General features: G+C 64.1%; 64 protein-coding genes, 2 pseudogenes and 1 riboswitch (1 of these 67 running past the window's edge). Of the genes and pseudogenes, 36 read left to right on the top strand and 30 right to left on the bottom strand.

Annotation, left to right across the window (positions count from 1 at the left end; genetic code table 11):
- From AX672_RS13980 to AX672_RS13965, 4 genes are all read left to right on the top strand, one after another.
- Positions 1–1,061, top strand: partial view of an AAA family ATPase gene (locus tag AX672_RS13980; RefSeq protein WP_066487632.1) — the 3' portion only. It extends 88 nt beyond the left edge of the window; the window shows 1,061 of its 1,149 coding nt (coding positions 89–1,149); the start codon falls outside the window, past its left edge; it ends in the stop codon at positions 1,059–1,061.
- Between the two features lie 50 nt (positions 1,062–1,111).
- Complete coding sequence (locus AX672_RS13975) at positions 1,112–2,167, top strand: ParB/RepB/Spo0J family partition protein (protein ID WP_066652229.1); 1,056 nt, start codon at positions 1,112–1,114, stop codon at positions 2,165–2,167.
- Positions 2,168–2,246: 79 nt separating this feature from the next.
- Complete coding sequence (locus tag AX672_RS13970; RefSeq protein ID WP_017980698.1) at positions 2,247–3,437, top strand: replication initiator protein A; 1,191 nt, start codon at positions 2,247–2,249, stop codon at positions 3,435–3,437.
- Positions 3,438–3,839: 402 nt separating this feature from the next.
- Positions 3,840–4,049, top strand: coding sequence for a hypothetical protein (locus AX672_RS13965; protein WP_066652227.1), 210 nt, complete (start codon positions 3,840–3,842; stop codon positions 4,047–4,049).
- Between the two features lie 566 nt (positions 4,050–4,615).
- Here the strand turns inward: AX672_RS13965 and AX672_RS13960 are convergent.
- A complete protein-coding gene (locus AX672_RS13960) occupies positions 4,616–4,897 on the bottom strand; it encodes a helix-turn-helix domain-containing protein (protein ID WP_066652225.1) in 282 nt (93 codons plus the stop codon).
- A 64-nt stretch (positions 4,898–4,961) separates the two neighbouring features.
- Here AX672_RS13960 and AX672_RS13955 point away from each other — a divergent pair, with 64 nt between their 5' ends.
- The 14 genes from AX672_RS13955 (at position 4,962) to AX672_RS13885 (ending at position 16,777) form a co-directional block, all read left to right on the top strand.
- Complete coding sequence (locus AX672_RS13955) at positions 4,962–5,540, top strand: hypothetical protein (RefSeq protein WP_066652223.1); 579 nt, start codon at positions 4,962–4,964, stop codon at positions 5,538–5,540.
- Positions 5,537–5,959: a protealysin inhibitor emfourin gene (locus AX672_RS13950; RefSeq protein WP_017980694.1), complete on the top strand. Its 423-nt coding sequence runs from the start codon at positions 5,537–5,539 to the stop codon at positions 5,957–5,959. The genes AX672_RS13955 and AX672_RS13950 overlap by 4 nt, the downstream gene beginning before the upstream one ends.
- A gap of 228 nt (positions 5,960–6,187) precedes the next feature.
- Entirely contained in the window at positions 6,188–6,958 is a 771-nt protein-coding gene (locus tag AX672_RS13945; protein ID WP_066486882.1) for a hypothetical protein, read from the top strand.
- A 53-nt stretch (positions 6,959–7,011) separates the two neighbouring features.
- Positions 7,012–7,407 (top strand): hypothetical protein, encoded by a 396-nt coding sequence (locus AX672_RS13940; protein WP_017980692.1) that lies wholly within the window; start codon positions 7,012–7,014, stop codon positions 7,405–7,407.
- Positions 7,404–7,739 (top strand): hypothetical protein, encoded by a 336-nt coding sequence (locus AX672_RS13935; RefSeq protein ID WP_017980691.1) that lies wholly within the window; start codon positions 7,404–7,406, stop codon positions 7,737–7,739. Before AX672_RS13940 ends, AX672_RS13935 begins: the two co-directional genes overlap by 4 nt.
- Complete coding sequence (locus AX672_RS13930; protein WP_066652219.1) at positions 7,736–7,978, top strand: hypothetical protein; 243 nt, start codon at positions 7,736–7,738, stop codon at positions 7,976–7,978. Before AX672_RS13935 ends, AX672_RS13930 begins: the two co-directional genes overlap by 4 nt.
- The gene (locus AX672_RS13925) at positions 7,975–8,358 is read left to right on the top strand and encodes a hypothetical protein (protein ID WP_066486878.1); all 384 of its coding nucleotides are present in this window, start codon (positions 7,975–7,977) and stop codon (positions 8,356–8,358) included. Before AX672_RS13930 ends, AX672_RS13925 begins: the two co-directional genes overlap by 4 nt.
- Before the next feature lie 335 nt (positions 8,359–8,693).
- Positions 8,694–9,011 (top strand): hypothetical protein, encoded by a 318-nt coding sequence (locus AX672_RS13920; protein ID WP_017980688.1) that lies wholly within the window; start codon positions 8,694–8,696, stop codon positions 9,009–9,011.
- Positions 9,008–9,820 (top strand): hypothetical protein, encoded by an 813-nt coding sequence (locus AX672_RS13915; RefSeq protein ID WP_017980687.1) that lies wholly within the window; start codon positions 9,008–9,010, stop codon positions 9,818–9,820. Before AX672_RS13920 ends, AX672_RS13915 begins: the two co-directional genes overlap by 4 nt.
- A complete protein-coding gene (mobF, locus tag AX672_RS13910) occupies positions 9,817–12,810 on the top strand; it encodes a MobF family relaxase (protein WP_066652217.1) in 2,994 nt (997 codons plus the stop codon). Before AX672_RS13915 ends, mobF begins: the two co-directional genes overlap by 4 nt.
- A gap of 143 nt (positions 12,811–12,953) precedes the next feature.
- On the top strand, positions 12,954–14,249 hold the full coding sequence (locus AX672_RS13905; RefSeq protein ID WP_231731361.1) for a Fic family protein: 1,296 nt from the start codon (positions 12,954–12,956) through the stop codon (positions 14,247–14,249).
- Positions 14,246–14,668, top strand: a complete 423-nt coding sequence (locus AX672_RS13900) for a hypothetical protein (RefSeq protein ID WP_020486653.1) — start codon at positions 14,246–14,248, stop codon at positions 14,666–14,668. Before AX672_RS13905 ends, AX672_RS13900 begins: the two co-directional genes overlap by 4 nt.
- 1,181 nt (positions 14,669–15,849) lie before the next feature.
- Complete coding sequence (locus AX672_RS13890; RefSeq protein WP_066490195.1) at positions 15,850–16,140, top strand: hypothetical protein; 291 nt, start codon at positions 15,850–15,852, stop codon at positions 16,138–16,140.
- A 1-nt stretch (position 16,141) separates the two neighbouring features.
- Positions 16,142–16,777 carry a hypothetical protein gene (locus AX672_RS13885; RefSeq protein ID WP_066490197.1) on the top strand — a complete coding sequence of 212 codons (636 nt, stop codon included), beginning with the start codon at positions 16,142–16,144 and terminating at the stop codon, positions 16,775–16,777.
- A gap of 185 nt (positions 16,778–16,962) precedes the next feature.
- Here AX672_RS13885 and arsH read toward each other — a convergent pair whose 3' ends face one another.
- The 12 genes and pseudogenes from arsH to AX672_RS18315 all read right to left on the bottom strand — a co-directional run bounded on the left by arsH (position 16,963) and on the right by AX672_RS18315 (position 25,828).
- Positions 16,963–17,703: an arsenical resistance protein ArsH gene (gene arsH, locus AX672_RS13880; protein WP_018251259.1), complete on the bottom strand. Its 741-nt coding sequence runs from the start codon at positions 17,701–17,703 to the stop codon at positions 16,963–16,965.
- Positions 17,703–18,134 (bottom strand): arsenic resistance N-acetyltransferase ArsN2, encoded by a 432-nt coding sequence (gene arsN2 / locus AX672_RS13875; RefSeq protein WP_018251258.1) that lies wholly within the window; start codon positions 18,132–18,134, stop codon positions 17,703–17,705. The genes arsH and arsN2 overlap by 1 nt, the downstream gene beginning before the upstream one ends.
- Complete coding sequence (locus tag AX672_RS13870; RefSeq protein ID WP_043061442.1) at positions 18,134–19,420, bottom strand: arsenic transporter; 1,287 nt, start codon at positions 19,418–19,420, stop codon at positions 18,134–18,136. Before AX672_RS13870 ends, arsN2 begins: the two co-directional genes overlap by 1 nt.
- Positions 19,420–19,848 carry an arsenate reductase (glutaredoxin) gene (gene arsC / locus AX672_RS13865; RefSeq protein ID WP_018251256.1) on the bottom strand — a complete coding sequence of 143 codons (429 nt, stop codon included), beginning with the start codon at positions 19,846–19,848 and terminating at the stop codon, positions 19,420–19,422. Before arsC ends, AX672_RS13870 begins: the two co-directional genes overlap by 1 nt.
- A gap of 11 nt (positions 19,849–19,859) precedes the next feature.
- On the bottom strand, positions 19,860–20,192 hold the full coding sequence (locus AX672_RS13860; RefSeq protein WP_018251255.1) for an ArsR/SmtB family transcription factor: 333 nt from the start codon (positions 20,190–20,192) through the stop codon (positions 19,860–19,862).
- Between the two features lie 78 nt (positions 20,193–20,270).
- Positions 20,271–20,621: a DUF3147 family protein gene (locus tag AX672_RS13855; protein ID WP_018251254.1), complete on the bottom strand. Its 351-nt coding sequence runs from the start codon at positions 20,619–20,621 to the stop codon at positions 20,271–20,273.
- A gap of 30 nt (positions 20,622–20,651) precedes the next feature.
- The gene (locus AX672_RS13850; RefSeq protein WP_018251253.1) at positions 20,652–21,569 is read right to left on the bottom strand and encodes a cation diffusion facilitator family transporter; all 918 of its coding nucleotides are present in this window, start codon (positions 21,567–21,569) and stop codon (positions 20,652–20,654) included.
- The gene (copM, locus tag AX672_RS19120) at positions 21,569–21,826 is read right to left on the bottom strand and encodes a CopM family metallochaperone (RefSeq protein ID WP_231376782.1); all 258 of its coding nucleotides are present in this window, start codon (positions 21,824–21,826) and stop codon (positions 21,569–21,571) included. The genes AX672_RS13850 and copM (AX672_RS19120) overlap by 1 nt, the downstream gene beginning before the upstream one ends.
- Positions 21,762–22,001, bottom strand: coding sequence for a hypothetical protein (locus tag AX672_RS19115; RefSeq protein WP_018251251.1), 240 nt, complete (start codon positions 21,999–22,001; stop codon positions 21,762–21,764). Before AX672_RS19115 ends, copM (AX672_RS19120) begins: the two co-directional genes overlap by 65 nt.
- Positions 21,998–22,681 (bottom strand): ZIP family metal transporter, encoded by a 684-nt coding sequence (locus AX672_RS13835; RefSeq protein WP_018251250.1) that lies wholly within the window; start codon positions 22,679–22,681, stop codon positions 21,998–22,000. Before AX672_RS13835 ends, AX672_RS19115 begins: the two co-directional genes overlap by 4 nt.
- A 25-nt stretch (positions 22,682–22,706) precedes the next feature.
- A pseudogene (locus AX672_RS13830) lies at positions 22,707–25,052 on the bottom strand (efflux RND transporter permease subunit); the annotation flags it as partial.
- Positions 25,053–25,070: 18 nt separating this feature from the next.
- Positions 25,071–25,828 (bottom strand): IS5 family transposase gene (locus AX672_RS18315; protein WP_096614366.1). Its coding sequence is split into 2 segments (ribosomal slippage): positions 25,071–25,507 and positions 25,507–25,828, totalling 759 coding nucleotides; the frame shifts between segments, so codons are not numbered across the junction.
- A gap of 240 nt (positions 25,829–26,068) precedes the next feature.
- Here AX672_RS18315 and AX672_RS13815 point away from each other — a divergent pair.
- Positions 26,069–26,392 (top strand): hypothetical protein, encoded by a 324-nt coding sequence (locus AX672_RS13815; protein WP_170172305.1) that lies wholly within the window; start codon positions 26,069–26,071, stop codon positions 26,390–26,392.
- Complete coding sequence (locus AX672_RS13810; protein WP_018251247.1) at positions 26,389–26,991, top strand: hypothetical protein; 603 nt, start codon at positions 26,389–26,391, stop codon at positions 26,989–26,991. The genes AX672_RS13815 and AX672_RS13810 overlap by 4 nt, the downstream gene beginning before the upstream one ends.
- 19 nt (positions 26,992–27,010) lie before the next feature.
- Here the strand turns inward: AX672_RS13810 and AX672_RS13805 are convergent, their stop codons facing one another.
- Positions 27,011–27,688 carry a hypothetical protein gene (locus tag AX672_RS13805; protein ID WP_125972932.1) on the bottom strand — a complete coding sequence of 226 codons (678 nt, stop codon included), beginning with the start codon at positions 27,686–27,688 and terminating at the stop codon, positions 27,011–27,013.
- Here AX672_RS13805 and AX672_RS13800 point away from each other — a divergent pair.
- From AX672_RS13800 to AX672_RS13760, 9 genes are all read left to right on the top strand, one after another.
- Positions 27,663–28,034 (top strand): TIR domain-containing protein, encoded by a 372-nt coding sequence (locus tag AX672_RS13800; RefSeq protein WP_018251246.1) that lies wholly within the window; start codon positions 27,663–27,665, stop codon positions 28,032–28,034. The genes AX672_RS13805 and AX672_RS13800 overlap by 26 nt on opposite strands.
- Positions 28,035–28,047: 13 nt before the next feature.
- Positions 28,048–29,037 (top strand): caspase family protein, encoded by a 990-nt coding sequence (locus AX672_RS13795; protein ID WP_018251245.1) that lies wholly within the window; start codon positions 28,048–28,050, stop codon positions 29,035–29,037.
- A gap of 1 nt (position 29,038) precedes the next feature.
- Complete coding sequence (locus AX672_RS13790) at positions 29,039–29,317, top strand: hypothetical protein (protein ID WP_018251244.1); 279 nt, start codon at positions 29,039–29,041, stop codon at positions 29,315–29,317.
- A gap of 122 nt (positions 29,318–29,439) precedes the next feature.
- Positions 29,440–30,273 (top strand): DUF3800 domain-containing protein, encoded by an 834-nt coding sequence (locus AX672_RS13785; RefSeq protein WP_018251243.1) that lies wholly within the window; start codon positions 29,440–29,442, stop codon positions 30,271–30,273.
- Between the two features lie 207 nt (positions 30,274–30,480).
- Positions 30,481–31,104 (top strand): hypothetical protein, encoded by a 624-nt coding sequence (locus tag AX672_RS13780; protein WP_056432825.1) that lies wholly within the window; start codon positions 30,481–30,483, stop codon positions 31,102–31,104.
- 439 nt (positions 31,105–31,543) lie between these two features.
- Entirely contained in the window at positions 31,544–32,479 is a 936-nt protein-coding gene (locus AX672_RS13775; RefSeq protein ID WP_042469543.1) for an ArdC family protein, read from the top strand.
- The gene (locus tag AX672_RS13770) at positions 32,476–33,129 is read left to right on the top strand and encodes a hypothetical protein (RefSeq protein ID WP_018251240.1); all 654 of its coding nucleotides are present in this window, start codon (positions 32,476–32,478) and stop codon (positions 33,127–33,129) included. Before AX672_RS13775 ends, AX672_RS13770 begins: the two co-directional genes overlap by 4 nt.
- Before the next feature lie 20 nt (positions 33,130–33,149).
- Complete coding sequence (locus AX672_RS13765; protein WP_018251239.1) at positions 33,150–33,467, top strand: DUF7673 family protein; 318 nt, start codon at positions 33,150–33,152, stop codon at positions 33,465–33,467.
- Positions 33,464–33,661: a hypothetical protein gene (locus tag AX672_RS13760; RefSeq protein WP_018251238.1), complete on the top strand. Its 198-nt coding sequence runs from the start codon at positions 33,464–33,466 to the stop codon at positions 33,659–33,661. The genes AX672_RS13765 and AX672_RS13760 overlap by 4 nt, the downstream gene beginning before the upstream one ends.
- Before the next feature lie 57 nt (positions 33,662–33,718).
- Here AX672_RS13760 and AX672_RS13755 read toward each other — a convergent pair whose 3' ends face one another.
- Both AX672_RS13755 and AX672_RS13750 read right to left on the bottom strand, forming a co-directional pair.
- The gene (locus tag AX672_RS13755) at positions 33,719–34,282 is read right to left on the bottom strand and encodes a manganese efflux pump MntP (protein WP_018251237.1); all 564 of its coding nucleotides are present in this window, start codon (positions 34,280–34,282) and stop codon (positions 33,719–33,721) included.
- 4 nt (positions 34,283–34,286) lie between these two features.
- Positions 34,287–34,457: riboswitch (yybP-ykoY riboswitch) on the bottom strand.
- 68 nt (positions 34,458–34,525) lie between these two features.
- Entirely contained in the window at positions 34,526–34,795 is a 270-nt protein-coding gene (locus tag AX672_RS13750; protein WP_007406864.1) for a metal-sensing transcriptional repressor, read from the bottom strand.
- A 137-nt stretch (positions 34,796–34,932) separates the two neighbouring features.
- On the opposite strand from AX672_RS13750, the gene AX672_RS13745 reads away from it, so the two are divergent.
- The gene (locus tag AX672_RS13745; protein WP_007406849.1) at positions 34,933–36,057 is read left to right on the top strand and encodes a nickel/cobalt efflux transporter; all 1,125 of its coding nucleotides are present in this window, start codon (positions 34,933–34,935) and stop codon (positions 36,055–36,057) included.
- A complete protein-coding gene (locus AX672_RS18310; RefSeq protein WP_037569978.1) occupies positions 36,057–36,248 on the top strand; it encodes a DUF1289 domain-containing protein in 192 nt (63 codons plus the stop codon). Before AX672_RS13745 ends, AX672_RS18310 begins: the two co-directional genes overlap by 1 nt.
- Before the next feature lie 152 nt (positions 36,249–36,400).
- On the opposite strand, the gene AX672_RS13740 is transcribed toward AX672_RS18310, so the two are convergent.
- The 5 genes from AX672_RS13740 to AX672_RS13720 all read right to left on the bottom strand — a co-directional run bounded on the left by AX672_RS13740 (position 36,401) and on the right by AX672_RS13720 (position 42,149).
- Entirely contained in the window at positions 36,401–36,613 is a 213-nt protein-coding gene (locus AX672_RS13740) for a hypothetical protein (RefSeq protein ID WP_043058994.1), read from the bottom strand.
- A gap of 260 nt (positions 36,614–36,873) precedes the next feature.
- Positions 36,874–39,843, bottom strand: coding sequence for a Tn3 family transposase (locus tag AX672_RS13735; protein WP_014072601.1), 2,970 nt, complete (start codon positions 39,841–39,843; stop codon positions 36,874–36,876).
- 91 nt (positions 39,844–39,934) lie between these two features.
- The gene (gene merA, locus AX672_RS13730) at positions 39,935–41,311 is read right to left on the bottom strand and encodes a mercury(II) reductase (RefSeq protein WP_082730559.1); all 1,377 of its coding nucleotides are present in this window, start codon (positions 41,309–41,311) and stop codon (positions 39,935–39,937) included.
- A 79-nt stretch (positions 41,312–41,390) separates the two neighbouring features.
- A complete protein-coding gene (locus AX672_RS18305; protein ID WP_004213249.1) occupies positions 41,391–41,720 on the bottom strand; it encodes a heavy-metal-associated domain-containing protein in 330 nt (109 codons plus the stop codon).
- 12 nt (positions 41,721–41,732) lie between these two features.
- A complete protein-coding gene (locus AX672_RS13720) occupies positions 41,733–42,149 on the bottom strand; it encodes a mercuric transporter MerT family protein (RefSeq protein WP_443026239.1) in 417 nt (138 codons plus the stop codon).
- Positions 42,150–42,204: 55 nt separating this feature from the next.
- On the opposite strand from AX672_RS13720, the gene AX672_RS13715 reads away from it, so the two are divergent.
- The 5 genes from AX672_RS13715 to AX672_RS13695 all read left to right on the top strand — a co-directional run bounded on the left by AX672_RS13715 (position 42,205) and on the right by AX672_RS13695 (position 49,065).
- Positions 42,205–42,627: a MerR family transcriptional regulator gene (locus tag AX672_RS13715; RefSeq protein ID WP_039330852.1), complete on the top strand. Its 423-nt coding sequence runs from the start codon at positions 42,205–42,207 to the stop codon at positions 42,625–42,627.
- Positions 42,628–42,797: 170 nt separating this feature from the next.
- Entirely contained in the window at positions 42,798–43,358 is a 561-nt protein-coding gene (locus tag AX672_RS13710) for a recombinase family protein (protein WP_004213255.1), read from the top strand.
- A gap of 63 nt (positions 43,359–43,421) precedes the next feature.
- A complete protein-coding gene (locus AX672_RS13705) occupies positions 43,422–44,681 on the top strand; it encodes a TolC family protein (protein WP_007406848.1) in 1,260 nt (419 codons plus the stop codon).
- Positions 44,678–45,832, top strand: coding sequence for an efflux RND transporter periplasmic adaptor subunit (locus tag AX672_RS13700; protein ID WP_007406857.1), 1,155 nt, complete (start codon positions 44,678–44,680; stop codon positions 45,830–45,832). The genes AX672_RS13705 and AX672_RS13700 overlap by 4 nt, the downstream gene beginning before the upstream one ends.
- Entirely contained in the window at positions 45,829–49,065 is a 3,237-nt protein-coding gene (locus AX672_RS13695) for an efflux RND transporter permease subunit (RefSeq protein WP_018251231.1), read from the top strand. Before AX672_RS13700 ends, AX672_RS13695 begins: the two co-directional genes overlap by 4 nt.
- 418 nt (positions 49,066–49,483) lie before the next feature.
- Here the strand turns inward: AX672_RS13695 and copM (AX672_RS13690) are convergent, their stop codons facing one another.
- The 9 genes and pseudogenes from copM (AX672_RS13690) to AX672_RS13650 form a co-directional block, all read right to left on the bottom strand.
- The gene (gene copM / locus AX672_RS13690) at positions 49,484–49,879 is read right to left on the bottom strand and encodes a CopM family metallochaperone (RefSeq protein ID WP_050794225.1); all 396 of its coding nucleotides are present in this window, start codon (positions 49,877–49,879) and stop codon (positions 49,484–49,486) included.
- Positions 49,866–50,180, bottom strand: coding sequence for a hypothetical protein (locus tag AX672_RS13685; RefSeq protein ID WP_206379108.1), 315 nt, complete (start codon positions 50,178–50,180; stop codon positions 49,866–49,868). The genes copM (AX672_RS13690) and AX672_RS13685 overlap by 14 nt, the downstream gene beginning before the upstream one ends.
- A gap of 5 nt (positions 50,181–50,185) precedes the next feature.
- The gene (locus AX672_RS13680; protein ID WP_018251229.1) at positions 50,186–50,536 is read right to left on the bottom strand and encodes a DUF3147 family protein; all 351 of its coding nucleotides are present in this window, start codon (positions 50,534–50,536) and stop codon (positions 50,186–50,188) included.
- A 245-nt stretch (positions 50,537–50,781) separates the two neighbouring features.
- On the bottom strand, positions 50,782–51,390 hold the full coding sequence (locus AX672_RS13675; RefSeq protein ID WP_007406854.1) for a DedA family protein: 609 nt from the start codon (positions 51,388–51,390) through the stop codon (positions 50,782–50,784).
- A gap of 12 nt (positions 51,391–51,402) precedes the next feature.
- Positions 51,403–51,759, bottom strand: coding sequence for a hypothetical protein (locus AX672_RS13670; RefSeq protein WP_231731359.1), 357 nt, complete (start codon positions 51,757–51,759; stop codon positions 51,403–51,405).
- Between the two features lie 119 nt (positions 51,760–51,878).
- Positions 51,879–52,334, bottom strand: coding sequence for an MgtC/SapB family protein (locus tag AX672_RS13665; protein WP_018251228.1), 456 nt, complete (start codon positions 52,332–52,334; stop codon positions 51,879–51,881).
- Positions 52,335–52,447: 113 nt separating this feature from the next.
- Complete coding sequence (locus AX672_RS13660; RefSeq protein ID WP_007406852.1) at positions 52,448–53,197, bottom strand: HAD-IIB family hydrolase; 750 nt, start codon at positions 53,195–53,197, stop codon at positions 52,448–52,450.
- Positions 53,194–54,234 (bottom strand): annotated as a pseudogene (locus AX672_RS13655) (HAD-IC family P-type ATPase); the annotation flags it as partial. The pseudogene AX672_RS13655 and the gene AX672_RS13660, both read right to left, overlap by 4 nt.
- A gap of 52 nt (positions 54,235–54,286) precedes the next feature.
- Positions 54,287–54,686, bottom strand: a 400-nt coding sequence (locus tag AX672_RS13650) for a MarR family winged helix-turn-helix transcriptional regulator (protein ID WP_066652213.1), incomplete at its 5' end; no start/stop codon positions are given.

The raw sequence follows: 54,686 nt of genomic DNA, 5'->3' as shown, positions 1-54,686 counted from the left end.
TGCTCGGCTGCTCTACCAACCGCATCCGCATGGCGGAAGATGACGGGAGATTGCCCCCTGCCCCCGCCTCCGAGAGCGGGCGCCGGCTGGGCTACACGGTCGAGGAAATGCTGCGGATGCGCGAGGTGCTGGGCGCGTCCCCTGCCCGCGCCCCGCTCGACGTGCCGGCGATCATCGCGGTGCAGAACTTCAAGGGCGGCGTTGGCAAGTCGACCGTCACCACGCACCTAGCCCATTATTTCGCGGTGCAGGGCTATCGCGTGCTGGTGGTCGATTGCGACAGCCAGGCGACGACGACGACCCTGTTCGGCTTCAACCCACACTTCAACATTACGCGGGAAGAGACGCTCTACCCGTATCTCTCGATTGACCCAACCCAGGCGGACCTGCTCTACGCGGTAAAGCGGACGCCGTGGCCGAACGTGGACCTGATCCCGTCCAATCTCGAACTGTTCGACGTTGAATATGAGCTGGCGGCAGCGGGCAGCGATGGCGGATCAGTGCTGGCGGCGCGGTTTCGCAAGCTGAAGCGCGGTTTGTCCGACCTCGCGCGCGACTATGACATCGTTCTGCTCGATCCGCCCCCTGCCCTCGGCACGATTAGCCTGGCAGTGATGCAGGCGGCGAACGCGCTGCTGGTGCCGCTGGCGGCCACCACGCCGGATTTCTGCTCCACCGTGCAATTCCTGTCGATGATGGATCAGGTGCTGCACCAGCTGACGGGCGCCGGCATCGAGGTCGACTACCAGTTCGTCCGGCTGATCTGCTCCAAGTTCGATGGCAACGATCCCAGCCACGCAATGGTGCGCGCGATCATGGAGCAGAGCTTCGGCCCTGCCCTGCTCCCGGTGCCGATCCTCGAATCGGCCGAGATCAGCCATGCGGCGATGCGGATGATGACCGTCTACGAGCTGGAAAAGCCGATCGGCACGCCCAAGACGCACAAGCGCAGCCGCGCCAATCTGGACGAGGCGCTGCGGCAGGTGGAGCAGCTCGTGCGCCAAAGCTGGGGGCGTGTCGAACCGGCCAGCGAGGAGGCGGTGATCCATGCCGCGGCCTGACCTTTCCTACAACGCCATGTTCTACTTACGTTCTGCACGGGAGGTGCGGCATGGCGCGTAAGCAATCGGACTATCTGGCGGCGCTGCTCGCAGATGACGCGTCCGAACAAGGCAATGCCCCCTTCCCTGCCCCGGCGCGCGAGGCTCCCCCGGAACGCGCGCGCACGACCACGCTGCTCGGTCGCGAGTCCGCGCTGGCGCGTGTGGCGAGCGGCGAGGTGCGGCAGGTCACCCAACTGCTGCTCGATCCCGCGCGCGTGCGCATCTGGCCGGGCAACGCTCGCACTTACGCGCACCTCTCGGAGGAGAATTGCCGCGAGCTGATCGACTCGATCGTCGCCGAGGGCGGACAGAAGGTGCCGGCGGTGGTGCGGCGCGTCGACGGCGATCCGGATCACGATTTCGAGGTGATCGCCGGCACGCGGCGGCATTGGTCGATCAGCTGGCTGCGTTCGCACAGCTATCCCGACATGCAGTTCGTGGCGCAGGTCGCGCAGCTGGATGATGAGGCGGCTTTCCGGCTGGCGGATCTGGAAAACCGCGCGCGGGCCGACGTGTCCGACCTGGAGCGGGCCCGCAACTATCTCGACGCGCTGAAGGCGCATTACGGCAACCACCAGACGCGGATGGCCGAACGGCTGAAGCTGTCCAAGGGCTGGCTGTCCAAGATGCTGAAGGTCGCCACGATCCCTGACGCGGTGATTGCCGCCTTCGCCTCGCCGGGCGACGTGCAGCTGAAGCCGGCCTATACACTCGCCCAGGCGCTAGACGACAAGGACATGGCCAAGGCGATCACCGCCATGGCGCGGCAGGTCGCCAAGGAACAGGCGGCACGTCGCGAGGCGGGCGCCCCCCCCTCCCCCGCCACGGACGTGCTGCGGCGGCTGCTCGACGCGCCAAAGGCGTTGTCCGGTGACGAAAGGCCGGAGCCGTACCGCTACGCCACCAAGTACGGGCGCACCGCACTGACGGTACAGTCGGCTAACCGGCAAGGCGTGACGATCCGCCTCCACGCGGGCTCTGGCGCAGACACGGACGAGTTGATGACCGCCTTGCGCGATGCACTGGCCCACCTCGAGGCGACCGGGAAAGGACTCCAGCGCTGATGTTTCCCCGGGGAAACATGCAGGGGCGGAGCATCGGTTTTGTAAACCGCTGGTCGATGTTTCCCCGGGGAAACATCGCATGACCCGCGCGCGCCGGGAGGCCGTGTCCGAGCAGTTCGAGCTGTTCCTCCCCTATCTTGCCGACTTGCCGCTGCGCGACCAGCGCGAAATGATGGAGCGGCCTTTCTTCAGCCTCGCAAAGTCGAAGCGTGTGAAGCCGATCGACTACCGATCACCGGACGGCAAGCTGTGGGTCCACGTCTCGGCCAATCCCGACTACGGCATGGCGACGATCTGGGACGCGGACATCCTGATCTACTGTGCCTCGATGCTCGCCGACATGGCGCGCCGCGGCGTTAACGACGTGCCGCGCAAGCTCCACCTGATGCCCTACGACCTGCTGCGCGCGATTGGGCGGCAGCCGACGGGTCGCGCCTATGAGCTGCTCGGCCAGGCGCTCGACCGGCTGGTGTCGACCACGGTCAAGACAAATATCCGTGCCGAGAACCGCCGCGAGGCGACGTTCAGCTGGCTCGACGGCTGGACGCAGCTGGTGGACGAGAAGACCGAGCGCTCGCGTGGCATGACAATCGAATTGTCGAACTGGTTCTGGGAAGGCGTGATGATGACCGGCGGCGTGCTGTCGATCGACCGCGCCTATTTCGACATCACCGGCGGGCGCGAGCGCTGGCTGTACAAGGTCGCGCGCAAGCATGCGGGCGGCGCCGGCGAGGCGGGCTTCGCCATCTCGATGCCGACGCTGTTCGAGAAGTCGGGCGCCGAGGGCCAGTATCGCCGCTTCAAGTTCGAGATCGCCAAGATCGCCGAGCGCGACGAACTGCCCGGCTATGCGCTGACGATAGAGCAGCCCGATGGCAAGCGCGAACCCGCGTTGCGGATGCGCCGGCGAAGCGAAGGCGAGACGAAGGCGGCGCCGTCAGCCAAGGCAGCGAAGACTGGCAAGGCACCCTCCCCCGCCCCGAAGCCCGATCCCGCTCTTGAGCCGACGGCCGAGCCCGGCGTCGATGCCGCCGCCCTGATCCGCCGCAGCGTGAAGAGCCTGTCGGGCCGCGCCACCTTCGGCGAGATCACCGACGCGACTCTGGCAACGCTGCGCGCCGAATGCCCCGGCTGGGACTATCAGACACTCCACGCTGACTTCCGCACCTGGATAGAGGCGGACGCAGGCCGGACCCCGGTGAGCTATCAGAACGCCTTCATCGGCTACGTGCGGCGCTTTGATGCTAAGAATCGGCATACGCTGCGGTAGAGAGATCACCTGCGATTCGTGGCCACCGAATAGGACGGCGTCGCCAGCGCGGGGTTCTGTGTCCGAACATCGAGCAGCAACGCGATCCTTTGGCAGACGCGGCACGGAGCTACAACTGGACGACGATTGTTGAAAAGGTCCGGGCAATGCCCGCGCTCGCCAACACTACGCGGCCGGGTAGCACATCCGGCTTCGCGCCGCTGCATCAGGTGGCGCATGGCGGTGGACCGTCATCCGTGGCGATGGCTCTGATCACGCGGGGCGCTTGGCGGAGCCTGCGCGAACTTTCACGCCGTCATCCGTGGCCGCGTCGGCGATCTGGAGGCGAAAAGCGGACTCCGCCTGCTACGACTGGCACCCATGCTAGAGACCTTCGGGGATCGATAGTTCCCGGAGTCCGAAATGTACGGTGGTTTCCGCTACAGCCTGGATTTGCAGGGCGCCGAACCGACCCTGGTGAGCGAGAGCTGTTGCCGCGTCGTGGAGGGATCCGAAGAGCGGCAAGAGGTCGACGTCCATTGCAGCAGACTGGTCCCGCAAAAGCCGCGTACCACGGGCATCGAGATTATCCGCAAGGACGATGGCGTTCCGGATGTATCGCGTGGCGAGTGACAGATCCTTCCTACGGCCTCGTGGCGCACCGCAGATTCGGACAATTTGAACGTCGCCGGCGCAACGCCATCGCAAACTGATTCAATGAGAGTGCTCATTTTCCACCCGTCCGTCGATCATCGATACTCCGGGAACGCTAATCGACACTCCCGGAACGGCGAGGCGATACATCGGGAACGCGAGCATCGATCCTTCAGGAACGCCGCAACGATACTCCGGGAACGCACCTTCGAAAGCGAATCGTGGAAAGTCGCTGACTTGAGCAGTTACAGCGGCACCCCTAACCTCTTAACCTCTCATTGAACCCTCTAACCCCGCGAGATACTTTTCTTTGAATTTTGGAGATTCAGAAAGGCAGGCTCTAGCGTCGCATTGCGTCCACAGTGCCGTGCGCTAGCGTAAATCGTCAGGACCGGGCAGCGACTTGCTCGATCGATCCAGGCCCCAGTCAGTGCAGTAACGCGGTGACGAAGGACGGATGGGGTAATGTCGGCGTCTGCGACGAACCATGTCCATGCCTCGCTCCTCGTCGATCGCACCGGCACGACCTACCAAGCGGATGCCGGCTATTCAGTTGGTCGCTCGTCAACCCTCTTACCAACTGAAATCTCGAGAGCTTGCTTCAACAACATGACCGGATCGACCCCGATAGCCAATGCCACGGCAACATACTCGTCAACGCCAAGCAGGCGCTCGCCGGTTTCGTACCGCGACACGTAGGCCTGTTGCCAACTTAGCCGCCCAGCGAGATCGACCTGCCGCAGCTTGGCATCACGGCGTGCCTTTGTGAGCAGGTGCACGATGCGACAATGCAGGTCAGACGAAGCAGGAGAACGCATACCAGGCATCTACCATTTGCCTAGTATACGTAAAGCGTATATCACGCGTCTAGCTTTTTGCGAGCGCGATCCGATGGAAGACGACCGAATTGCTGAGAAGTGTGCATCGGCGGACAGGGAAGCTTCCATACCGGTGCTGGATCGCTTCGTCGCTCGCCTGGAGGTCAGCCGGACCTACCCGTGTCCGGTGGTCAGCATCCTAACCTTCTGGGCCGGGCTGATCGCGCTCACCGTCGTCGACAAGGTGACCGGAACGACGCCTGTGGTAGCGAGCCGCCTCTATGCGGTTGCATGGGCGCTGGTAGTAGGCCTGGAACTCGGCCGCGATGTTTGGGTCCAACGTCACCGCTACGCGTCACCTCGCTGGCTACAAGCTTTAGATGCGGCCGTGGGCCACGAGGTGACCGTCCATGCGCTGGCCGCGCTGATCAGGCAGCATGAGCACGAGTTGGATTACGTGGTCACCCGCTCCGATCTGAGATTCGAGGTTCAGGCAGAGCGAGCTCGACGAAGGGAAGCTGCACGGCGAGCGGAAGGATTTCGCCTTGTCGAAGCACCGGTGATCGACGCCGCTCAGGTCGCGCGCGACGAGGAACGACGCCGTCGTGCTCGTGAGCGGCGTGCCGCCAGGCAGGGCAGGGCGCCTGCGTGACCGGCTCTAAGCCGGAAACGGTTGGAGATCTGGTCGGCATTACGATCTCCGGCGGGATCGCGCACTTTCCCGGCCGGGCTGGCGAGCGAGTTCGCCACTTCGCCGATCTCGACCCGACACTGGTCGCCGAGCTGCTCACCGCGGCCGAGGCGAGTGACTTCTTCACCCGCCCGGTTCCGAATGGGACTGCGCCTGTCCGCCCTGACGCGCGCACGTACAGCATACGTCTCGTGCATGCCGACCACTCACGGGTGCTGACCGTCCCGGAGCCGTTCGAAGCACCGGAGCTGGCGCAGCTGATCCGAACCGTGCGCCGCTGCCTATCGGGCAGGGCGAGACACCACGCTTCGCATTTGCTCGGCGCTCCCGACGTGATAGCGTCCGTTCGCCGCCCGGTCAGTCCCGGCGGTGAGGCGTAGCAACCTCAAGACATAGCAGCCGGTCAGCAATTAGGTGTTGGCCGGGTGGCCGTCACGCATGTCCAGGGCTCCGCCTAAAGGTGGCGGCGCCTTGTGCTATGCAGGGTTGCTAACACCCGGCTCACGGGCCGGAGAACGCCTCCAGACGACGGGGAGGCGGTCATGGCAGGGCAGGGTACGTTTCGAGCCGTAGCGGCGCTCACAGCGGCTCTGGCGGGCGTTCCGGCCATGGCGCAGCAATCACTCGGTGTCGCTGACTTTCTCACCACCATCGGCGGCGATACCGACGTGAAGACCAGCGGGTCGCTTCGGACCCGCCCGTCGCCGCAGGTCTTCCCGCTGCTCGACGACGCTGACGAGATCATCGGCTACTCCTTCTTCTCCGAGAAGATTACCACCAACGGCTCGGCGACAGCCGAGCGCGCCCGCGATGCCTTCGCTCAGGAGTGTAGCGCCAAGGGCGGTCGGCTCGAGCCGGAGGAGGGGGACGCAGCACGCACCTTCCGCGATCGCGCGCTCGGCCGCAGGCTGCCGCCCCGGGGCGAGTTCAAGCACTTCTGGTCCGGCATGTCGGCCGTGTGCTCGCGTGGACCGGACCAGGTCCTCGGAGGCTTCGTCGCGATCACATTCGACACGACCGAGGTGGCGACGAAAGGCGACCTGGGCAGCCGGCTAATGAGCCGCGTGTCGATGGTCCCGACCCGCACCGCCGTCTATGCCTGCCGCCCCGACCAGATCCGCTCTGCGGCATGGTTCCAACGCACCCAGGACAGCTACGTCGCCGACCGAGAGGCCGAGCAGAACCGGCACGAAGCCTTCCGACGCGACCTCGCGATCGGAACCGTCACCAACTGCGGCACGGTAGTCCAGATCCGCGGTCCCATGGTCGAGATCGCGGTGCCCCCGACCACGCTAACGCCCAACGGCCAATCCACCTTCTGGTCCCGGCGTGATGCGCTGGCGCCGACCTTCTCGACGCCGTGCACCTACGGACTCTGAGGAGCCGATCTGCCCGATTTGCATAAACTGGAAACCCTGAACGGAGACCCGCCATGACCATCGACCTGAGCGACTTCAAACTAACGCCTTTGCCCTCCCGTGAGACCCCGCCCTATGCGTCGGCCGACCCTTCGACGGACCTGCGGTTGCTCCTCGCCGGCACCGACTGGAGCGAGCCAGGACACGGCGGCTACCCGACCCGCACCGAGGCGGGAGATTGGATGATCCGGGTCATGTTGGACCTGCCTTACCCCATGCTTGCCAGCCTTGAAGCGCAGGCCGGCTCGCATGACGTCGGCGAGCTGATCCGGGCCGCTCTCGTGACCGCTGGACATGGCTCGCGGACGGAAATTGTAGGTATCAGGTCCGACCGCTACGCGACCCGCGACGAGCAGCGTGAGCGGCTCGGGATCCCCTCAGGAATAAGCGGCACGCGAGAGGGCGAATGACCGATCGATCCGGGCACGAACGGCTACGCTACCAGGCGGTTCTGAAGCCGCTCGAATGGGAGCAGCGGATGCGCGTCGACTACCGTGATGACGTACTTCGGATCGTGGCTGTCCTGGCTGCCGACGGCATCGCCATCAGTGAGGATGTCGCGTTCATGGCGTGGCACCGGTTCTCGGAAGAGGACCGCTGCGCCGGCTGGTACGGCCCCGGCACCGACGACCAGATCCGACGCAACCTGATGCCGCATCTCGAGCTCAGACCGATTGCGGAACAGGATGGCTCTGGCAATGTCCATCGGCCCGTCGTTAACCCGGATCACGCCCGCCGATGAGCGACGTCGAACACCACGATGTCAGGACGGCATTGGCGCTGATGCGCCTGGCGTTGGCGTTGCTCGACCGGGCTGGATGCACCCTTGTTGCAGCTCGCCTTCAGCATGCGTTCGACACGGTTTGGAACGATCCGGGGGCCGCCGCAATGCCGCGCCATCCTGACGCTCCGAGCGGTGCTGAACACGACCGGCACAAGCATCAGCGCCCGACCGACAACGGGGAGGGAACCGACCCATGACGGACGTCATCACGCTTGGGATTTCGGGATGGTTCACCCCGCATGGAACCCTCTACCATGAGGAGGGTCGCACGCTCGATGAGATCGCTCCGGAGGACTGGTCCAACCTCCTCGCCCATGCCGACGCGATCGACTTCTTCACGCGACCCGATCCGGCCTGGCCGGCACTGGAAGCCCGCATCTTCCATCTCACGATCACCGACGGCGAGCGGTCGCGCGAGCTGGCGGTAAACGACCCGTTCGAGGCGCCGGAACTGGCCTTCCTCATACGGCTGACGCGCCGTGCCATGCGGGACCGGCTGGTGCTGACGCCTGAAACGCTGAGCGAGGAGGCGCTCGAAGCCTTACGGGCAAGCCTGCGTCAGGCGGGGCAAGACTGAGTCGGCTGGCCGGCTCATGCGCCGGCCCGTGTGCTCCGCCGGAATCCGGGGATGCGCCCGAAAGAACCACATCATCTACGGCGGCCAGCTTACTGAGCAGTAAGGGTAGGGGCACACCCGATGCACCCTGACGGGGTGCGAAAAAGGGCAGATTCGCGTCGTTTGAGCGGCATGGTCCGACGCAGATGCTGTGCTCGGACCGTCTGGTCCATGGTGGTCCACAGAGCATCTAGAGCACGGATTTGCAGCGTTTCTTCTGGCGCTGCTCTGCACTTCCTCCTTGCGCGCCCGTTATGCGCAATGCACACTCCCTTCCGGGGTAGAAGGGGGTCCGCATGGCGCGCGTACCGATCACGGTGTACCTGCAACCCGACCAGCTTGCCGGCATCGAGCGCCGCGCGGGCCAGGTCGGCAAGACGCGCAGCGCCTGGGTGGCGGACACGCTGGTGCGCTCACTCGAGGACGAGCTGCTGCCGCTCGACGAGATCCTGCTCGACCAGCTCACCAAGGTTCGTGCCGGCCTGGAAGTCGTCGCGGAAGTGCAGGTCGGGCGTGGCCCGGAGAGCAAGAAAGGGCTGGCTGAGATGCGGCAGCGCCGGACCGACCTGGCAACCCGGATGCTGGCCGAAGCGCGCGGGATGCTGCGGCGATGACCGATGCCGGCCGCAGGCGGATCGACGTCTCCAGTGAGGTCCACAGCCGCCTGGATGCCGAATCCAAACGGCGCAATATTCCCATCCGTGATCTCGTCGAACAGGCGGTCACCACCATGTTCGACAGGGAGGCACAAGCGGCCCTGTCGGTGCGTCAGCAACGTGAGCGCCGCCATGCCGATCGCATGGAGGAACAGACCGCTCAAATCGGCGAGATCACGCGCCGCGTCTCGGCCCTGATCGCCCAGCAAACGAAGGATCTGCCCGGCGCGTTGAACGCAGGCTTCGACGCGATCAAGACGACCATCAAGGAGACCGGCGGGACCGGACATCTCCGCGACATGATCGCCAAGTTCCAGGCCGAATTTACGACCATCTTCAAGGAAGCGCAGGGCGCTCTGGCCGCCTCGGTTCTCAATGTCACCAAAGCCGCCGAGGAGCAGGCGAAGAGCCTCGGGAAGCAGCTCGATCGCATCGAGAAGCGTCAGTCGGGTACGCGTACAAAGCTTGGCGCAGGTGCCGCCCTTGGCATCGCCGGACTTGTTCTGATCTGCCTACTTTTCGCGAATACGGCGCCGACGCGCTGGCTTTCCATCCGCCTTCTGGGTGAGAGTGACTCGGCATCTGCGGCATGGAGCCTGGCAGGCGATGGGCGCACGAAAGGCGAGCTGATGGCGGAGACCAAAGGCCTTCTCGGCGATGATACATACCGGGTCCGGTACGCCGAATGCGTGGACCACGCGAAGCGCATGAAGAAGCCGTTTCCGTGCCGGCTCACCTTTCCGCCTCTGCTCGGCACGACGCCGTGACCGTCCGGCCCAACTCGATCGCCGGCGGCGGTGATGCCGCCGGCTATTATGCGGCCGACAACTACTACACCGGGGAGCAGGAAGGGCCCTCCGAGTGGGGCGGGGGAGGGGCCGAGGAACTCGGTCTGTCCGGCACCGTGAATGCCGGAAAATTCGCCGAGGTGCTGGACGGCAAACTGCCCAACGGGGCCGTTATTGCGAGAGGGGGCAATGGCGAGCGGGCGCCGGGGTTCGAGCTGACGTTCAGCGCGCCGAAGTCGGTATCGCTGGTCGCCATGATCGGCCGCGATGAGCGGGTCATGCCAGCGTTTGCGGAAGCGATCCGGAGCACCATGGCGTGGGCCGAGGAGCGGTTCGGGGAGGTGCGGTCGGGCAAGGCCGGCGCGGTGATCGAACCCGGTCGCTTGGTGTACGCGATCTTCTACCATGACCTTAGCCGGAAGCTCGACCCGCAGGCCCACGCTCATGTCGTCGTGGCGAATGCCGCACAGCGGGGTGACGGTCGCTGGGTCGCCCTCCACAATCCGGCGCTGTGGAAGCATTCGAGCACGATCGGCGCCGCCTTCCATGCCGACTTCCGTGCCCGGTTGGAGCAGCTCGGCTATCGGATCGAGATCACCGGCAAGCACGGTCAGTTCGAGATCAGCGGTATCCCGCGTGCCGCCATCGATGCGTTCAGCGCACGGCGCGAACAGATCCTTAGCCGGGCGGCTGAGCTTGGGGCTTCCGGCCCGAAGGCGATGGAGACGATCGCGGTCAGTACTCGCGACGCCAAACAGGCGGGCGATGCCACGGTTGCCCGCGTCATGTGGGCCGAGAAGGCCGAGGTCCATGGTGCTGCCATCTCCGCCGTCGTGGACGCCGCGCGCGGAATCGAGCGGCCGCGGTCCGTACTCGATGCCGTGCGTGCCTGGGGGGCCGCCTTGCTTGAGCGGATCACGCATGCCTTCGGACCACGACCCGAGCCGCTGCTTCACGGCACGGATGCGGTGCGCCGGAGCGCCGAGCTGGCGAGCGGCTATGCGGTCGCGGCCGGTGTTCGGCACCTCGGCGAACGCGAAGCGAGCTTCACCTACGCGAACCTGCTGAAAAGCAGCCTCGATATGGCGGAGAAGGGCGCGACGGTGCGCGGTATCGAGGAGCGCATCGAGCGGCTGCGCGAGGCAGGTGTGCTCATCGCCGGTCCGCGCGGCAGCCTGCACGCAGACCGGCTCACGACCCGCGATATGCTGGCGACGGAAAAGGCGCTGGTTGCGGCCGCGCATGGCGGGGTGGGGCAGGGGACACCCATCCTCGAGGCCGCTTCGGTCGACACCGCACTCGACCGCGCGGCCAGTCGGCGCGAGGTCACGCTGTCCGGCGAACAGCGTGTCGCGGTACACGCCATGCTGTCCGGCACCAACCGCATCCAGGTCGTCCAAGGCGATGCCGGTACCGGCAAGTCGTTCCTCTTCGAACTCGTACGGGAGGTTGGCGCGGAAGTAGGGGCGGGGATGCTGGTGCTGATCCCGCAGAACAAGTTGATGGATGACCTGACCGGACGGGGGCTGGAGGTGCGCTCGCTCGCATCCGTGCTGAAGGAGCATGCTAGCCGGGTCGGCCCGGCCAAGCCGAACGAGCAGCTGTCGGCGCTGATGAAGGGCAAGGTCGTGGTGCTGGAGGAGGCCTCGATGGTGTCCTCGCGTCAGCTTGCCGGGTTGTTCGAGGTCGCCCGGAACGGCGAGGCCGCCAAGCTGGTGCTGGTCGGTGACGTGAAGCAGATACCCGCCGTAGAGGCCGGGCGGCCGTTCGCGCTGCTGCAGGAGGCGGAGGCTCCGACGGTGCGGCTGACCGAGAACCGGCGCCAACAGACCGATGTGCTCCGTGAGGCCGCCTCCCTGGCACGCGAGGGCAGGGTCGCTGCTGCTTTCGAACGGCTCGGGAACAAGGTCCAGGAGAACGCTCATCCCGCAGGAGCGGCCGTTGTAGAATATCTGCAGCTTTCGCCCGAAGAACGCGACCGCACCGCCTTGCTCACTTCGGGGCACGTGCTGCGCGAAGCCGTGCTGGAGACGGTTCGGGCCGAGCTGCTGGCTAGAGGAAAGCTGGGCGCGGACGCCCTGAGCCTGCGCAGCTGGGACACGCTGAACCTGACCCGCGAGGAGCTGCGCCAGATCCGGCATTGGGCGGAGGGGATGCGGCTCGACATCTACCGCCACCAGTCAGGGCTTGTGCCGGGATCCTACGAGGTTGGCTTGATCGATCGGGCGAGCGGCATGCTCGAGCTCGCCCGTGACGGTCAAACCAGGCTCTTCGATCCCAAAAGCCTCCGATCGGGAGGGGAGGGGGCCGCGCTCTCCGTTCCCGGAGAGATCGAAGTTCGCGAAGGTGACCGCTTGGTCTTCACGGCCAGCGACCTGAAGCGCGGGATGGCGAACGGTGCTGCGATGACGCTCACCGCGATCGATGGCGACACGCTCCACCTGTCCGGCCGTGACCGGGATCATGTGATCGGGCCCGACGATCCGATGCGCGAGCGGCTTGGCCATGGCGCTGTCATCAACATGCACCGTGCGCAAGGGATGACGGTCGATCGCGCGATCACGGTGATGGACAGCCGCGACAGGCTGCTGAACAGCGAGAGCCTCTACTACGTGCTCCAGACCCGCGCGCGCGAGGACGTGTCGCTGCACACCGACGACAAGAAAGCGCTCGCCAACGCGATCGAGTCACATCGCGGTGACGTTCCGCACGCGAGCGATGTGGCACCCGAGCTCTCGTTGTCCGGTAGGGAGCGATTCGATCCGGCCACGGGCGAGCTGCCCCGACTAGACGATCCTGGCGCGAGCGATCGCCGCCAACTGGAGGCGATGAGTGCCGCCCTCCGATCCATCGGCAGCGAGCCTGCCAAGCCGGTGGCGGAGGCTGTTCGGCAGGCGCCGGTTCCGGTCAGAGAGCTGGTGAAGGAGCCGGAGATCGAGATCGACCACGATTACGACTTCGACATGTGAGACATCGCGTTGCGATTACGGGTGGGCGGATCAGCTTCGTTCCTGCTCATATGATCTGGGTTTGCCGGCCGTCGAAGCGGACATCGTAGCGGCCAAGGATGGCGGAGATCGGACGACCTTAGCGAGGCAAGCAGGTAATCCAGATGCTGCAGGACATGGCCAACGAACCGGACTTCGGGGTGGTCGCCGACCGGGGCGAGGGCAGCGGCGCCGTGCAGCCCATGAAAATGGGGGAGGGCGGGCCGCGGTACCGCGACGCCGTCGACCTCGCGATCGAGCTGACCGCCAAGTCTGCCGCCTTCCGCAGCAGTCTGCCGCCCGCACTCCGGGCTGGGCTCGCCGGTCTCGTCCGAACGGTGACCTGCTACTACAGCAACCTGATCGAGGGGCATGATACCCACCCCGTCGACATCGAGCGGGCGCTGAAGAACGACTTCAGCGCTGACCCGGCCAAGCGGGACCTGCAGCTCGAGGCGACCGCCCATTTCGCGGTCCAGGGCTGGATCGACGGGGGAGGGCTGGCGGGCCGGGCGACGAGCGTGGAGGGCCTGCAAGAGGTTCACCGACGCTTCTGCGAGCATCTGCCCGAGTCGATGCTCTGGATTGAGCCGGTCGAGGGCGGCGAGCGCGTTCTGGTCGAGCCCGGTGCCCTGCGGACCCGCGATGTCCGGGTCGGGCAGCACATTGCGATCAGCCCCGGGGCGGTGCCGCGCTTTCTCGAGCACTTCGCCTGGGCGTATCAGAAGCGCGGCGCGACGGACGCCATCGTATCTCTCGCGGCCGCGCATCACCGGTTCGCCTGGATTCACCCTTTTCTCGACGGCAACGGGCGGGTCGCCCGCCTCATGTCGCACGCCATGCTGCTCGACGCGCTCGACACGGGCGGCGTGTGGTCCATCGCGCGCGGCCTCGGCCGCAACGTGCAGGCCTATAAGCGGCACCTTGCCGCCTGCGACCTACCCCGCCGCAACGACCTTGATAGGCGGGGCTCGCTAAGCGAGGAGGAGCTGGCGAGCTTCACGACCTTCTTCTTGAAGACCTGCATCGACCAAGTCGACTTCATGGCCGGCTTGGTCGAGCCCGACCAGCTGCGCAGTCGCATCCGGCGCTGGGCGGCCGAAGAGACGGACGGGGGAAGGCTGCCGGCCAAGGCCATCCAGGTAATTGACGCAGCGCTGTACCGAGGCGAGCTCCCGCGCGGCGAGGTAGAGAGTATCGTCGGCACTGGCGAACGCCAAGCGCGCCGGGTTACCTCCGCGCTGACGAGTCTCGGCGTGCTGACGGCCGACAGTTCCCGGGCGCCCCTGCAGATCGCCTTTCCTGCCACGCTGGCGGGGCGCTGGATGCCGGGACTGTTCCCAGAAGCGCGTAGCGGCTTGCGTCAGCCGCTGGAATCATCAGCGGTGCGACACGGGGCGGCCAATGGTAAGGTGTCGTGACCGCGATGATGCGGATCAACTCGACGGAGGCAACCTTCCCGTTCTTCAGCCGCAACGACTTCCAGGGTCAGCCCAGCAGCCGTGTTTACCGACCCTACAAGGCATTCGAGATCATCCTCGACCGTGTTCTCGGCGAACGGGTGAGAGCGGATGGCGCGTGCGCTGTCGACCTCTGGTGTGCGCTCGCCAACATTCGTTGGTCCGGTCCAGATGGCATGGACGTCTCCTACGGCTTCAGGCGGGCCGGCGAGGTGGTGTCCTGGGTGCGCGAGGAGGGAGACTATCTCACCTGGTATTGCAGCGGCGAGCCAGGGCACGTTGCCACTTGGATCGACAGAGCGCTCGCGGTAGCGGGATGGTCGTGGAGGCGGTTGGAACCGGACGCCGCGGACACCGGCGAGAGGGCCGACGACAGTTAGCGCTTGGCGTAGAGTTCGGGCTGCCGCTCCACGACAGAACGGCGGACCGCGCGCAGCCGAATGGCTTCCGGTCGAGCGAAAACGGGTACTGATTGCGTGTAGGCCGATCAGGAGTGTGGACGCCCACAAGTAGATAGTTTGGAAATGCCAATCGTGACACTTTGCCCAGCGGCAAAGTGTCGCAGCCGACAGAAACGCCGCCGGCCGAACCGGAAGGGATTCACACGATTCCCGTTTCGTGCTTCTCCTGTTCCCATGATTCAAGGTGACTTGTTCTCCGCATCCCCGGTGGCCCCGCCGAGGATTTCGTCCCAGACGCCCTTAGCCGAGGGTCTGCCGTCGATCATCGATGTTATCGCGCAGGTGTCGACCCGGCCGCGCTACGCCTTCATGGTCTTGAACCTGATCGCGCGCGCGGCAGGGCAGGGGGGCAAGGCAGGACCCTACGTCCTCCGGCAGGGGCAGGCCGTTCGGCTGCGCGACTGGTTGTGCGACTCCCTCGCTCCCATGGCAGCCCGCGATCATAAGCGGGCAGCGCTGGCCGAGCAGGTGAGGGTGGAACTGGCAGGGCAGGAGCAGCTGCCAGGAGACCCTGACGCAGCGTCACGACTAGTGGAGCAAGTGGTGCTGGAGCGGGTGCGCCGCTCCGGCCGGTGTAATGTCAGCCGGGCGGTGTCCGAGCTGGTCCGGGCAGGGCTGGTCCGGCGCCACTATGAGGGCTGGCGAGTAGATCACCACAATCGAGGCGCCCGGCGCGAGGCGGTGTACACGTTATTGCCCGATACGATGCGCGCACTAGGCAAGGCGTAGAGCTAAATCCGCGCTGGTCATGACAACCCTCAGTCTGCTGGATCAGGGTCGCATGGCAATTTGACGCTCTTGAGCTTGCCCGTGAGCTAGGCTTACTGTCGCGAGACCCGCCGGCAGGAATTGCTTGCCAGTCCAGAAGCCGCTCGAGTGTACGCTCTCGGCGGCTCCTGCTTATGATTTAAGAAGCGCTGTGATCTCAGCCATCCAGCGCGGCGAGATCAGGCTGTTACGGATCAGCTCGGTGGCGCTGGACGGGATCAGCGGGGGAGTCGTGCGCGATCCGAGAAACAGGGCGGTGCTTGACCTTGGTGACGAGCGGTCTGACCGTCGGCGAAGTCAGCCTGCCGATCACCTAAGCAAGTCCAAGCGAGGTGCTCCGACCCTTTGCCGATGCAATCAGCTTCGACGTCGCGACGGGAACGATCGCGCTAGTCGGGCCGGTGCCATGGACGCCGCTTGCGCGGCGAGACGGGGAGGCGCATATTACTGTCATGGCGACCCGGTCCGATACGATTACCACCAAGGGGAGCAAGCCAGGCGTGCTCGGGCGCAGCGCAGCGACGGGCCGTTACGTTCTGGCGCCGGTGGCAACCAAGAAGGCGACCGTCTCCGACCAGCGTATCGCCGCGGCAGTGAAGAGCGTTCTGGCCAAGAAGAAGTAGTTTGCCGGTCGTTCAGACGTCGACGGATGACGTCTTCATCAATTGCCCCTTCGACGATGCGTTCGCGCCGACGTTCCGCGCACTGATCTTCGCCATTCTCGTCTGCGGCTTTCGCCCGCGCTCGGCGCGCGAACTGGATGACGGTGGCCAGACTCGGATTGACAAGATCTTCGCTCTGATCGAGCAGTGCCGCTACGGCATTCATGACCTGTCACGCACCGAGCTGGACGCGGTCAACAACCTGCCGCGCTTCAACATGCCGCTCGAACTCGGGCTGTTCCTTGGCGCCAAGCGCTACGGTGGCCAACATCAGAAGGTCAAGCGTATCCTGATCCTCGACGTGGAGCAGTTCCGCTACCAGCGTTTCATCTCCGATCTGGCTGGCATGGACATCCACGAGCATGGGGGCGACCCGACTCGAGCACTTCGCGAGGCGCGTGATTGGCTCGCCAACGTGTCGCGTCGCGAGCTGCCGAGCGCCGACCGCGTGCAGCGCGTCTATAAGGCGTTTCTGGCCGACTTGCCCGATCTGGCGGCCGTGCTAGAGTTTCACCCAGATCGGATCCCGTATGTCGATTTCGAGCGGGTCGTCGGGCGATGGCTGATCGAAGCGCCGGCCGCGATTGGGGCAGCTTGAGGCGCCGCTGAGCCGTTACGCTCGCAGTCCGATAATAAAGATTATGTAAAATCTGGTCGTGGTTTACGCTGTTAATTGGCCTCGCTTGGCTTCGAGCTGGGTCGAGTGAGCCAGCGCGGCGAGAGCTTCATCACTTCGCAAGCATCGGAAATAGTCAATTCTTTTAGGCAGTTCAGTTGTGAGACCTACGGCGCAATCGCGATGCTGGACAGGTCCATCGCAGTATTGATCGGCACCCCGGCTTCCTTTCGCTCTGAATAGCGATCGACCAGTTGCACAGTATGCGCGCGCAGCAGCACCGTGAACCGCACCAGCTCCTCCATCACATCGACGATCCGGTCATAGTAGCTCGATGGCTTCATCCGTCCGTCGTCATCGAACTCATTGAACGCCTTGGCGACGCTCGACTGGTTCGGGATCGTCACCATCCGCATCCAGCGACCCAGCACGCGCAGCGTGTTGACGCTGTTGAACGACTGCGATCCGGCCGACACCTGCATGACCGCGAGCGTCCGCCCCTGCGTCGGGCGCATCCCGCCCATCGACAGCGGCAGATGGTCGATCTGCAATTTCATGATGCCGGTGATCTGCCCGTGACGTTCCGGGCTGCACCACACCTGACCCTCCGACCATAGAGACAGCTCGCGCAGCTCATGGACGGCCGGATGGTCGTCGCCGGCATGTTGGTCGGGCAGCGGCAGGGCCGATGGATCGAAGATGCGCGTCTCGCAGCCGAAGAACCGGAGCAGGCGCGCCGCTTCCTCGACACACAGCCGGGAGAAGGACCGTTCGCGCAGCGAACCATAGAGCAGAAGGATACGCGGCGCGGAATCGAGCGGGCCAAGCCCCAGCGCCGGCCGCTGGATGGCATAGGCGGGATCGAGTGCCGGCAGGGTATCGGGATCGGCAAGCGTGCGGAGCGGCATCAGAGAGCTTTCACGAGATAGGCGGCCGACGCCGGGCATAGCGCGGTAAACTCGCGCGATGCGGCGACGGCCGGGGGAGCAGCGCCGCGATCTGCGTCGGCATAGCCAAGCGCCCGGAAGAATGGCGCGGCCGTCGTCGTCAGCAGATGGAGGCGACGCACCCCGAAGTCGCGCGCCTGTCGTTCGAGGGTGGCGACCAACGCCCGCCCCAGGCCATGCCCGCGGCGATCGGCAAGGATGACGATCGAGCGGAGCAGGCGGTCAGCCCCTTCCCCCTCCAGGCCGCCATAGCCGACGAGGCTATCGGCCTCGAACCGGAAGAACAGGCGGCCAGGGTCGGCGAGGTCGGCGCTCGGTAGGCTCGCAGCGTTGAGGAACCATGCCAACCCGGCCAGCTCGGCGGGTTCGAGTGTCGTGATGGTCAGTCCCATCACGCGAGGCTGATCCGGATCGCGAGCGCCGCGAGCGTGATGAGCAACACCGGCACGGTGAGCGTGACGCCAACACGGAAGTAATAGCCCCATCCGATCCGCACGCCCTTCTGTCCAAGGACGTGGAGCCACAGCAGCGTCGCGAGCGAACCGATCGGCGTCAGCTTGGGGCCGAGATCGCAGCCGATCACGTTGGCGTAGATCATCGCTTCCCTGATCGCGCCCGTGGCGTGGGTGGCGTCGATCGAGAGCGCGCCTACCAGCACGGTCGGCATGTTGTTCATCACCGACGACAGGACGGCCGCGATCACGCCCGTACCCAGCGCCGCGCCCCACACGCCCCCTTGCGCCGTGCGATCGAGCAGCGCCGCCAGATGATCGGTCAGGCCGGCGTTCCGCAGGCCGTAGACGACGAGATACATGCCGAGCGAGAAGATCACGACCTGCCAGGGTGCGCCGCGCAGCACCTTGGCCGTTGAGATCACCTGGCCCCGCCCCGCGATCACCAGCAGCAGGATCGCGCCGGCAGCGGCCACGGCGCTGACCGGCACGCCGAGCGGTTCGAGCAGGAAGAAGCCGGCGAGCAGCAGCGCGAGAACGATCCATCCGGCGCGGAAGGTCGCGGCATCGCGGATCGCGTCGCGCGGCGCGCGCAGCGCTCCCACGTCATAGTCGGTCGGTATGTCGCGCCGGAAGAACAGCAGCAGCGCGCCCAGCGTCGCGGCGATCGACACGAGGTCGACCGGTACCATCACGGCCGCGTATTCGCCGAACCCGATCTTGAAGAAATCGGCCGACACGATGTTGACGAGGTTCGACACGACCAGCGGCAGGCTGGCGGTGTCGGCGATGAACCCGGCGGCCATGACGAACGCCAGCGTCGCCTTGTCCTTGAAGCCGAGCGCCCGCAGCATGGCGATGACGATCGGCGTCAGGATCAGCGCCGCGCCGTCGTTGGCGAACAGCGCGGATACCGCCGCGCCGAGCAGCACGATCAGGACGAACAGCCGACGACCATGCCCCCGGCCCCAGCGGGCGACGTGGAGCGCGGCCCATTCGAAGAACCCGGCTTCATCGAGCAGCAGGCTGATGACGATGATCGCGACGAACGCAGCGGTCGCATTCCAGACGATGCCCCACACCACCGGCACGTCGGACAGCGTGACCACCCCCGCGAGCAGCGCCACGACGGCCCCGCCCATCGCGCTCCACCCGATGCCGAGTCCCTTGGGTTGCCAGATGACGAGCGCGATCGTCGCGACGAAGATCAGGACGGCAAGGAGCATCAGGCGACGCGCTGGCCCGAAGCATCGACCACCTTCTCCCCGTCTTCCTTCGCGAACGCGCCGAGCTGATCGCTTGGCAGCAGATCAAGCACGGCATCGGACGGCCGACAGAGCTTCACGCCGAGCGGCGAGACAACCAGCGGCCGGTTGATGAGGATCGGATGCGCCATCATCGCATCCACCAGCGCGTCGTCGGACAGCGACGTGTCGCCCAGGCCCAAATCGGCATAGGGCGTCCCCTTCTCGCGCAGCAGCTCACGCGGCCTCATGCCGGCGCGGTCGATCAACTCGACTAGCAGCGCGCGTGCGGGTGGGGTTTTCAGATATTCGACCACATGCGGCTCGATGCCGGCATTGCGGATCATCGCCAGCGTGTTGCGCGACGTGCCGCACTCGGGGTTGTGATAGATGACGATATCGACGGCCACGGGATGTCCTTTCAGCAGCAGGGGGCGAGTTCGGCGACGAGCGGCGCGCACAGCTCCGCATTGCCGGCGCAGCAATCCTTGACGAGGAACAGCGTCAGCGCGCGCAGGCCGTCCAGATCGGCACGGTAGATGATCGAGCGGCTATGCCGTTCGGAGCGGACCAGACCCGCACGGGCGAGGATTCCGAGATGCGCCGACATGGTGTTCTGCGGCACGTCGAGCTGGCGGGCGATATCGCCTGCGGCCATGCCGTCCGGTTCGTGCCGCACCAGCAGGCGGAACACGTCGAGGCGGGTGCCCTGTGCGAGTGCGCCCAGCGCAGTGATAGCCGAGTCGTTTTCCATATATCCAGCATAGCGGATATATGGCGTTGGTCTAGTGTGCGTTGCCTCTCAACATTGCGGGAGACCTGCGCTGATGGCCTATAACCGCAGGCCGAGGCGTGGACCAAGGCATACCAGGCCGAGATAGAGCAGGATGGTAAGGAGGCACCCCGCGCCCAGCGCTAGCCAGAATGGTACGTTGCGCCCGAGCAACGCGGGGATCAGCAGGAACATCGGTAACGATGGCAGCACGAACCAGAAAGTCGCCCCGGCGTGAGACGCCATCAGCACCCGATCTTGGGTGTCGCGCCACAGCCAGATCATTCCCAGCACAGAGACTAACGGCAACGATGCGACAAGTGCGCCGACGCCGGGACTGCGCTTGGCGATCTCCGAAACCGCCGCGATAATCGCACCGGAGATCATTGCCTTGATGACGACATAGAGCATACCGGTTGTGACTTTCGATCGCCGAGATGGCTAGCGATGAAGGTGCTGGTCATCCTCACAGGCTTGCGATGGCGCTTCGGTCTGGATCGTCGAATGTTCGATCCCGAACCTCTCGTCGAGTGTTCTGGTCACTGCAACCCTGACGCTATCGGGATCGACGCCCTCGCCGAGCGTCACATGGGCGGTGCAATTGATCTCGTCCGAAGCCATCGACCAGACGTGCAGGTCATGAACGCCGGCGACACCCGGAATGGCGGCGATCGTTGAACGGATCTCCGGCAGCTTCAACCCGCCGGGGACACCTTCCAGCAGCACGTTGATCGTTCCCTTGAGCAGAACCCAGGTGCGCGGCAGCACCCACAGGCCGATGCCGATGGCGATGACTGGATCGACCCACGTCCAGCCCGTGAACCGTATCGCGAGGGCACCAAGGATGACGCCGACCGAGCCGATCATGTCGGCCCATACTTCCAGGTAGGCGCCTTTGACGTTGAAGCTTTCGTCCTTGCCGGCGGTCAGCAGACGCATCGATACGAAGTTCACGACGAGGCCAATGACCGCGACGATCAACATGCCGGTCGACTGAATCGACTGCGGCTCGCGGAAGCGCTGGATCGCCTCGTAAAGGATATACATGGCGACGACGAACAGCAGGATCGCATTGAAGGTCGCGGCGAGGATTTCCAGTCGTTTGTAGCCGAACGTCCGCTTGTCGTCGGCAGCCTTCTTGCCGAGATGGATCGCCATCAACGCGATGACCAGACCGGCGACGTCGGTCATCATATGGGCTGCGTCGGACAGCAGCGCGAGGCTGTTGAACACGAAGGCGCCGACCACCTCTGCCACGAGATAGGTCGCCGTCAGGGCAAGCGCCCATCTGAGCATCTTGGCGTTGGCGCCGGCCGTATGGTCGTGGCTGTGCCCGGCTTCGCCGTGATCGTGTGCCATTATCGCGTCCCCTTCTTTGTGGCTTGCCGTTCGGCGAGCCAGGCCTGCATCTTCACGATTTCGGCCTGTTGGGTCCGGATCACCTCCTCCGCCATCGCGCGCACCTTCGGATCGGTGCCGTTGGCAAGCTCGGCGCGAGCCATATCGACCGCACCTTCATGGTGCGGGATCATGCCCCGAAGGAAGTCGGTATCAGGATCGCCGGTCGACGGCATCGCCATGCCGGCCGTGCCGTGCGCTCGATCCGTGGATGGCATCGGTCGCACCGGACTCGTTCGATCCGAACTGGCCCGCCGGCTTGCCGCCGGAACACGCAGACAGGGCAATCGCAGCGGCCAGAAAGGACCATCGCGCCGTGGTGATCGACATTTTCTTCTCCTTACGGGATGGATCGCGGCGCACATCGACACCGCTCAAGGTCAGGCCGGTCACATCGCGATCTCCTCGATGAGCAGCAGTGCGAGAAAGCCGACGAAGAACATCGCGCTGATGAGCGGAGAGTCCGGTTTCTCGTGCGCCTCGACCAGCAGCTCCTCGGTGACGAGGTAGAGCAGCGCCATCAGGCCGAAACTCAGGAATCCCGTGATCCACACCGGCGACAGCAGCGCCACGGGCTGCACGACGAGTGCGCCGATCGGCACCAGCAGCGCAAGCGCGCAGGTTAGGCCGATCGCCTTCATCTTGCGATACCGGCTCGTCAGATCATTGGTGAGCGTCAGGGCCAGGAACAGCACTTCGAGCGTCAGCGCGACCGCCAGCAACGTGCCCGCCTTCTCGCCGGCGATGAAGGCCAGACCCAGAACCAGGCCGTCAATAGCAAGATCGAGCCCGATCGCGGCGAGCAGCGCCACGGGGCCGTCAAACCGGCCTTCCGCCGCCTTGAGGCCCAGCATTACCGCGACGCCGATCGCACCGCCGATCAGCGTCGCAGCCGGCGATCCCCCGTGCATCACCAGCGGCAGGATTTCGGTCGCCGCCGCGGCAAATACGACGCCGGCTGCAAGGTGCTGCATGGCGGCGACCAGCCTCTCGCCGGGTGTGCGCCACCCGGCGAGAAGCGCGCCGATCATGATCGCGATCATGGGGATCAGTGCGAACTTGAGCGCCGCCATCGTCAGTCCCCCCTGCCAGACGCGATCATGCGGGTTGCGGCAGCGGCGCGCCGTCGTCCGCCCTATCCGCGTCGTCGACCTTGACCGCTTGCTGCCCGAACCGGGCGTAAAGCGTCGGCAGCACGAACAGCGTCAGCAGCGTCGCCGAGATCAGGCCGCCGATGACGACGGTCGCGAGCGGCTTCTGCACTTCCGCGCCGGCTCCGCTGGCGAATGCCATCGGTACGAAGCCGAGACTGGCGACCAGCGCGGTCATGACGACCGGGCGCAATCGCTGGAGCGCGCCCGTCCGCGCCGCTTCGGCCCGGTCCATGCCCGACCGGATCAGCTCCTGCACCGAACTAACCATGACGAGGCCGTTGAGGACCGCGATACCCGACAATGCGATGAATCCCACCGCGGCCGAGATCGAGAAGTCCATGCCGCGAACGAACAGCAGCAGCACGCCTCCCACCAGCGCGAAGGGCACGCCGGTGAAGACGATCGCCGCATCGCGTACCGATCCCAAGGCCCCGTATAGGAGCAGCAGGATCAGCACGAAGCACGCCGGCACCACGAGTTTGAGCCGCTGGCTGGCGGATTCGAGATTCTCGAACTGGCCGCCCCATTCGAGATAGCTGCCCGCCGGCAGGCGCACGCCGGCGACCGCCGCCTGCGCATCCGCGACCACGCTGCCGACGTCGCGTCCGCGGACGTTCGCCTGGACGACGACGCGGCGCTTGCCGTTCTCGCGGCTGATCTGGTTCGGCCCGTCGACGACGCCGATATCGGCGACGCTGGACAGCGGCACATAGCCACCGCCGGCGACCGGCACCTGCACCTGTTCGAGCAGCCCCAGGTCGGCGCGCTCGGCGTCCGACAGGCGGATGACCACCGGAAAGCGCCGGTCTCCCTCGAAGATCATGCCGGACTCGCGACCGCCGAGCGTGGCGGTGATGGTGTCCTGCACATCCTGCGCGGTGACGCCGACCCGTGCCATCGCGTCGCGGTTGACGCGAATGTCGAGCATGGGAAGTCCCGTCGTCTGTTCGACCTTCACGTCAGCCGCTCCTTGCGTCCGGCGAAGGATGCCGGCGATCTGTTCGGCGGTGCGGTTCATGGAGGCGAAGTCGTCGCCGAACACCTTCACCGCGATGTCGCCGCGCACGCCGGCGATCAGCTCGTTGAACCGCATCTGGATTGGCTGCGTGATCTCATAGGCGTTGCCCGGGAACTGCGCGAGCTTCGTCTCCAGCCGCTCGACCAGCGCGGCCTTCTCCAGTTTGGGGTCGGGCCATTCCGCATGCGGCTTCAGGATGACGAACATGTCGGTCGCGTTGGGCGGCATCGGGTCCGAAGCCAGCTCGGCCGTGCCCGTCTTGGAGAAGACGAACCGCACCTCGGGTTGCTTCGAGACCATGCGCTCGATCGGCACCTGCATCGCCTGGCTCTGCTGCACCGATGTCGCCGGAATGCGCAGCGCCTGGATGAGCAGGTCGCCCTCGTCGAGCTGGGGGAGGAACACCTGTCCCAGCGTCGTGAAGGCAAGCGCCGCGGCGACGAGGCTGACGACGCCGGCGCCGATGGTGATCGACGGTCGCTTCATCGCCTTCTCAAGGCCCGGTTCGTAGCGCTGCTTCAGCCACGAGATGATCCGCCCGTCCTCCTCGTTCACCCTCCGCGACAGCCAGATGGCGATCGCCGCAGGCACGAAGGTCAGCGACAGGACGAACGCGAACAGCAGCGCGATGATGACGGTGAGCGCCATCGGCACGAACGTCTTGCCCTCGACGCCGGTCAGCGTCAGCAAGGGCACATAGACGAGGATGATGATTGCCTGCCCGTACACGGACGGACGGATCATCTCGCGCGCCGCGGTCGCGACCGCCTCCAACCGCTCCTTGACGCTCAGCAGGCGACCTTCGTGATGCTGTTGCTCGGCGAGACGCCGCAACGCATTCTCGACGATGATGACGGCACCATCGACGATCAGCCCGAAGTCCAGCGCGCCGAGCGACATGAGGTTCGCCGAAACCCCCAGCCGTAACATTCCGAACCCGGTCAGCATCATCGTGACCGGGATGACCGCCGCGGCGATCAGCGCGGCGCGGAAGTTGCCGAGCAACAGGAACAGCACGACGATGACGAGCAGTGCGCCTTCGCCGAGATTCTTCGCCACCGTCTTGATGGTGGAATTGACCAGGGCTGTGCGATCGAGGACCGGCTGCACCACTACGTCGGGTGGCAGCGAGGCGTTGATCGACTTCAACCGATCGGCGACCGCGGTCGCGACGTTGCGGCTGTTCTGTCCGATCCGCATCACCGCGGTGCCGACGACGACCTCCGTGCCGTTCTCCGACGCCGATCCCATGCGGATCGCCTGACCCGTCTTAGGGTCAGGACTCATTGGTCATAGCCAGAAGATGACGGTGGCCGCGAGGGCGACGGCAGAGAAGAAGACGGTTGGGCAGCGGTCGTAGCGAGTTGCGACGCGGCGCCAATCCTTCAGACGGCCGAACATGATCTCGATGCGGCTGCGGCGCCGGTAGCGGCGCTTGTCGTATCTGACCGGCTCGTTGCGCGATCTGCGGCCCGGGATGCAGGGCTGGATGCCTTTGGCTTCCAGGGCGTCTCTGAACCAATCGGCATCATAACCACGGTCGCCAAGCAGCCACTGTGCTTTCGGCAGATCGTCGAGCAAGGCTGCCGCGCCGGTGTAGTCGCTGACCTGCCCGGCGGTCATGAAGAAGCTCAAGGGCCGCCCGTCCGCATCGCTGACGGCGTGCAGTTTGGTGTTCATGCCGCCTTTCGTGCGGCCGATCAGACGGCCGAGATCCCCTTTTTTACCCGCAGACTCGATGCCGTGCGGTGTGCCTTCAGGTAGGTCGCGTCGATCATGACGGTCTTCGGCACGGCCTCCGCTGCCGCGAGACCTTCCATCATTCGCAGGAAAATACCCCTCTCGCTCCACCGCTTCCAGCGATTGTAGAGCGTCTTGTGCGGCCCATAGTCCTTCGGTGCATCACACCAGCGTAGCCCGTTGCGATTGACGAAAATGATGCCGCTGAGCACCCGCCGATCATCGACCCGAGGCTTGCCATGGCTCTTGGGAAAGAACGGTTGCAGACGCGCCATCTGCTCATCCGTCAGCCAGTACAGGTCGCTCATCCACTCTCTCCTCACGGAGCCTGAATCAGATCGCGCCTCCCACATCAATGGGTCCTGACCCTAGGGACGATCAAGCAGTAAGCGAGGCCTGCCGCCGGCCCGTGCTCTACTGCGCTGGCGTGTGCCACGCCGCTCCGCGGAACCCCGTCGCCGGGTTTCCGCCCGTGCGGGTGACGATCAGACTAGGCCACAAAGGGCCGCCCTCGCGGGCAGGCGTTGCTCATGCGGGGAACCGCTCCAATGCTTGAGCGCGGTTCTCCCGCCGCCGTCCTGATCGGCCGTTGGGGCATGGCGCTGTCCCTTGTCGTCGGCGCCGTCCTGGCCGGTCGCCTCATCCGTGCTTTCCCCTACCTGCTCCCCAACCGCCTTCCCGGCCTGGTCCTCTACGAGCTGGGGCCAGCGCTGATCCTCGGGGTGGCGATCGGGGCCGCCATCGCCATCACGCACGACTTGCGCCCCGGCATCCGGGCGCGGCTCGCGCTGTTCGCGCTCGCCGCGCTGGTCGCCGGCGCCGTCACGCTGGCCGTCGAGTTTGACGCAGCCTTGCAAGGACGTTGGCTATGAGGAAGCAGCAACGGTTCGTCGCCATCGAAGGGCCGGTCTCGTATATCATCGGTTTTCACGACACGACCGACGTAAGCGTGACCCAACACACGACCCACCGCGCAGACCCCGCCGTGCCCATTTCGCATCCCGGTGATACGATCCACCGGACCGGCCTGACCCGCGCGGAGACGCATACCTTCGTGAATACCTCCCGCGAGTTCGCGATGCTGTTCGAGGTCAACGGCCACACGCTCAAGCTGTGCGCGAGCGACTATATCGCCTTGGCCGTCGGCGACCGCGTTCGTGCCGTATGCGAGCCCATTCCGGACTGCCCCATGCTGGTCCGCGACTGGCATAATCAGACGCGGGGCATCCGCTTGCGCGACCTTCCCACCCCGCTCGCCAGCGTCGCGACGGAGATCTGCTTCAGCCTGATCCTGCTCGTCATCGGCTTGGGAGCGGTCTTCCTGTCGGGCGATGACGGGGACGCGCGCACCTTCACGCTGATCGGATGCGGCCTCGTCGCCTTTGCCGCGCTATGCGCCCTATCGGCCAATCGTGGCGCAGCGCGCACCGCCCGAACCCACGCCGAACTGGATCGCCTTACACGACGATGAGGTGTGCCACGTGGCACACCTATCTGCGCGGTGCGCCGCAACCTACTTCTTGGCAGGCGCCGGAGGCGGCGGCGGCGGTGGTGGGGCGACCGGAGCCCGTGGCGCCGGAACAACGCCCGTTTGAGGCTGCGACACGCCCCCCGGCGGCAACGGCGCGCGTGGCGGCGGCGCTATCCCCCTCGATCCGCCCGATCGGGATGGCGGCGGTGCTGGCGGAGGGGCTGGCTTCTCGCTCATTGATACTGACCACGTTCGCTGTGACAAAAGAGAACAAACATAGAAGAGCGGCGGGAAATGACCATAGCGCGAACCCGTTGAGACGTTCGGACCAAGCCGCTACCGGCGGGATATCGTCGTAGAGGGCAGCTCGCCGCGCATCGACCGCCTTACGCGCCGTCGCGAAGCTCACCGTCAGGGCAAGAAGCCCCAAAACATCGATCGCCCATCCGGCAACCAAGGCATACGGCCACACCGCCTTGGCAAGCGGAACCGCGCTTCCTACAAATGACACAGAAGCGGCAAATAGCGCCGTGTGTGCAAGTGCAACAAAGCTGTCGCGTGCAGCTTCGTTTTGAGCATGGGCGGTATCCAGAGCTTGCAGCTCATGCTTAAAGTCGTCGGGCGTTCGCTGATTCATTATCGAAATAGAACCATAATGGAGGATGTTGGAAATGGCTGATAAGAAAGTGCTCTTCATCGCGTTCGCCATCGAGGATGAACGGCAGCGTGACTTCCTCAAAGGGCAGTCGCTCCATCCGCGGCAGCCATTCGAGTTTATCGATATGTCGGTGAAGGAGCCATACGACAAAGACTGGAAGGATCGTGTCCGCACGCGGATCAAGCGCTCGCATGGTGTGATCGTTCTGGTCAGCAAGAACTCGGCAGCCTCGACGGGCCAGAAGTGGGAAATCCAGTGCGCCCAGGAAGAGGGCAAGCCGATCCAAGGCATCTACGCCTATAAGGATGATCGCGCCTCGATCGCGGGCGTCAGCACCGTTGCCTGGAGCGACGCCAACATCACCAACTTCATCGATTCACTCTGAGCCGGAGGCGACGGTGCGCAAGGCCCTGATCGTCGGTATCGACCATTACGAGAAAATCGGGAACCTCAGCGGGTGCGTGAACGACGCGCACTCGGTGAAGGCCATGCTCGAGCGCCACGCCGACGGCACCGTCAACTTCGCTACACCTAAGCTCCTGACCGGCACCGGTCCCGGCGATCTGGTCGATCGCGAGGAGCTGAAGGCGGCTGTCCGCGAACTCTATGCCGACGACGCGGACATCGCCCTGTTCTACTTCGCCGGGCATGGCTTCATCGAGGACACCGGCGGCTACCTCTGCACCAGCGACAGCCGCAGCGGCGACGATGGCCTGCCGCTTTCAGACATCATGACGCTCGCTGCCAATTCCGGGGCGAAGAACAAGATCATCATCCTCGATAGCTGCCATAGTGGCGCTGCCGGGGAACGTCCCACCCATCCCGCTGCGGAAATCCGCGACGGCATGACCATCCTCACAGCGTCCACCGCCGAGCAATATGCGATGGAGGTCGAAGGGGGCGGTGCCGGCGTGTTCACCAGCCTGTTCGTCGACGCGCTCGGCGGCGCCGCCGCCAACCTGCTGGGCGACGTCACGCCGGGCAGCGTCTATGCTCATATCGACCAGTCGCTTGGGCCGTGGAAGCAGCGCCCGGTGTTCAAGACGAATGTCAAAACCTTCGTGTCGCTGCGCAAGGCGGCACCCCCGATCGCGCTGACCGATCTTCAGGCGCTGGCGAAGCATTTTCCGACCGCCACTTACCAATTCCCTCTCGATCCGGCATTTGAGCCCGAGCGGTCGGAGGAGCAGAAGAACGACCCCTCCATTCCACCGCCGGACCCGGAGAAAACCGCGATATTCGCGGTGCTCCAACGGTATGTGAGGGTCAACCTCGTGCGCCCCGTCGATGCACCGCATATGTGGCACGCAGCGATGGGCAGCAAAGCCTGCGAGCTGACTGTATTGGGCGAGCATTATCGAAGTCTGGTGGAAAGCGGGCTGATCTAACATGGCAAAGCCTCTCGCCGCTGACGCCCGTAAGACCTTGGTCGAACGCCTCGCCGCGATCGAACATGAGCGCTGGTCGCATTGGCAGCGCTACATGCACGGCAAGGCGACCAAACAGGAGGACGGCTCGTTGCTGATCCCCGCCGATCTTGTCGAACGCTGGGAAAAGCAGATTGCGACCGACTATGCCGATCTTCCCGCCGATGAGCAGGAGAGCGACAAGGAGCAGGTGGAGCGATACCTGCCCATCATTGAGGACGCCTTTCGCTCAGGGGAGTAATCAGCGTCCGTTCTTGACAACACCAGGCTCATCGCTCATATCTGTTGACGGACGCGGCTCACGGGCTGCCCCAATTCCGAGGCCCACGCTTAGCGTGGGCTTTCGCGATTCTGGGGACCTGCATGCTGTATTTCGCTTATCTCGACGAGTTTGGCCACATCGGCCCGTATGTCGCGCGCGACGATCCCGCCTACAATGACAGTCCCGTTTTCGGGCTCGGGGGCATGATCCTCCCCTACTCATCCGTGCGGCAATTCTCGACCTGGTTCTACCAGCTCAAATGCAACATGCTGGCTTGGGAGATCGGGCAAAGCGGCCAGCATCCCGCGACATGGGAGAAGAAGGGCTCGGCCCTCTTCACCAGCATGAACGTCGAGAAATACCGGCAGGTTCGCACGGCGGCCAATCGCATCCTCAACAAGATCCGCGCAAGCGGCGGGCATGTCTTCTACGTTGGCCTCGAGAAGAACCGCCCCGTCGCGGAGTTTAAGGCGCAGGCGCTTTACCTCACGGTCCTGGGCGAGGCGATGAAGCGCCTCAACCAATATGCCGATCAGAACGACGCCGATATGGTCATCGTCATGGACGAGCATCAGGATCGCGACGCCATCCTGACTCGCGCGAGCCAAGCCATGTATGGTGGCCCCTCCCCCCGGCGTCGCATCATCGAGCCGCCCTTCCAAGTCGAGAGCGAACGCTACCAGACATGCCAGTGCGCCGACTGGCTATGTGGTCTGGTCGGCCGCGTCGGCGCCTATCAGGCGCGCCCCGACGAATGGGCTGACATGGCTTGGTCGCAGACCTACTTTCAGGACCGGCTCGACGCGGCATCGGTGCGAAGCTCGATCCGCCTGCAAACGGCCGCTACCGAGGTCGAAACGGTGGAAGCCCTACCCGCCGTCGTCGATACAGGTCTCGCACAGCCTGCACCGGGCAACGACGACACGCCGGCCTGACTCCGGCGGGTCAATCCGCCGGCATATCACTCGGCCGGGTCGGACGCATCGTTCCAGCGATGAAGAGGGGTGTGCCACGTGGCACAGCTACGCCAGCAAGGAACTGGTTCCCGAGCTGGGGCCGCGTTCGTCAGCTCGACGATCCAGCCACCCGTGTACGTGGGATCTATACGCCGCTTCGCAAAGCCATTCCCGTAAGGAGGACAAATGCCCGCAGGCCCTGGAACATCTTCCTCACCGCGTGAACTCGTCACCAAGGCGTTTGACTCCGCCTTCGTGATCGCCACCATATTAGCGGCCATCTATTTTGCCGGGTGGACCTACAGACAGGCCTATTTCGGCCGTTTTGCCATCGATCCGACCAATCTTGGCGGTTCGAACATTGCAGTTGCGGTGGAGGGCCTCGGTGCCATTATCACCACAACCGGCGCGTGGCTTACAGCGATCCTGCCGCTGCTGATCGTGACGGCGCTTACTTTGATTGCCGGCAAGCTCTTCGACCGCGCCAGGGCTGCATCGCATAGGCCGCCGTTTTTTGATCCTCTGACATTGTTTATGGCTCGGGTGGGGTGCGGGACCATTGTCATCCTCATTGTGGTCGCCGCTGGCCATGTTGCAGGTACGATCCGAGCGAAAGACCGCATAGGTAACATCACCCGAGGGGAGGTGTGGATTTACCATCTCGAAGGAAAGCAGGTGTCAGGTATCACGCTGGGGCAATCCAACGACATGACATGGGTTCTCACCAAAGAGGGTGTGCGGCCCCTCAAAACGGCAGAGATCCAGCTTATAGATGGCGCTCTATTCAACAGGGTTGCTACAGAACGCTAACGTCTAGGATCAGCGTGAAGCCGGGTGCGACCCTGCAAGCACCGCTCCTTTCGCTCTCTGCGCCGACCAAGCCGCCGTACCGCCGTCTCGGCCCTATTGGGTGACGATCCTCGCGTGAAAGGTGTGCCACGTGGCACACCTGATCGAAGCGCCTAGGGCGCGGCGTAAGCCCGTTCGCGCCGCTGCCCTCCCCCGGAGGCCATCCAGCGCCGGGGAACACCAAGGGCGGCTGCCCTTTCGTTCCCGAACGACAATCGACCGCCCGTGTAATCCGCCAAGCGTGGCACTCGACGCCCTGCAGGGCGTCGGCCACGCTAGGGCGGCTCGCCCGCGCCAGCGGTAGATTCTCGCCCTCCCTCCCCATCCCGTTCCTCGCCGGAAAGGCAGAGCCGGTTGCTGTTGCGACCGGCTTTCAGCCTCAGAGGAAAGGAAGACAATCATGGGACGGATCACCGACAACCGGGCCGACATCTATCAGGAAATCACCGATCAGATGATCGCCATGATCGAGGCGGGCACCCGGCCTTGGTCGAAATCGTGGAACGGCAGCACCGCACCCACCATCCCGCTGCGCTCGACGGGGGTTCCCTATCGCGGCATCAACGTCCTGACCCTTTGGGTTGCCGCCATGACGAAGGGCTATGCTTCCCCGCATTGGCTGACCTTCAAGCAGGCGCTCGCGCTCGGCGGCTGCGTCCGCAAGGGCGAGAAGGGCTCAACCGTCGTCTATGCCAACAAGATCGAGGTGAACGCCGACAGCAAGGCACAGGAGGGCGCAGAGCGAGGCGAGGATGGCAAGCGTCAGGTGGCGTTCCTCAAGCGCTACACCGTCTTCAATGCCGAGCAGATCGACGGCATCGAGGCGAAATATCCTGCCCCCTTGCCCGTCATCACCGCGACCAATCCCGACCAGCGCGACGCCGAACTGGACACGCTCTTTGCCCGCGTGCCCGTCACCCTCAAGCACTTCGGTTCCCAGCCCTATTATCAGCCGAGCGGCGATCATGTCGTCATGCCGCAGTTTGCCGACTTCCACACCAGCGACGACTATTATTCGACCCTAGCGCACGAGCTTTGCCATGCGACGGGGCACGTTGACCGCCTTGCCCGCCCCTCCCTCATTTCCACGAAGCGCGAGGACTATGCTCGCGAGGAACTGGTCGCCGAGCTTGGGGCCGCGTTCGTCAGCGCCACCATCGGCATCAAGCTCCACGATCGCGAGGACCACGCCGCCTATCTGGCGAACTGGCTTCAAGCGCTCCGCAACGACAAGAAGTGCATCTTCACCGCCGCACGGCTCGCGCAGGACGCGTCCGACTGGCTGTTGAGCCGCATGGCGGTCGAGACAGCGCCCGAACTGGAGGCGGCGGCGTGACCGCCGCCGACGATCCCGGCCCCGACGGGGGCCGGGGCGTGGCGGCGCGCATTGTCTTTGACCCGAGCGTCGCCACGGTGAGCGAGGAGGAGTTTAACGAGCTGGTCGCGATCATGCGCGATGGCCCAAATGCGAAGCCGCTGACCCCCGAAGCGCAATGGCGGCGCGACTATCACAAGGCGATGTTCCACCGCCGCCTTGTCGGCGTACAACCCGACCTGTTCGGCGGGAAGCCGGTAACGCATATGTACAAGGCCGCCCCCGGGCCAGTCAGCGACTGGAAACCGGAACCGGTCGAGGAGAAGCTGTCCCGGATCGCGCGCGATCCCCAAGCGACGTTCGGCATCGGCCGACCGGCTCTTTCGCCGGAGGAACTGGCCGTCGTCATCGACGGCGCAGCCAATTGGCTGCGGATCGCGCAGCGGGTCCGGATTGCGGGCGCTTTCGCATCCTATGACGGGCGCGCGGAACGCCGCATCGGTCGGAAAGGCGTGATCTGGCGCTTGTGCAGCCCGGTGTTTGCAGGCCACACCTATGTTTATCTCGATCCGACCGGCGCCGAGCGGGTAGAGAAGATCGTGATGGTGGAGCTGCGCGACGTCGAGCCGATCGATGATGCGCTGTTGGTCCCCGTCCCCTTCCACGCTTGAAGGAGCAGAAGCGAATAGTCATGAGCCCACCCCAACGCCGCCCCGCAATCCGGGCTGTCAGCTTCGAGGACGTTGGCGAGGCCATTGCCCGCCTGATCGTCGTCGCCGGGTCCGATACCGGCCAAGCCTCGCGTGCGGCCGACTTCCTGTTGGCATGGTGGGACGGCAGTGCATGGGGCCATTTTCCGGTCCTTCACCTCTGCAATTGCGATCCCGGCATCTCGGAAGACATGCTCATCGTCATGGCGCATCTGGCGGCCGAGCCGTCCGTCTATCCCGATGCTTGGGGCTACCGCGACGCGATGGCGGCGCTGGTCGAGCAGTGGCGGCCCGCATGACCCCGCTGCGCACCGCCATCGACATCATGACGGGCTTGCCCATCGATCGCGATACACGCCGCGCGCGGCTACTCGCCGCGCGCCGCAAGCCGGTCGGAAGCATCCCCCGGCGCGGCATCCTGTCCGGCCATTGGGATCGTGGCAATGTCGTCGGCGCGTTCCGGGGAGGACGCGGCAGCTTTATCGCGGACTAGCTGCGAAATCGCGCGCCGCTTCCCCGCCAAGCGAGCAAGCGGCGCGCTGGTTTGAGGTCAGGCGGTGAGGTGCTGGTAGAGGATCGTGCCGCCGATGAGGATGAGCGTCAGCCCGCCCAGCATCTCTGCATAGCGGCCGATATACCGTCCCGCGTGCTTGCCGAGCATGACGCCGATCGTGGCGACGACCGTGGTGATCCCGCCAATGATGAGGCACGCGGTCAGGATATTGACCTGCATGACCGCGAGACTGACACCCACCGCCGTTGCATCGATGCTGGTGGCGAGCGCGGTAACGACCAGTCGCCACACGCCGGTCTGAGCGCGCTGACCCGCGTCCACGTCGCTTTTCGTCGCTGCATGGATCATATGCCCGCCGACGCCGAAAAGCAGGAAGAAGGCTATCCAATGATCGACTGCCGCGATCCAAGTGCTCAGCGCCAGGCCGATCGCCCAGCCAATCGCCGGCGTGATCGCCTCGAAGAAGCCGAACACGGCGCCGACACGTAAGGCATCGCGCCAACGATTGCGCTGATTGGTCGCACCCTTCCCCACCGCCGCAGCGAAGGCGTCGACCGACAAGCTGGCGCCAAGAGCGCCGAGCGTTAGCAAACCCGTCATTGATATACGTCCAAGGGCCGTCAACCGAACGACGCAATCCACCTCCGGCCACGAGAGAGGTAGCGCATCGTTGGTCTCGCCGGGCAGATCAAAATCTGCTGCCATCGCCACGAACCGGAAGGTTCAAGGATGTTGACGATGGCCCCGCAACAGCGGGTAGCTACTCCCCAAGAGTGAGACGCCCGTATCCCCTGGGGGGCATATGTACAAGCCGAATCCGATCAACCCTGTCCGATTAGGCGATCACCAGTATTTGGATATCGCCCGGAACTGCTCCACCGCCACCTTTGTCCCCTCGCCCTCTTCGGCGTGAACCAAGCAGTGATCGATATGATCGTTGATGAGCGCGCGCTTGGCGCTGGCGATCGCGTTCTCCACCGCCTGAAGCTGCTGCGCGATATCGACGCACGGCCGTTGCTCTTCGATCATCCCGACGATGCTTTTCAGGTGCCCGGTCGCACGGTTGAGCCGCTTGATGATCGCGGGATGATTGGAATGATCGTAATGGGCCATGTCACCCTATAAGACAAACGGACGAACTTTGTCGAGCAACCCCCCGGGGGGATAGACTCTATCCCCATGGGGGGATATGGACCTGCCCGAACTTCACGTCCGATCGGTCGCGACCGCCGGGCTTGCCGGGACGCACCATGACCTCTTTCGCCGAACTCGTTCAACAGGGCAGCTCCAATCTCTGGCTGTTCATCCCGACCGCGCTGCTGCTCGGTGCGCTGCACGGGCTGGAGCCCGGCCATTCCAAGACCATGATGGCTGCGTTTATTATCGCAGTGCGTGGCACTGTTGGCCAAGCCGTCCTGCTCGGCCTGTGCGCGGCGCTTTCGCACACCGCGATCGTGTGGGGCATCGCGCTTGGCGGGCAATATCTCGGGCGCGGCATCAACACCGAAACGACCGAGCCTTACCTCCTGCTCGGCTCGGCCGTCATCGTTCTTGGCATCGGTCTATGGATGATTTGGCGCACGCGTGCCGATCAGAAGGCCGAAGCCGCGCACGATCACCACCACCATCACGGCGAGGACGAGATCCGCACGATCGACACCGGCCACGGCATGATGCGTCTGGAGATTTTCGAGGATGGCGTGCCGCCGCGCTGGCGGGCGAGCTTTGCCAAGGGTGGCTGGAAAGCGGCGGATGTTATCCTCACAACGGATCGCGGCGAAGGCCGTTCGCAGACATTCCGCTTCGTCGATCGGGGCGATTACATCGAAAGCGTCGAGGAGATCCCGGAACCGCACGCCTTCAACGCGCGCGTCTCGCTGGGCCACGGCGGCCACAGCCATGACTACGACCTCACATTCGCCGAACACGGGCACGATCACGGCCACGGGCATGATGGACTGAAGGTCACGGGCGACGATGCCTACATGAACGCGCATGAGCGCGCCCACGCCGCCGATATCAGCCGCCGGTTCGCCGATCGTCAGGTAACGACCGGCCAGATCGCGCTGTTCGGCCTGACGGGCGGGCTGATCCCCTGCCCCGCAGCCGTCACCGTCCTCCTGCTCTGCCTCCAGCTCAAGCGTCTCGCGCTCGGTGTCGTGCTGGTGAGCGCGTTCAGCGTCGGCCTTGCCGTGACGATGGTCAGCGCCGGCGTCATCGCATCGCTCAGCGTCACGCACATCCGCAAGCGCTGGTCAGGGTTCGGCGACTTCGCGCGCAAGGCGCCTTATGCGTCGGCGGGCCTGATGCTCGTGATCGCGGGCTACATGGCCTATTCCGGCTTGCAAGGCCTCAGTCGGATCGGCGCGATCTGATGCGATCGCCTTGCGTCGATCTATGTGGTTTCGATGCCCGCACCGGATGGTGCCGGGGGTGTGGCCGCACGCGCGACGAGGTCCGGCGTTGGCGTAACCTGCGACCTGGTGATGCACGCCGCGTCATGAGCGACCTGCCACACCGCTTGGCAAAGCTGACCGACCGTTCCGCAAAGGGGGGCACGTCCTGATGTCGTGTCTCGCCGCCAAGGCGCTGGTATAATGTCGAGCAGGCTGAAATAGCGTGAACGCTCGAATTGACCGGCAAGTGATTTCCTTGCCCCGTTTTTTGCGTCGGCTTACGCTGCAAATGATGGCGGTGCAGCGTTCCTCTGTTGCGATCCTAGGAGTCGTGTTGGCGCTGGCCGCTGTCCTCGGGCTTGTCGCAGTATCGGGATGGCATAGCGCCATGGTTCACGATCACGGCCCGGTTCAAGTCGCCATGGTCGATACCCATTCTGATGACGATCACGACCATGCGGTTATGATCGATCATGACGATCAGGCTCCGGCAAAGCAGGCCGACGGCGACGGGCCAGCTCACCTTCTTGCCCACGCCGCAGGCCACTGGGTTGCTTTCGATGGCGCGAGGGCTGCGCCGGTTGCGGCCATCGTCGCCGCTCGCGTGTGGTCGATATTAACTCCATCGCTCCCCAGCGGGATCGACCCATCTAAGCTTCTGCGTCCGCCTCGCGGTTGAGTCTCGCCGACGCCGCGCGCGTCGACTGACTACCCTAGAGGATCATGCACTATGAAGGCGTCACCTCAAGGTTTGTTCGCCAGACAACGATTTCTCGGACATAAGCGGAACATGGGCTACGCTACACGCTTCAACCGCGCCATTGGCTCGTTGAGTGGGTGGAATTCACCTGCTGGAAGTCGCCTGGCCTGCTCCCAGAGGTAATCGCCGGTCAGACTGATGTGCGCCCAGCCCATCGGAGAAAGGTGCGCAAGCAGTGCCGCATCGAACGTCGTGCCGACAGCGTTGAGGTGCTGGGCGGCCCGGTCGAGATAGACCGTGTTCCAGTAGGAAATCGCCGCAATCAGCAGGTTCAGCCCAGATGCGCGAAATTCCTGATTTTCCAGCGAGCGATCGGTGAACCGACCCTGCCGGTTGGTATAGATGGCGGCGGCAAGCGTGTGCCTCGCCTCGCCTTTGTTGAGACCGGCCTGACAGGCACGTCGCAGTTCCGGTTGTTCAAGCCAATCGAGCGTGAACAAAGTGCGCTCGATACGGCCCAGTTCAGCCAATGCAAAATCCAGCCTGTTCTGGCGTTTGTAGGCGGCAAGTTTTCGCAAGATTACTGACGGCGCCACCGTGCCATCCTTGATTGAGGCGACAATCCTGACGATGTCATCCCAATCGGCCTCGATCGCTGCCGTTTTGATGGTGCGGCCCATCAGATTTTCGATGCCCTTGTATGTCGATGGCGCAGCGATCGAACCCAGCTTGCGGTCGCCAATATCGCGCAGCCGGGGCGCGAAGCGGAACCCGAGTAGGTGGCAGAGTGCGAAAACATGATCGGTGGCGCCGCCGGTATCGGTATAGTGCTCATGCAACGGAAGGTTGCCGGCGCCCAGGACAAGCCCGTCGAGCACGTAAGGCGCTTCACCTGCCGTCGCGGACATGATCCGTGATCCGAATGATGCGAAGTGATCGGAAAGGTGAGAATAGATTTTCACGCCAGGTTCGGCGCCATATTTGGCATTGACGTCCGCCGCCCCTGAACGGCTCCGCCCCGACCGGAAGAACTGGCCATCGGACGACGAACTGGTGCCAGCGCCCCAATGCCGCGCGAATGGTAATTCGTGATGGGCTGAGATGATCATGGCCAGCGCGGCCTGATAGTTCTCGGGTGAAAGATACCAGTTGTGGGTCCATGCGAGTTGGGCATAGCTGACGCCTTCGCTGGCATTGGCCATCCGCTCCAGCCCGAGGTTGGTGCCATCAGCCAGAATTGCGGCGAGTACCGTGCTGGGGTTGTCGTGCTCCTTGCCTGAGCGCAGGTCACGGAATGCGTTCAAAAAACCAGTGCGTTCGGCGACTTCAAGCAGCAGCTCGGTGATGCGCACGCGGGGAAGCAGGGTATCGAGCTTGCGATCGAGGGCTTCAGCTTCCGGTGGGGTGACAGGCGGCATTTGCTGAAGCTTGAGCCGGTCTCGTTCGAGCGACACTCCCTCAAGCTTGTTTGTTTTCAACTGCTTGGCAAATCGGCGCAGCCGCCAGTCAAGATTTCGTGCCCGGTCAGCGAGGTAGGATGCAGCATTTGAATCGAACGGAAGCACATCCGCCACTTTGGCGGCGTCGCGCCGACCCAGCAAATAGGCATCGAAGCGCTGATAGTTGCGGGTTCCCTCGATCCATACATCACCGGCGCGCAAACGATCACGCAAGGTTGCCATGATCGCAATTTCATAACGTCGGCGGTCGATACGGCCGCTTTCGGTGATGAGACGCTTCCACTGCCGATTGGGGAATGGCAGTGGAACGCCATCGGGAAGGTCGCGCGACTTTCGTGTGTTCGCATCGCGAATGACATCGATGGCTTTGATCAGTGCCGTCCCTGTTCCAGACGCCTTGAAGGTGAAGGCGTCCAGAAATGCCGGGCTGAAACGCCGTAGCGTGGCGTAACGCTCGGTTGCCGTTACCAGTGCGTCCTCGCCGGCAAGATCAGCAAGGGCATCTACTTGGGCCTTTGCCGCAACAAGCCGGTGCCAGCCCACCGCTTCGTCAATCAATTCGAGCGGATCGCCGCCATTCTGGACAGCCTCATCAAGTGCTGTAATCGTGGCGCCAAACAGCCGCATGAGTTGCCCCACCGACTGAATACTATCTTGGTAGCGACGCTCGCGCCCACGCCGCGCGCGCGTGAACATGCCGCCGATAAGTCGGTCAAACATTTGGATCGCGGCATCGGCAAGTCTGGCCTCAAGGTCGATCACTGCGGCCGTCAACGTCGCCCGCCTGCGATTGACGCTGTAATCCGAAAGCAGGAATGCCGGTGCCACGCCGCCCTCGCGGACAAATTGGGCAAAGCGGAATTCCGGAATGGCGCCCCCAACTACCGGGTGGATACCTATGCCGCGAACATAGCGCAGGCGCTCAAGCAAGCCATTGATATTGGCCGCAGTCGGGGCTTCTTCGAAATTACGCAACCACGCCAGCGGTGTCATGCCGAAATCCGGGTTGTTGATTACGAGTTCGTCTAGCCGTGTCAGTTCAGCAGAGCTGAGGCCTTCGACGATTGCGGCTGCGGCAGCTTTGCGTGCGCGTGCCCGGCCAGCAAGACCGGCGCGTTCCAGTGTGTCGCCTGACGGAAGAATGAACCGCTCACCCTTCAGGCCAACCATGAGGGCGCGAACAATCGGTTCACCTCTGTCTGTATACTCGGCGGCTTGCGCGGCAAGATTCAGGGCAAGTGCCAGGTCGCCGCGTCGAAACGGGCGTATGCCAAGATAACGCGCCACGAGATCGGCATGATCGGTACGGGTTTGCGCGCGCTGACCATATGCAGAGAAGGAGGAAGGATCGACGAATAACTGTGCCGCGAGGTACTGAAGAATGACGTCGGGAAGCCCGATCTCGGGTTGCAGACCAAAGCCGGGATGTCGCATCAAAGCGATTTGTGCAGCCAGACCGAGGCGATTTGCTGGACCATAGCGGCGCCCAACCAATTCAACATCTTCCGCAGAAAGGGTATAATGCCCAATGATCGCGGTTTCTTGGACAGGAGGATCGAACAGGCGCCGGCGCTCGTCTCCGGTCAGAAGTCGGCGTCGTGCCATTTTGCTCTCCCGCTGAGGCGAATAACAAAATTGACACCAAAGCGGCTTGCACTGGAGGGAGGCCATTCGTTGCCGGTTGATCCCCGAGCAATCACCCGGCGCAGCAAGACAGTTTGGCGACATCCTTATCAAACGTTTGGGCCGCCAGTTTGAGGCCTTCCACAGTGGTCAGGTAAGGAAATATCGTTGCACCCAATTCCAGGGTGGTCATGCCGTGTTTGATCGCCAGCACCAGTGTCTGGATCGAATCCGCGCCTTCGGGTGCCATGATCTGGCCGCCCAGCAAACGGTCGTTCGCCTTGTCGGCAATCATTTTGATGAGACCCCGCGTATCGCGTGCTGCCAGTGCCCTTGGCACAGCATCGAGCGGGAGCAGCGAAACCTTGATGTCCAGGCCTTGCGCCCGTGCTGTCGTTTCAGTGAGGCCGGCGCTGGCGACTTGCGGGTCGGTGAAGACGACGGATGGCATGGAGGAATTGTCGTAGCGGTATTGGTTGCCCGTCACCGCGTTGCGCGCGGCCAGTTTTGCGCCATAGGCGGCCATGTAGACGAACTGGTCCCGTCCCGTTACATCGCCCGCCGCGTAAATGCCTGGAACCGACGTTTCGAGGTGGTCATCGACGACGATTCCACCATTACGGGCAAGCACTATGCCGCGCTCCTCCAGCCCAAGCCCGTCGCTATTGGGTCGGCGTCCGGTGGCGATGAGCACCTGTTCCGCCGCGACGGTGTCACAATGCCCTTCGCAGGTCAATTCGACCCCGCTCTGTGTTTGGGCGATACGCTGATAGCCGACACCTGCGCAAACCCGCACGCCCTCGGCTTCCAAATAGTTTTTCAGCGCGGCACTCACTTCCGGGTCCATTTCGGGGAGCAGGCGGCTTCGGCAGCAGATGGTGACATCAACGCCCAGACGCGAAAACATCTGTCCCAGTTCTACCCCGATCACCCCGCCACCGATCACCAGCAGCGATTTGGGCAAGCGATCCAGCGCCAGCGCCGATGTGCTGGTTAGGTAGGGCACGCTGTCCATCCCCGGAATCGGCGGCACGGCGGCGTGCGCACCCATCGCCAATATGACCTTGCCGACCTTCATGGGCGCATCGCCGACAATCAGCGCACCATCGGCAAAGCGTGCCTTGCCCTCGATATAGCTCACACCGTCATAGGCGGGCAGCAGATCGACATATTTTTTTTGGCGCAGCGTCGTGACAAGATCGTCCTTCGACGCCGCCAATACGGACCAGTCATCCATCTGGACAGCGCCCCCAAGGCCGGGAAAGCGCGCGGCGGCAAGCCCACCATGCACCGCTTCGGCGGCGCGGATCAGCGTCTTGGAAGGAACGCAGCCAACATTGACACAGGTGCCGCCAATCGTGCCGTGACCGACGAGCGCCACTTTCGCGCCCAGATCGGCAGCGGCGATCGCGGCGGAGAACCCGGCAGAACCCGCGCCGATGACGGCCACGTCAAATCCTTCCTGCCCGGGGCGGTTGCAACAGTCGTTCATTGCTTATCGCTTTCTTGAGGCGCTGGCGGCGCCCCGCTCAGTTTTGAATAGCGCGCGCCGGATAACCCGCGTTGGTTGATGCAGCGGCAATCGCAGCAGCATTGGTGCGGCGCGGGTTATAGGTTGCGCGCGCGGTCTTGGCTGCGAAATCGACCGTGACCGCCGTTACCCCGGCGACGCCTTCCATCGCCTTCTTCACGGTGATCGGGCAGGTGGCGCAGGTCATGTTCTCTATGGCAAAGGTGGTTTGCTTCTGAGCGGTTGCGGTAGCCGCGGGGCGATCTTGCGCCGTGCCACTAACTGCATAGGCGACCCCGCCGCCAGCCATAGCCAGCACGGCCATAGCGATACATACTGTCTTTTTCATGGGTATTTCCTTTCAATAGAACCAGGGTGCCCACCAGTCGATGGTGAGCGCCAGGATGGCGACGGCAAGGCCCAGCCACAGCACCGCCTTGGTGGTCCAAGCCGATTGTGGACGAGCGCAGTAGGAACCGTCTTCACAGGGCGGTTTCGGCTTGAAATAGACATGCCAGAAGCCGTAGCCGAGCAGCGCGAGCGTTACGCCTGCGACATAGGGCTTGTAAGGTTCGAGCGCCGTCAGGTTGGCGATCCACGCGCCGGAAATTCCGAGCATAACCAACAGTAGCGGGACGACGCAGCAAGCCGAGGCGAGCCCCGCGCCGATCAATGCGCCCGCCGCAACCCAGTTTGCCTGCTTCGGCTCGTGGTTTTCGGTGAGGGCTGGCTGTCTCGCTTCCGGCGTTGAGACCATGGCTTGAATCCCTTGTTCCAACTGAGTGATTCGCAGTGTAGGCTCTGTAGCCACTACAGACTCAAGAGGTATTTTCATGGAGCAACAGGTCGGCATCTTGCGTGCCCAGCTTGCCCGGAAAACAGGCTGCAATCTCGAAACCATCCGCTATTACGAGAAGGTGGGATTGCTGCCGGGGCCGCCTCGCAGTTCCAACGGCTACCGCGTCTATTCGCCGGAACTGGTGCAAAGGTTGCAGTTCATCCTGCGCGCGCGCGACCTTGGCTATGCAATGGATGACATACGGTCATTGTTGTCGCTCACCGATACCGGTGCACAAACCTGCGCGGAGGTTATGGCGAGAACCGAACTCCACCTTGAAGATGTCCGCCGCCGCATTGCAGATTTGCAGAAGATAGAGGTGACGCTGGCGACCACGTTAGCCAGATGCACTGGAGATGACGTTGCCGAATGTCCCATCCTGGAAGCACTCCAGTTTTTACCCCATCAAGGCAATTGACGCCATCTTTGAGGGATTTGATTTCGTGATGTCAGCTTGGAGTATAGCCTAACCGGACGTCAGGGCGCTACCGCGGTTTCTGTCAGATTAGGGTACTAAACGGAATTTGTTGACGAATGTCGTTGCGTATCATAGATTTCAACCTGACATTTTGATGGAGAGAGTGCGCAGTGAAGGGGCAACGGATCGGCTATGTCCGGGTCAGCACGTTCGATCAGAATGTGGATCGCCAATTGGAAGGTCAGTCGCTCGATCGGACCTTCACCGACAAGGCATCGGGCAAGGACGTCAACCGCCCCCAGCTTGAGGCTCTGCTCACTTTCGCCCGCGAAGGCGATACCGTCGTCGTCCACAGCATGGATCGGTTGGCCCGCAATCTGGATGACCTGCGCAAGCTGGTCCAGGGCCTCACCAAGCGAGGTATCCGGATCGAGTTTGAGAAGGAAAGCCTGTCCTTCTCGGGGGAGGACTCCCCGATGGCCAATCTGATGCTCTCGGTCATGGGTGCGTTTGCTGAGTTCGAGCGCGCCCTGATCCGCGAACGGCAACGCGAAGGCATTGCGATCGCTCGGCAGCGCGGCGCCTATCGGGGGCGGAAACGGTCGCTCTCGGATGAGATGATTGCCGATCTGCACCGCCGCGTTGCCGCCGGTGAACGCAAGGCGACCATCGCGCGCGACATGGGCATCAGCCGCGAAACCCTCTACCAGTACCTTCGCGCCGCTGCCTGACACCAATGTTCACATTATGTCCGGAAAATCGTTGTTCAGCGTACAAAGCTTGAGGTGACGCCTATGAACGGCAGTTTTCGCCGGTCGCGCACCGTTGCGCTGACCGGCGCCTTTGCGGCGCTATCGCCCGTAGGTGCGGCGTGGTCGCAGACCGCACCCCCCTTTGCACAGCTTCTAAATCAGACGCGTGATGTGCCGCGCGTCCTGGCGCTAGAAGCAGACGTCGCCCGAGCACGCGGCTTGGCATTACAAGCGCGCGCCCGACCGAACCCCTCGATCAATGTCTATGCAGAGAATTTCGTGGGCGACCACGATCGCAATGCGCGCAATCAACAACAGACGACTTTCCAGGTCGATCAGCCTGTCGAACTGGGCGGCAAGCGATCCGCTCGGATCGCCGCCGGTGAAGCCGGGATCGTTGCGGCAAAGGCGCGCGATCGTGACGGCCGTCTCGTCTTTGCGACTGAGCTGGCGCGCGCTTATGCTGGTGCCGAAATCGCCGATCGTCGCATCACCATCGCCGAAGAAGAGGTTAAACAGGCGACCGATGTCTTGAGGGTTGCCCGCGCTTTGGTCGGCGCCGGCAAGGAAGCCCGTCTCCGGCAAGTGCAGGCCGAAACCGAACTGAACACGCTTCAGGCCGACCTCGAAAACGCGCGCGCTTTCAAGACGGTCGCGCTGGCACGTCTTTCGGCGCTCGCCGGTATGACCACCCCCTTCACCGGTCTTTCGGAGTCACTCCTCGATCGGCTCGATGCCAAGCCGGCTTTCGGTCCCATTGACGCGATGCAGGCGACGACGGTGCGGGTCGCGGAAGCCGAACAAGACGCCGCTGCGCGGGCGGTGACGGTGCAACAGCGCCTCGCCATTCCGAACGTCACTGCGCAGCTTGGAGTGCGTCAACTCCGCGTCGCGAGCGGCCCTGCCCTAGTCGCCGGCATATCGGTCCCGCTCCCCTTCTTCGATCGCAACCAGGGCAACATCGCGGCGGCACGCGCTGAGCTGCAAGGAGCAGAAGCGCGCGCCGCCGCGGCCCGGCTCGAAGCCGAGGCCGGGACACGCGCCGGTCTAGCGCTGGTCGAGGCAGCCGACGCTCGTGCCGCTGCCGCGCAGCGGACTTTGACAACCGCCGAAGAAGGCTACCGCCTCGCCCGCATCGCTTACGAGGCAGGTAAAAGCCCGCTGATCGAACTGCTCGCCGCACGTCAAAATCTCGGAGTCGCCCGCGGCCTCATCCTCGATGCCGCCGCAGCGCGCCTCGACGCCCGCGCCAATCTCGCCCGTCTGCAGGGCCTCACCATCACCGGAGAAGCGGTGCAATGACCGATAAAACTCGCCTCTACACCGGCGCCGCCATTGGCCTGGTCGCTGCCGCCGCGCTTGGATTCGGCGCTGCGCGCCTCACCCAATCGCCCGCCCCTGCCCCTGCTCCTACGGAGGCCGCAGCGCCAGCCAAGCCGTCGAACACGGTCGCGATGACGCAGCAGGCACTTTCGGCATCGCAGATCACTGTAGCCCCGGCGGCCTCCGGCGAGCTGGACGCCGCGATCCTTGCCTCCGCTACGGTCGAGGCGACGCCCGACGCCGAGGCGGTGCTGACCGCGCGCGCACCGGGCACGGTCAGCCGTATCATGGTCCGCATCGGCGATCTTGTGCGAGCCGGCCAGACGCTCGCTCTGGTCGAGAGCCGCGATGCTTCGCAGATCGCAGCCGATCGCTCGGCCGCGTCCGCGCGCGTCACTCTCGCCGCTCGCCAGCTCGAACGCGAACGCGGTTTGCTTGCCCAGGGCGTCACCCCCCGCGCTGACTATGAAGCCGCACAAGCCAATCTGGCGGTCGCCCAGGCCGATGCCCGGCGCGCTAGCGCCGCCGCAGGCGCTGCCCGCGTATCAGGTGACGGCCGATCGGTTGCGGTCGTCAGCCCCGTCTCGGGGCGCGTCACCAATGCTGGTGCCAATCTCGGCCAGTTCGTCGCGGCTGAAACCGAGCTGTTCCGCGTCGCCGACCCGCGCCGGCTTCAGATCACGGCTAGCGTTCCCCCCGCCGATGCAGGCCGGGTCCGAGAAGGTGACAGGGTGGAGTTGACCACCACCGATGGCCGCAAGATCGAGGGCCGCGTACGTTCGTCGACCGGCGTCGTCGATCCGCAATCGCGGACCGCGACCGTCGTCATCACGCCGACCTCTGGCGGCAGCACACTCGCCCCGGGCCAGCTTGTGCAGGCTCGTATCCTCGCCAGCGGCGGGGCCGCCAAGAGTGGCGTGATGGTGCCGCAAGACGCGGTGCAGACGCTTGGCAGCGATACCGTAGTGTTCGTCCGCACCGGCCAAGGCTTCCGCGCACAGCCGGTTCAGGTCGGCAGCCGATCAGGCGGGATGGTGGCGATCACCGGCGGCCTCGCCGCCGGCACGCAGATCGCCACCACCAACGCTTTTCTCCTCAAAGCGGAGATCGAGAAGGAGTCGGCGGAATGATCGGCCGCATCCTCTCCCTTTCGGTCCGGATGCGATGGCTTGTCGCCGTCCTGACCCTCGTCGTCATTGGCTTTGGTTTATGGCAGATCACCAAGCTGCCGATTGACGCTGTGCCCGACGTCACCAACCGACAGGTCCAGATCAGCACATTCGCCCCGACGCTTGGGCCGGTCGACATCGAAAAGCAGGTGACGTTCCCGGTGGAAACGGCGCTGGCCGGAATCCCAGGGCTTGAGATGACCCGCTCCATCTCGCGCAACGGCTTCAGCCAGGTAACGGCGGTCTTCACCGACCGCACCGACATTTACTTCGCGCGCCAGCAGGTGACGGAACGGCTCGCACAATCGCGCGACAGCCTGCCTTCCAACGCGCAGCCGATCCTAGCACCGCTCAGCACCGGGCTCGGCGAGATTTTCTTCTATTCGGTCGCCTTCCGTCACCCCGACGGCAAGGGCTTGAAGACGGTCGATGGGAAGCCGGGCTGGCAGTCGGACGGCAGCTATCTCACGCCCGAGGGCGAACGCCTGACCACCGAGCTGGCGAAGGCGGCATATCTCCGCACGGTGCAGGATTGGATCATCCGCCCACAGATGCGCGCCGTGCGCGGCGTCGCCGGGGTTGATTCCAACGGCGGCTATGTGAAGCAATATCTGATCGAGCCAAACCTGAACGCGCTCGTTAGCTATGGGCTGTCGGTGACGGAGTTGGCGGACGCGATGGAGCGGGCCAATCTCTCTGCCGGCTCCAATTACGTCCGCCGTGCCGGCGAGAGCTTCCTTGTCCGCGCCGATGCTCGCCTCAAATCGATCGATGACATTCAGGAAGCCGTCGTGGCAACCCGGAACGGCGTTCCCATCCGCGTCAAGGACGTGGGCCAGGTCGTGATCGGCGGTGCGGTCCGCACCGGATCCGGCAGTCGCATGGGATCGGAAGCGGTCATCTCGACCGTGCTGATGCTGGTGGGCGACAACAGCCGCATCGTCGCGACCGATGCCGCCGAGAAGCTGACGCAGATCAACAAGGCGCTGCCGCCCGACGTGTTCGCCGAGCCGGTCTACAACCGGTCCAAGCTGGTCAACGCGACGATCGCGACGGTCGAAAAGAACCTCACAGAAGGCGCGCTGCTCGTCATCGTCGTGCTGTTCCTGCTGCTCGGCAACATCCGCGCCGCGCTCATCACCGCTGCGGTCATCCCGATCACTATGCTGATGACGGCCGCCGGCATGAACGGGCTGGGCGTATCGGGCAACCTGATGAGCCTTGGAGCGCTCGACTTCGGGCTGATCGTCGACGGCGCCGTCATCATCGTCGAGAATGCGCTTCGCCGCCTCGCCGAGCGCCAGGAGCATGAAGGCCGGCTTCTCACCCGCGACGAGCGGATGGAGGAAACGACACTCGCGGCCAAGGAGATGGTGCGGCCGACCGTTTATGGTCAGCTCATCATCTTCCTCGTCTTCGTGCCGCTGCTCACCTTCCAGGGCGTTGAGGGCAAGACGTTCGCGCCGATGGCGATCACGTTGATGGTGGCGCTCGCCTCCGCTTTCGTCCTGTCGCTGACCTTCGTTCCCGCGATGATCGCGATCGTCGTCAAGGGCCGGGTCAGCGAGACGGAAGTGAAGCCGATCCGCTGGTTCAAGGAACGCTACGCCCCCGTGCTGGGCAGGGGCGTAGCTCGGCCGATGCCCTTCATTCTGGGCGGTGTCGGCGTGTTCGTCGCGGCAGTGCTGAGCTTTGGCTTGCTCGGCGAGGAGTTCATGCCGCAGCTCGACGAGAAGGACATAACCGTCACCAACTTCCGCGTGCCATCGGCGTCGATCGATCAGTCGACACAGATGCAGCTTCAGATCGAGAATGCATTGAAGACGCTGCCGGAGGTGGCGCTGGTCTTCTCTAAGAACGGCAACGCCGATCTCGGCACCGATCCGATGCCGCCCAATGCGTCGGATACCTATGTGATTCCAAAGCCAGAGGACGAGTGGCCGGCGGAGGTTAAGAGCAAGGAGGACATCCTTCGCCGCATCGAGGAGCGGATGAAACCGCTGATCGGCAACCGAACAGAGATTCAGCAACCGATCCAGATGCGCTTCAACGAGCTGATCGCCGGCGTTCGCGCCGACGTCGCGATCAAACTCTACGGCGATGACCTCGACGCGATGAGCGAACAGGCGCGGCGCATCGCTTCCGTCATGCGCACCATCCCGGGCGCTGGTGACGTGAGTGCCGAACAGACGTCCGGCGCGCCGACCTTCGACGTGCAGATCGATCGGCAAGCGGCGGGCCGTTATGGCCTGTCGGTTGAGGAGGTGGCGAACACGGTCTCGGCTGCGCTTGGCGGGCGCGAGGCCGGGTTGTTGTTCGAGGGAGACCGGCGGTTCGACGTCGTGGTCCGCCTCCCCGATGCGCAACGGGATGACCTTGAGACACTGGGGTCGATCCCGGTGATGCTGCCCACTGCCGAGGGTCAGGTGGCGCGCTCGATCCCGCTCAGCCAGGTCGCCCGGTTCAACTACACGCAGGGGTTGAACCAGGTTAGTCGCGAGAATGGCAAGCGGATGGTGGTCGTGCAGATCAACGTCCGCGGGCGCGATCTTGGCGGGTTCGTCGACGAAGCACAGGCGAGGATCGGCCAGATGCAGCTTCCCGCCGGCATGTATACTGAGTGGGGCGGCACCTTCGAGAGCCTGCAATCGGCTCGGTTGCGCCTGCTGATCGTCGTGCCGATCTGCTTTATCGCGATCTATGCCCTGCTCTACATGGCGCTCGGCAGCTTCGTGTCGGCGGCGATCGTGTTCTCGGCGGTGCCGATGGCGCTCGCAGGGGGCGTGTTTGCGCTGCTGCTGCGCGGTATCCCCTTCTCGATCACCGCAGCGGTCGGGTTCATAGCCCTATCGGGCGTTGCCGTCCTCAACGGCCTCGTGATGATGAGTGCGATCGGAAAGTATCGCGAAGACGGTGCGGCCGACGACGATGCGATCGTGGGCGGCGCAATGGAGCGCGTCCGTCCGGTGCTGATGACCGCGCTGGTCGCGTCTCTTGGCTTCGTGCCGATGGCGCTTGCGACCGGCACAGGAGCAGAAGTGCAACGCCCACTCGCAACGGTCGTCATCGGGGGGCTTATAACATCGACAATCCTGACCCTTCTTGTCCTGCCAGCCATCACAGCGTTGTCCATGCGATTGAGAGGCTCAAAGGCACAAGGTTCGACTGTCGGCACCACAAAGGCCCAGATTTGAGTCTACATGCGCACGTTCTGGTATCGTTGACCGGCATCAAGTTCAGTGTCGGTTCAAGTAGAAGCCCTAATATCAAATACGCCGTCGTTCGATCCTATCGTCCGATGGTAGGAGAGTAGACATGCGTAAGACATTTTGGATTGCAGCGGGGCTGCTGGCTTCGTTGGTCCCTGGTACTGCGATGGCGCAGCACCATGGTGGCCGTCATTCCACAGGTCATGGTAGCTACGGCGGACATGGACGTGTGGTCGTGTCAAATCACGGCTATGGCTATGCGCAGCCCTATTATGGTGGCGGCTATTATGCCGACTCTCCGCGATACCAGTCTCGCCACTACGTGCGCGATCGGCACTATGATCGTCATTCCCGTCCGAGGCATTACCGCCGCCATCATTGACGGCGGTAAGGCTTCGGGCCGCTACTTGCGGGTTTCGCGCCGGGCAAGCCACGCCCGCATCTCGGCGATCTCGCGCCGCTGCGTCGCCACTACTTCGGCTGCAAGCCGGCGAACAGCGGGATCGCGCCCGTACCTCAATTCTATCTCGGCCATCGCGATCGCGCCTTCATGATGGGGGATCATCGCGCGCATGAAGTCGGCGTCGGCATCACCAGTGAAGGCCACGTCCATAGCGCCATGCATCTTGGCGTTCGCGGCCCGGTAGGCTCTGGTTGCGGGCGTGTCGGCCCGCTTTCCCGCATCAGCTCCCCGGGTCACGCTCGTACCGTGTTGAGCGTGCTGTGCGCTCGCAGCAGGTGGCGTCAGTCCAGCGGCCGTTGCGACCATCAGCGCGAGCGTGCCGTTAATTCCGATCATCACGTTCCTTCTCCAGTGTAGCATCATGTCCGCGCTGGCGTCCGGCTCTGGCCGGAGGTTGCCGGCGCGCAGCCGCATCGAGCTCGGCCACGGCCTGGGCCGCGGCCTCGCAGTCGCTGCCGGTTTCCTGGCCCCGCTCGCAGCGGGTGACAACCAGCCTCGCCTCTTCCGCGTGGAAACGGAAATAGCCAGCATCCCGTGGTTTAATCAGTCCGCATCCAGTCAGAGCGATGGTCGCGACAGCGGCAATGAGCGCGCGTTCCTTGAGGTTTGTCATTCTGTTCACCCGCTCGTTGTTCATGGAAATCACAAAGCGATGCCAAAGCGCCGGAGTGCGAGAACCATCGCGATATAGAGCAGGACGGTCAGGCAGCATCCGGCGGCCAAGGCTGGCCAAAAGCCAATTCCGTGACGCAAAAGGACTGGTATCAGTAGGAATAGCGGCAGCGAGGGGAGTACGAACCAGAAGGTCGCCTGCGCATGGGCCGCCATGTTCATCGCATCAGGCCGGTCGTGCCACAGCCATATCATGCCAAGGACCGAGACGACCGGTAGCGACGCAATCAGCGCTCCGAACCCGGGATAGCGCTTCGCCACTTCCGACGCTGCCGCGATTAGTATGCCCGAGACGATGGCCTTGACTGCAAGATAGTACATAGGATGCTTCGCTTACCTTGTGGCGGTGGATCTTGATGATGCGGCCCAGCGCCACTTCCCCCCGTTGCGACGCCATGCGCGAAACCCGATGCGGTAAAGCCTCCCGATCCACTTGATGAGAATGAACGTGGTTCCTCGCGGGACCAGGCCAAGGGCACTGGCGTAGCGCGTGACGAAGACCAGCATCGAAGCTGCCGTAAGCCAAAGTCCGGCGGGAAAAACGGGAGACGAGCCATTGACATTCATCAATGGCGATCCCCGGATCGCCCGAAGGTCGCGACCCGCCAGAGATACCAAATGACGGCCAGCAAGAGCACGGCGTTGCTGACCGGTTCGATGACGCTCGCCACCTGATTATAGCGTTCGCCCAGCTCGTAGCCGGCTAGCACGAGGATCACGGTCCATATTGCCGAGCCGGCAAGCGTGGAAAGCAGGAACGGACCGAGGGGCATTCCGCTGACCCCTGCTGGCACCGAAATCAACGTCCGGACTCCCGGGACCATTCGTCCGAACAGAACCGCCCAACGGCCATAGCGGTCGAACCAGCGATCGACATGATCGATCTCGTCCGCCGTCAACGTCAGCCATCGACCGTGGCGAGAAGCAAAGCGCTTCAACCGATCGATGCCGATCCAGCGCCCGACATAGTACCATAGGATCGCTCCTGCGGCCGATCCGAGGGTGCCAGCGATAACGACCACCCACAGCGAGCCGCGCCCCTGCGCGGCCGTGTAGCCCGCAAGGGGCAGGATCACTTCCGATGGAATCGGCGGAAAGACGTTCTCGGCCAGCATCAGCAGGAAGACGCCAAAGCCGCCGAGTGCCGATAGGATCGATGTTATGATGTCGAACACAAGACAGCCTCGTCAGATGATCCAATAGAAGATGGCGCAGAACACGAGGATGAGGGCGAGGACCGATCCTACGATCGCGTTTTCCAGTCGCGGGCACTCGACGTTCCTGATCCGCGCGGCGACCTGCCAAGCGGGGCGGATCGGACACCGCCACGACCCAGCGACAATTCGATCCAATTCCGCGTCCGACAGCCCGAAGAATGCTTTGGCTTCACGGCGCGATCGACCCGCCAGCCCCATCACACGCAGCACCACATCGTCCCATGCGACATCGATCGCGCTCGGCCGATCGATCATCGGGCCGCGCGCGTCACCGCCTGCCCAAGAGGGAGGCAGCAGGCCGATGATCTGGTGAGGATTGCGCTCCAACAGCGTCGCCCAGCGCAGCAAGCGGTGTTGGCGGTCCCGCGCCGGGATAGTCCGCGCCGGCGCCCAACGTCGGGTGAGGGCTTGCACTGGATGTGTCCATCGGCTCGCCTGAGAGGTCGTCATGGACTTGCCGGAGTACAGGCGTCGCCATTGGTAGCGCGCTTGAGCGGACGAGAACAGCGCAGGGTCAGGAAGGTGGTGCAGCTCAGGATGAAGGCGATATCGTATAGGCCGTAGCCGACGGCCGCCCCGAGCGCGCCAGTCGCCCACAGGCTGGCCGCTGTTGCCGTACCCGAGGCTTTGCTACCCTTCTTCAGGATCGCGCCGCCCCCAATGAAACCGACGCCTGTAATCAGACCTTCGAGCAACCTGGCCTGCGCCGGGGACGTGCGGCCGAGGATCGCGATGCCTACCAGCACGAAGCCGCAACTGGCGATGGCAACCAACGGGAATGTGCGGATGCCTGCGCTACGGGCGTCCTTCTCGCGATCCCAGCCAACCGGAAGGGCAAGCGCGTAGGCGACGGCGAGACTGATGATATGGGTGGTTATCTCCCACCATGAGCTTTGAAACATGCCGGCCTGCCTGTTCTACGCGATCGCTCCAAATCGGAGGTTAAAAACGAATGTTGGGCCGAGCGCCTTGAAGGCGCTCGTGATTAAGGCGAGGATCGTGAACATCTGCGAACCTACCGGTGCAGACATGCGATGATGGCGGCCACGACGGCGGCGGTTTCCGCAACGTCGCGCACCCTGACCGTGTCGAGGCCGATCTCGACGGCGGGATAGTCATTTCCACCGGGGAAGATCGCATCGCCGATGAACAACATGCCGTCGAGCGGCACGCCGCTTTCGGCGCTCAGGCGCTTCAGGCCGTAGCCTTTGTCGACCCCTGCCCTCGTCACGTCGATCGATGTCGTACCGCCAAGATTGATCGAGAGGCCCGGCAGCACTGCGCGCAAGGTCGCCTGCAATGCAGTGCGTTTTTTCCGATCCCGGTCCCATCCCTCCTTTTCCTTCAGCGGCGCCGCCTGCCCCAGCCCCGAAAAGGTAATCTGGCTGCCGCGATCCTCGATCCGCTCGCCCCATATGCGTTCATCGGCGAGGCCGGCATCGGCCAGCGCCCGGTCGAAGGCCGCGCGGATCTTCGCCTTCTCCGCATCGTCGAACAGCTCGGCATAGACCACGCACCAAGCCCCATCGATGAAGCGATAGAGCTTGGTGCCGGTGGTCGGCATCAACCAGAGGCGGTCGAGCGCTGCGTCCGCAGGCAAGCGCGACGCGACCTGCTTTTCGAATTGTGGCCAGTCCCCGCCCGAGATCACCGCCACATCGGTAACGGCGAGCAACCGGGCGATGATCGCGGCCATATCCTCCGATAACGGGCGTTTGCTCTCCGCGAGCGTGCCGTCGAGGTCGAAAGCGACCAGCCACTTCATGCCGCGTTCCCCGCCGGGTCGCGGTAGGCGAGCAGCCGGAGCGCGTTGATGACGACGAGCAGTGTCGATCCCTCATGGACCGCCACCGCTGGCCCGATGCCGAGGCCGAGGATGGTGGCAGGCACGAGGAAGGCGACGACGCCCAGGCTGACGAACACGTTCTGACGGATGATGCCGCGCGTATGACGGCTCAGGCCGACCGCGAACGGCAAGTGCGCCAGGTCGTCGGCCATCAGCGCTACGTCGGCCGTCTCGAGCGCTACGTCCGACCCCGCCGCGCCCATTGCGATGCCGACCGTGGCGCTCGCCATCGCGGGCGCGTCGTTCACGCCGTCGCCGACCATCGCGACCTTGTCCTCGCCGGCAAGCTTCTTGATTGCGGCCACCTTGTCTTCGGGCATGAGGTCGCCCCACGCCTCATCGATTCCGACATCGTTGGCGATCGCTTCGGCGACCTTCTGGTGATCGCCGGAGATCATTATCATCCGCGACACACCCATCTCGTGCAGCCGGCGCAGCGCGGTCTTGGCCGCTTCGCGGGGCGTGTCCATCAGGCCGATCGCGCCTAGGTCGCGGTCTCCCTTGCGGACGACCATCGTCGTGCGGCCGTTCTCGCGCAGCTTCGCGATCGCGTCCTGCGCCCCCTGCCCCAGCGCCGGTATGCCCTCGCCCCCAAACATCTCGGCCTTGCCGATCCACACCGTCTCGCCATCCACGCTCGCGGTGACGCCACGACCGGTCAGGCTCTTGAGGTCGCCAGCGGTGGGCAACGGGCGCCCATTCAGGCGTTCGCGGCCGTCGTTGACGATCGCTTGGGCCAGCGGGTGATCGCTCAGCGCCTCGACAGCGACGGCCAGCGACAGCAGCTCGCCTTCGTCGGTGCCGTCGACGGGCACGACATCGGTGATGCGCGGGCGCCCTTCGGTCAGCGTGCCGGTCTTGTCGAAGGCGATCGCCTTCAACGAGCCGAGGTTTTCGAGCGGCGCACCGCCCTTCACCAGCACACCGCCACGTGCCGCGCGCGCGACGCCGGACAGGGGTCAGGACATAGAACGGGCACAGATATACGCTAAGCGTCTCTGCGCGCACTTATGGGTCGACTCTATGCGTCGACGACTCCAGCATTCCAAAGGCATCCATCGGACAGTTGTAGCATCGCCTCTCGTCGCAGAGCCGGCATATCGTCAGCGCCGAGACAGCGTCGTCAGACATCTGCGCAAGTATTGTCTCGGCAATACGTTCCAGCACGAGGCGGTCAGCATTCGAGACATGGCTAAGGATTTCGGATAAAGTCTCGTTTCTTCGTTGCAGGATCGCAGATAGGCGAGTCTCGCCTGCCTCAGTGAGCATCAGCGCTACTGCACGACGGTCCCGTAGCGCTTTGGATCGAACGGCGAACCCGGCTGCAACCAATCGATCGACAAGCCGCACCGTCCCCGCGTGGGACAAGCCTAGCACCCGTCCTAATTCGTCGATCGAAAGACCGCTC

The sequence above is a fragment of the Sphingomonas sp. CCH10-B3 genome, assembly GCF_001556185.1.
GTDB lineage: Bacteria > Pseudomonadota > Alphaproteobacteria > Sphingomonadales > Sphingomonadaceae > Sphingomonas > Sphingomonas aquatica.
This window is presented reverse-complemented; position numbering and strand designations above follow the sequence as displayed.

What these genes read in the sequence shown, in the direction of transcription:
- AX672_RS13975 (WP_066652229.1), top strand. Translation starts at nt 1,112, where the DNA reads ATGGCGCGTAAGCAATCGGACTATCTGGCGGCGCTGCTCGCAGATGAC.
- AX672_RS13970 (WP_017980698.1), top strand. Translation starts at nt 2,247, where the DNA reads ATGACCCGCGCGCGCCGGGAGGCCGTGTCCGAGCAGTTCGAGCTGTTC.
- AX672_RS13965 (WP_066652227.1), top strand. Translation starts at nt 3,840, where the DNA reads ATGTACGGTGGTTTCCGCTACAGCCTGGATTTGCAGGGCGCCGAACCG.
- AX672_RS13960 (WP_066652225.1), bottom strand. Translation starts at nt 4,897, where the DNA reads ATGCCTGGTATGCGTTCTCCTGCTTCGTCTGACCTGCATTGTCGCATC.
- AX672_RS13955 (WP_066652223.1), top strand. Translation starts at nt 4,962, where the DNA reads ATGGAAGACGACCGAATTGCTGAGAAGTGTGCATCGGCGGACAGGGAA.
- AX672_RS13945 (WP_066486882.1), top strand. Translation starts at nt 6,188, where the DNA reads ATGGCGCAGCAATCACTCGGTGTCGCTGACTTTCTCACCACCATCGGC.
- AX672_RS13940 (WP_017980692.1), top strand. Translation starts at nt 7,012, where the DNA reads ATGACCATCGACCTGAGCGACTTCAAACTAACGCCTTTGCCCTCCCGT.
- AX672_RS13935 (WP_017980691.1), top strand. Translation starts at nt 7,404, where the DNA reads ATGACCGATCGATCCGGGCACGAACGGCTACGCTACCAGGCGGTTCTG.
- AX672_RS13930 (WP_066652219.1), top strand. Translation starts at nt 7,736, where the DNA reads ATGAGCGACGTCGAACACCACGATGTCAGGACGGCATTGGCGCTGATG.
- AX672_RS13925 (WP_066486878.1), top strand. Translation starts at nt 7,975, where the DNA reads ATGACGGACGTCATCACGCTTGGGATTTCGGGATGGTTCACCCCGCAT.
- AX672_RS13920 (WP_017980688.1), top strand. Translation starts at nt 8,694, where the DNA reads ATGGCGCGCGTACCGATCACGGTGTACCTGCAACCCGACCAGCTTGCC.
- AX672_RS13915 (WP_017980687.1), top strand. Translation starts at nt 9,008, where the DNA reads ATGACCGATGCCGGCCGCAGGCGGATCGACGTCTCCAGTGAGGTCCAC.
- AX672_RS13905 (WP_231731361.1), top strand. Translation starts at nt 12,954, where the DNA reads ATGCTGCAGGACATGGCCAACGAACCGGACTTCGGGGTGGTCGCCGAC.
- arsH (WP_018251259.1), bottom strand. Translation starts at nt 17,703, where the DNA reads ATGCCGCTCCGCACGCTTGCCGATCCCGATACCCTGCCGGCACTCGAT.
- arsN2 (WP_018251258.1), bottom strand. Translation starts at nt 18,134, where the DNA reads ATGGGACTGACCATCACGACACTCGAACCCGCCGAGCTGGCCGGGTTG.
- AX672_RS13870 (WP_043061442.1), bottom strand. Translation starts at nt 19,420, where the DNA reads ATGCTCCTTGCCGTCCTGATCTTCGTCGCGACGATCGCGCTCGTCATC.
- AX672_RS13860 (WP_018251255.1), bottom strand. Translation starts at nt 20,192, where the DNA reads ATGGAAAACGACTCGGCTATCACTGCGCTGGGCGCACTCGCACAGGGC.
- AX672_RS13855 (WP_018251254.1), bottom strand. Translation starts at nt 20,621, where the DNA reads ATGCTCTATGTCGTCATCAAGGCAATGATCTCCGGTGCGATTATCGCG.
- AX672_RS13850 (WP_018251253.1), bottom strand. Translation starts at nt 21,569, where the DNA reads ATGGCACACGATCACGGCGAAGCCGGGCACAGCCACGACCATACGGCC.
- copM (WP_231376782.1), bottom strand. Translation starts at nt 21,826, where the DNA reads ATGCCATCCACGGATCGAGCGCACGGCACGGCCGGCATGGCGATGCCG.
- AX672_RS13835 (WP_018251250.1), bottom strand. Translation starts at nt 22,681, where the DNA reads ATGGCGGCGCTCAAGTTCGCACTGATCCCCATGATCGCGATCATGATC.
- AX672_RS13815 (WP_170172305.1), top strand. Translation starts at nt 26,069, where the DNA reads ATGCTTGAGCGCGGTTCTCCCGCCGCCGTCCTGATCGGCCGTTGGGGC.
- AX672_RS13810 (WP_018251247.1), top strand. Translation starts at nt 26,389, where the DNA reads ATGAGGAAGCAGCAACGGTTCGTCGCCATCGAAGGGCCGGTCTCGTAT.
- AX672_RS13800 (WP_018251246.1), top strand. Translation starts at nt 27,663, where the DNA reads ATGGCTGATAAGAAAGTGCTCTTCATCGCGTTCGCCATCGAGGATGAA.
- AX672_RS13805 (WP_125972932.1), bottom strand. Translation starts at nt 27,688, where the DNA reads ATGAAGAGCACTTTCTTATCAGCCATTTCCAACATCCTCCATTATGGT.
- AX672_RS13790 (WP_018251244.1), top strand. Translation starts at nt 29,039, where the DNA reads ATGGCAAAGCCTCTCGCCGCTGACGCCCGTAAGACCTTGGTCGAACGC.
- AX672_RS13785 (WP_018251243.1), top strand. Translation starts at nt 29,440, where the DNA reads ATGCTGTATTTCGCTTATCTCGACGAGTTTGGCCACATCGGCCCGTAT.
- AX672_RS13780 (WP_056432825.1), top strand. Translation starts at nt 30,481, where the DNA reads ATGCCCGCAGGCCCTGGAACATCTTCCTCACCGCGTGAACTCGTCACC.
- AX672_RS13775 (WP_042469543.1), top strand. Translation starts at nt 31,544, where the DNA reads ATGGGACGGATCACCGACAACCGGGCCGACATCTATCAGGAAATCACC.
- AX672_RS13765 (WP_018251239.1), top strand. Translation starts at nt 33,150, where the DNA reads ATGAGCCCACCCCAACGCCGCCCCGCAATCCGGGCTGTCAGCTTCGAG.
- AX672_RS13760 (WP_018251238.1), top strand. Translation starts at nt 33,464, where the DNA reads ATGACCCCGCTGCGCACCGCCATCGACATCATGACGGGCTTGCCCATC.
- AX672_RS13755 (WP_018251237.1), bottom strand. Translation starts at nt 34,282, where the DNA reads ATGACGGGTTTGCTAACGCTCGGCGCTCTTGGCGCCAGCTTGTCGGTC.
- AX672_RS13750 (WP_007406864.1), bottom strand. Translation starts at nt 34,795, where the DNA reads ATGGCCCATTACGATCATTCCAATCATCCCGCGATCATCAAGCGGCTC.
- AX672_RS13745 (WP_007406849.1), top strand. Translation starts at nt 34,933, where the DNA reads ATGACCTCTTTCGCCGAACTCGTTCAACAGGGCAGCTCCAATCTCTGG.
- AX672_RS18310 (WP_037569978.1), top strand. Translation starts at nt 36,057, where the DNA reads ATGCGATCGCCTTGCGTCGATCTATGTGGTTTCGATGCCCGCACCGGA.
- AX672_RS13735 (WP_014072601.1), bottom strand. Translation starts at nt 39,843, where the DNA reads ATGGCACGACGCCGACTTCTGACCGGAGACGAGCGCCGGCGCCTGTTC.
- AX672_RS18305 (WP_004213249.1), bottom strand. Translation starts at nt 41,720, where the DNA reads ATGAAAAAGACAGTATGTATCGCTATGGCCGTGCTGGCTATGGCTGGC.
- AX672_RS13715 (WP_039330852.1), top strand. Translation starts at nt 42,205, where the DNA reads ATGGAGCAACAGGTCGGCATCTTGCGTGCCCAGCTTGCCCGGAAAACA.
- AX672_RS13705 (WP_007406848.1), top strand. Translation starts at nt 43,422, where the DNA reads ATGAACGGCAGTTTTCGCCGGTCGCGCACCGTTGCGCTGACCGGCGCC.
- AX672_RS13700 (WP_007406857.1), top strand. Translation starts at nt 44,678, where the DNA reads ATGACCGATAAAACTCGCCTCTACACCGGCGCCGCCATTGGCCTGGTC.
- AX672_RS13695 (WP_018251231.1), top strand. Translation starts at nt 45,829, where the DNA reads ATGATCGGCCGCATCCTCTCCCTTTCGGTCCGGATGCGATGGCTTGTC.
- copM (WP_050794225.1), bottom strand. Translation starts at nt 49,879, where the DNA reads ATGATCGGAATTAACGGCACGCTCGCGCTGATGGTCGCAACGGCCGCT.
- AX672_RS13685 (WP_206379108.1), bottom strand. Translation starts at nt 50,180, where the DNA reads ATGAACAACGAGCGGGTGAACAGAATGACAAACCTCAAGGAACGCGCG.
- AX672_RS13680 (WP_018251229.1), bottom strand. Translation starts at nt 50,536, where the DNA reads ATGTACTATCTTGCAGTCAAGGCCATCGTCTCGGGCATACTAATCGCG.
- AX672_RS13665 (WP_018251228.1), bottom strand. Translation starts at nt 52,334, where the DNA reads ATGTTTCAAAGCTCATGGTGGGAGATAACCACCCATATCATCAGTCTC.
- AX672_RS13660 (WP_007406852.1), bottom strand. Translation starts at nt 53,197, where the DNA reads ATGAAGTGGCTGGTCGCTTTCGACCTCGACGGCACGCTCGCGGAGAGC.